61 protein-coding genes, 2 tRNA genes and 2 pseudogenes (2 of these 65 running past the window's edge) are annotated in these 57,355 nt (G+C 48.8%); 29 read left to right on the top strand and 36 right to left on the bottom strand.

Features of this window, described 5'->3' with window-relative positions; genetic code table 11:
- From SIB80_RS05620 to pheS, 3 genes are all read right to left on the bottom strand, one after another.
- Positions 1 to 255, bottom strand: the 5' end (the start) of a protein-coding gene (locus SIB80_RS05620) for a DUF192 domain-containing protein (protein WP_328585568.1). It extends 264 nt beyond the left edge of the window; 255 of the gene's 519 nt are visible here — the first part of the coding sequence; its start codon is at positions 253 to 255; its stop codon lies off the left edge, out of view.
- On the bottom strand, positions 252 to 1,160 hold the full coding sequence (locus SIB80_RS05615) for an NAD(+) kinase (RefSeq protein WP_063403353.1): 909 nt from the start codon (positions 1,158 to 1,160) through the stop codon (positions 252 to 254). The genes SIB80_RS05620 and SIB80_RS05615 overlap by 4 nt, the downstream gene beginning before the upstream one ends.
- A 102-nt stretch (positions 1,161 to 1,262) precedes the next feature.
- Positions 1,263 to 2,270 carry a phenylalanine--tRNA ligase subunit alpha gene (gene pheS / locus SIB80_RS05610; protein WP_063418856.1) on the bottom strand — a complete coding sequence of 336 codons (1,008 nt, stop codon included), beginning with the start codon at positions 2,268 to 2,270 and terminating at the stop codon, positions 1,263 to 1,265.
- A gap of 70 nt (positions 2,271 to 2,340) precedes the next feature.
- On the opposite strand from pheS, the gene surE reads away from it, so the two are divergent.
- Complete coding sequence (gene surE / locus SIB80_RS05605; RefSeq protein ID WP_063418858.1) at positions 2,341 to 3,150, top strand: 5'/3'-nucleotidase SurE; 810 nt, start codon at positions 2,341 to 2,343, stop codon at positions 3,148 to 3,150.
- Here the strand turns inward: surE and SIB80_RS05600 are convergent.
- Complete coding sequence (locus SIB80_RS05600) at positions 3,135 to 3,698, bottom strand: DUF3611 family protein (RefSeq protein WP_063399584.1); 564 nt, start codon at positions 3,696 to 3,698, stop codon at positions 3,135 to 3,137. The two genes, surE and SIB80_RS05600, sit on opposite strands and share 16 nt — an antisense overlap.
- 45 nt (positions 3,699 to 3,743) lie before the next feature.
- Here SIB80_RS05600 and SIB80_RS05595 point away from each other — a divergent pair, with 45 nt between their 5' ends.
- The 6 genes from SIB80_RS05595 to SIB80_RS05570 all read left to right on the top strand — a co-directional run bounded on the left by SIB80_RS05595 (position 3,744) and on the right by SIB80_RS05570 (position 7,654).
- Positions 3,744 to 4,676 carry a bifunctional riboflavin kinase/FAD synthetase gene (locus tag SIB80_RS05595; protein ID WP_074160116.1) on the top strand — a complete coding sequence of 311 codons (933 nt, stop codon included), beginning with the start codon at positions 3,744 to 3,746 and terminating at the stop codon, positions 4,674 to 4,676.
- 175 nt (positions 4,677 to 4,851) lie between these two features.
- On the top strand, positions 4,852 to 5,913 hold the full coding sequence (locus SIB80_RS05590) for a thiamine phosphate synthase (protein WP_063418860.1): 1,062 nt from the start codon (positions 4,852 to 4,854) through the stop codon (positions 5,911 to 5,913).
- The gene (gene thiS / locus SIB80_RS05585; protein WP_063418862.1) at positions 5,910 to 6,122 is read left to right on the top strand and encodes a sulfur carrier protein ThiS; all 213 of its coding nucleotides are present in this window, start codon (positions 5,910 to 5,912) and stop codon (positions 6,120 to 6,122) included. Before SIB80_RS05590 ends, thiS begins: the two co-directional genes overlap by 4 nt.
- A gap of 25 nt (positions 6,123 to 6,147) precedes the next feature.
- On the top strand, positions 6,148 to 7,125 hold the full coding sequence (locus SIB80_RS05580) for a DUF1517 domain-containing protein (RefSeq protein ID WP_063418864.1): 978 nt from the start codon (positions 6,148 to 6,150) through the stop codon (positions 7,123 to 7,125).
- 128 nt (positions 7,126 to 7,253) lie between these two features.
- Positions 7,254 to 7,421 (top strand): hypothetical protein, encoded by a 168-nt coding sequence (locus tag SIB80_RS05575; RefSeq protein ID WP_011129739.1) that lies wholly within the window; start codon positions 7,254 to 7,256, stop codon positions 7,419 to 7,421.
- Positions 7,422 to 7,486: 65 nt separating this feature from the next.
- Entirely contained in the window at positions 7,487 to 7,654 is a 168-nt protein-coding gene (locus tag SIB80_RS05570; RefSeq protein WP_011826567.1) for a hypothetical protein, read from the top strand.
- Here the strand turns inward: SIB80_RS05570 and larB are convergent.
- The 4 genes from larB to era form a co-directional block, all read right to left on the bottom strand.
- Positions 7,648 to 8,331 (bottom strand): nickel pincer cofactor biosynthesis protein LarB, encoded by a 684-nt coding sequence (larB, locus tag SIB80_RS05565; RefSeq protein ID WP_063418866.1) that lies wholly within the window; start codon positions 8,329 to 8,331, stop codon positions 7,648 to 7,650. The two genes, SIB80_RS05570 and larB, sit on opposite strands and share 7 nt — an antisense overlap.
- Entirely contained in the window at positions 8,328 to 8,762 is a 435-nt protein-coding gene (locus SIB80_RS05560) for a TIGR03792 family protein (protein ID WP_011129736.1), read from the bottom strand. Before SIB80_RS05560 ends, larB begins: the two co-directional genes overlap by 4 nt.
- Complete coding sequence (gene trmD / locus SIB80_RS05555) at positions 8,759 to 9,991, bottom strand: tRNA (guanosine(37)-N1)-methyltransferase TrmD (protein ID WP_074160117.1); 1,233 nt, start codon at positions 9,989 to 9,991, stop codon at positions 8,759 to 8,761. Before trmD ends, SIB80_RS05560 begins: the two co-directional genes overlap by 4 nt.
- Positions 9,992 to 10,168: 177 nt before the next feature.
- Complete coding sequence (era, locus tag SIB80_RS05550) at positions 10,169 to 11,200, bottom strand: GTPase Era (RefSeq protein ID WP_011826570.1); 1,032 nt, start codon at positions 11,198 to 11,200, stop codon at positions 10,169 to 10,171.
- Between era and SIB80_RS05545 the strand changes: the two genes are divergently transcribed.
- A complete protein-coding gene (locus SIB80_RS05545; RefSeq protein WP_011826571.1) occupies positions 11,171 to 11,692 on the top strand; it encodes a hypothetical protein in 522 nt (173 codons plus the stop codon). The genes era and SIB80_RS05545 overlap by 30 nt on opposite strands.
- A 132-nt stretch (positions 11,693 to 11,824) precedes the next feature.
- Here the strand turns inward: SIB80_RS05545 and SIB80_RS05540 are convergent, their stop codons facing one another.
- The 9 genes from SIB80_RS05540 to SIB80_RS05500 form a co-directional block, all read right to left on the bottom strand.
- Entirely contained in the window at positions 11,825 to 12,679 is an 855-nt protein-coding gene (locus SIB80_RS05540; RefSeq protein WP_063434802.1) for a bile acid:sodium symporter, read from the bottom strand.
- Positions 12,680 to 12,732: 53 nt separating this feature from the next.
- A complete protein-coding gene (locus tag SIB80_RS05535) occupies positions 12,733 to 12,897 on the bottom strand; it encodes a hypothetical protein (protein WP_169189968.1) in 165 nt (54 codons plus the stop codon).
- Between the two features lie 21 nt (positions 12,898 to 12,918).
- Positions 12,919 to 13,212: a carbohydrate porin gene (locus SIB80_RS05530; protein WP_063418873.1), complete on the bottom strand. Its 294-nt coding sequence runs from the start codon at positions 13,210 to 13,212 to the stop codon at positions 12,919 to 12,921.
- An 8-nt stretch (positions 13,213 to 13,220) separates the two neighbouring features.
- Positions 13,221 to 14,099, bottom strand: a complete 879-nt coding sequence (locus SIB80_RS05525; RefSeq protein ID WP_236065927.1) for an MFS transporter — start codon at positions 14,097 to 14,099, stop codon at positions 13,221 to 13,223.
- Between the two features lie 114 nt (positions 14,100 to 14,213).
- Positions 14,214 to 14,954, bottom strand: a complete 741-nt coding sequence (locus SIB80_RS05520; protein WP_011129731.1) for a Bax inhibitor-1 family protein — start codon at positions 14,952 to 14,954, stop codon at positions 14,214 to 14,216.
- A gap of 76 nt (positions 14,955 to 15,030) precedes the next feature.
- Positions 15,031 to 16,002 (bottom strand): PhoH family protein, encoded by a 972-nt coding sequence (locus SIB80_RS05515; RefSeq protein WP_063418876.1) that lies wholly within the window; start codon positions 16,000 to 16,002, stop codon positions 15,031 to 15,033.
- A gap of 8 nt (positions 16,003 to 16,010) precedes the next feature.
- Positions 16,011 to 16,379 (bottom strand): 30S ribosomal protein S16, encoded by a 369-nt coding sequence (rpsP, locus tag SIB80_RS05510; protein ID WP_063418878.1) that lies wholly within the window; start codon positions 16,377 to 16,379, stop codon positions 16,011 to 16,013.
- Positions 16,380 to 16,460: 81 nt separating this feature from the next.
- Positions 16,461 to 17,927 carry a signal recognition particle protein gene (gene ffh / locus SIB80_RS05505; protein ID WP_063418879.1) on the bottom strand — a complete coding sequence of 489 codons (1,467 nt, stop codon included), beginning with the start codon at positions 17,925 to 17,927 and terminating at the stop codon, positions 16,461 to 16,463.
- A 69-nt stretch (positions 17,928 to 17,996) separates the two neighbouring features.
- The gene (locus SIB80_RS05500) at positions 17,997 to 19,982 is read right to left on the bottom strand and encodes an ARC6/PARC6 family protein (protein ID WP_063418881.1); all 1,986 of its coding nucleotides are present in this window, start codon (positions 19,980 to 19,982) and stop codon (positions 17,997 to 17,999) included.
- Between the two features lie 104 nt (positions 19,983 to 20,086).
- Between SIB80_RS05500 and pdhA the strand changes: the two genes are divergently transcribed.
- Entirely contained in the window at positions 20,087 to 21,178 is a 1,092-nt protein-coding gene (pdhA, locus tag SIB80_RS05495; protein ID WP_063403366.1) for a pyruvate dehydrogenase (acetyl-transferring) E1 component subunit alpha, read from the top strand.
- A 61-nt stretch (positions 21,179 to 21,239) separates the two neighbouring features.
- Here pdhA and SIB80_RS05490 read toward each other — a convergent pair whose 3' ends face one another.
- Positions 21,240 to 22,181 (bottom strand): RpoD/SigA family RNA polymerase sigma factor, encoded by a 942-nt coding sequence (locus SIB80_RS05490; RefSeq protein ID WP_063418883.1) that lies wholly within the window; start codon positions 22,179 to 22,181, stop codon positions 21,240 to 21,242.
- Between the two features lie 112 nt (positions 22,182 to 22,293).
- Positions 22,294 to 23,895, bottom strand: a complete 1,602-nt coding sequence (locus SIB80_RS05485; RefSeq protein WP_063418885.1) for a bifunctional ADP-dependent NAD(P)H-hydrate dehydratase/NAD(P)H-hydrate epimerase — start codon at positions 23,893 to 23,895, stop codon at positions 22,294 to 22,296.
- A 50-nt stretch (positions 23,896 to 23,945) separates the two neighbouring features.
- Here SIB80_RS05485 and mnmA point away from each other — a divergent pair, with 50 nt between their 5' ends.
- Positions 23,946 to 25,175: a tRNA 2-thiouridine(34) synthase MnmA gene (gene mnmA, locus SIB80_RS05480; protein WP_236065929.1), complete on the top strand. Its 1,230-nt coding sequence runs from the start codon at positions 23,946 to 23,948 to the stop codon at positions 25,173 to 25,175.
- A 1-nt stretch (position 25,176) separates the two neighbouring features.
- Here the strand turns inward: mnmA and SIB80_RS05475 are convergent, their stop codons facing one another.
- Positions 25,177 to 26,652, bottom strand: a complete 1,476-nt coding sequence (locus tag SIB80_RS05475) for an apolipoprotein N-acyltransferase (protein WP_063418887.1) — start codon at positions 26,650 to 26,652, stop codon at positions 25,177 to 25,179.
- Between the two features lie 482 nt (positions 26,653 to 27,134).
- Here SIB80_RS05475 and SIB80_RS05470 point away from each other — a divergent pair, with 482 nt between their 5' ends.
- From SIB80_RS05470 to sodX, 5 genes are all read left to right on the top strand, one after another.
- Complete coding sequence (locus SIB80_RS05470; RefSeq protein WP_063418891.1) at positions 27,135 to 27,443, top strand: hypothetical protein; 309 nt, start codon at positions 27,135 to 27,137, stop codon at positions 27,441 to 27,443.
- Between the two features lie 12 nt (positions 27,444 to 27,455).
- The gene (locus SIB80_RS05465) at positions 27,456 to 27,860 is read left to right on the top strand and encodes a class I SAM-dependent methyltransferase (protein ID WP_063418893.1); all 405 of its coding nucleotides are present in this window, start codon (positions 27,456 to 27,458) and stop codon (positions 27,858 to 27,860) included.
- Between the two features lie 333 nt (positions 27,861 to 28,193).
- Positions 28,194 to 28,826 carry an FKBP-type peptidyl-prolyl cis-trans isomerase gene (locus tag SIB80_RS05460; RefSeq protein WP_063418895.1) on the top strand — a complete coding sequence of 211 codons (633 nt, stop codon included), beginning with the start codon at positions 28,194 to 28,196 and terminating at the stop codon, positions 28,824 to 28,826.
- A gap of 89 nt (positions 28,827 to 28,915) precedes the next feature.
- Positions 28,916 to 29,389 (top strand): superoxide dismutase, Ni, encoded by a 474-nt coding sequence (gene sodN, locus SIB80_RS05455; RefSeq protein ID WP_063418897.1) that lies wholly within the window; start codon positions 28,916 to 28,918, stop codon positions 29,387 to 29,389.
- Positions 29,390 to 29,399: 10 nt separating this feature from the next.
- Positions 29,400 to 29,756 carry a nickel-type superoxide dismutase maturation protease gene (gene sodX / locus SIB80_RS05450; RefSeq protein ID WP_074160118.1) on the top strand — a complete coding sequence of 119 codons (357 nt, stop codon included), beginning with the start codon at positions 29,400 to 29,402 and terminating at the stop codon, positions 29,754 to 29,756.
- A gap of 20 nt (positions 29,757 to 29,776) precedes the next feature.
- Here the strand turns inward: sodX and SIB80_RS05445 are convergent, their stop codons facing one another.
- Both SIB80_RS05445 and SIB80_RS05440 read right to left on the bottom strand, forming a co-directional pair.
- The gene (locus SIB80_RS05445) at positions 29,777 to 30,457 is read right to left on the bottom strand and encodes a hypothetical protein (protein ID WP_063418899.1); all 681 of its coding nucleotides are present in this window, start codon (positions 30,455 to 30,457) and stop codon (positions 29,777 to 29,779) included.
- A 104-nt stretch (positions 30,458 to 30,561) separates the two neighbouring features.
- The gene (locus SIB80_RS05440) at positions 30,562 to 30,714 is read right to left on the bottom strand and encodes a hypothetical protein (RefSeq protein WP_240953033.1); all 153 of its coding nucleotides are present in this window, start codon (positions 30,712 to 30,714) and stop codon (positions 30,562 to 30,564) included.
- Positions 30,715 to 30,812: 98 nt separating this feature from the next.
- Here SIB80_RS05440 and SIB80_RS05435 point away from each other — a divergent pair, with 98 nt between their 5' ends.
- Positions 30,813 to 31,106: a hypothetical protein gene (locus SIB80_RS05435; protein ID WP_063418901.1), complete on the top strand. Its 294-nt coding sequence runs from the start codon at positions 30,813 to 30,815 to the stop codon at positions 31,104 to 31,106.
- Here SIB80_RS05435 and trpC read toward each other — a convergent pair whose 3' ends face one another.
- The 5 genes and pseudogenes from trpC to SIB80_RS05410 all read right to left on the bottom strand — a co-directional run bounded on the left by trpC (position 31,107) and on the right by SIB80_RS05410 (position 36,599).
- Complete coding sequence (gene trpC, locus SIB80_RS05430) at positions 31,107 to 32,012, bottom strand: indole-3-glycerol phosphate synthase TrpC (protein WP_063418917.1); 906 nt, start codon at positions 32,010 to 32,012, stop codon at positions 31,107 to 31,109.
- A 63-nt stretch (positions 32,013 to 32,075) separates the two neighbouring features.
- On the bottom strand, positions 32,076 to 33,545 hold the full coding sequence (locus SIB80_RS05425) for a dihydrolipoyl dehydrogenase (protein ID WP_169189967.1): 1,470 nt from the start codon (positions 33,543 to 33,545) through the stop codon (positions 32,076 to 32,078).
- Positions 33,546 to 33,550: 5 nt separating this feature from the next.
- Positions 33,551 to 33,907 (bottom strand): annotated as a pseudogene (locus SIB80_RS05420) (TrmH family RNA methyltransferase); the annotation flags it as partial.
- Positions 33,908 to 34,292: 385 nt separating this feature from the next.
- Entirely contained in the window at positions 34,293 to 35,408 is a 1,116-nt protein-coding gene (locus SIB80_RS05415; RefSeq protein WP_063418770.1) for a DUF6817 domain-containing protein, read from the bottom strand.
- Between the two features lie 168 nt (positions 35,409 to 35,576).
- Complete coding sequence (locus SIB80_RS05410) at positions 35,577 to 36,599, bottom strand: hypothetical protein (protein WP_063418771.1); 1,023 nt, start codon at positions 36,597 to 36,599, stop codon at positions 35,577 to 35,579.
- Between the two features lie 590 nt (positions 36,600 to 37,189).
- On the opposite strand from SIB80_RS05410, the gene SIB80_RS05405 reads away from it, so the two are divergent.
- The 3 genes from SIB80_RS05405 to SIB80_RS05395 all read left to right on the top strand — a co-directional run bounded on the left by SIB80_RS05405 (position 37,190) and on the right by SIB80_RS05395 (position 37,986).
- Positions 37,190 to 37,348 carry a hypothetical protein gene (locus SIB80_RS05405; RefSeq protein WP_169246896.1) on the top strand — a complete coding sequence of 53 codons (159 nt, stop codon included), beginning with the start codon at positions 37,190 to 37,192 and terminating at the stop codon, positions 37,346 to 37,348.
- Between the two features lie 55 nt (positions 37,349 to 37,403).
- On the top strand, positions 37,404 to 37,562 hold the full coding sequence (locus SIB80_RS05400; RefSeq protein ID WP_236065920.1) for a hypothetical protein: 159 nt from the start codon (positions 37,404 to 37,406) through the stop codon (positions 37,560 to 37,562).
- A 265-nt stretch (positions 37,563 to 37,827) separates the two neighbouring features.
- Positions 37,828 to 37,986 carry a hypothetical protein gene (locus SIB80_RS05395; protein ID WP_169189966.1) on the top strand — a complete coding sequence of 53 codons (159 nt, stop codon included), beginning with the start codon at positions 37,828 to 37,830 and terminating at the stop codon, positions 37,984 to 37,986.
- Between the two features lie 55 nt (positions 37,987 to 38,041).
- Here SIB80_RS05395 and SIB80_RS05390 read toward each other — a convergent pair whose 3' ends face one another.
- Together SIB80_RS05390 and SIB80_RS05385 are read right to left on the bottom strand one after the other, a co-directional pair.
- Positions 38,042 to 38,803 (bottom strand): hypothetical protein, encoded by a 762-nt coding sequence (locus SIB80_RS05390; RefSeq protein ID WP_169189965.1) that lies wholly within the window; start codon positions 38,801 to 38,803, stop codon positions 38,042 to 38,044.
- A gap of 1 nt (position 38,804) precedes the next feature.
- The gene (locus tag SIB80_RS05385) at positions 38,805 to 39,194 is read right to left on the bottom strand and encodes a hypothetical protein (protein WP_063418772.1); all 390 of its coding nucleotides are present in this window, start codon (positions 39,192 to 39,194) and stop codon (positions 38,805 to 38,807) included.
- Between the two features lie 154 nt (positions 39,195 to 39,348).
- Between SIB80_RS05385 and SIB80_RS05380 the strand changes: the two genes are divergently transcribed.
- The gene (locus SIB80_RS05380) at positions 39,349 to 40,086 is read left to right on the top strand and encodes a phytanoyl-CoA dioxygenase family protein (protein WP_063434695.1); all 738 of its coding nucleotides are present in this window, start codon (positions 39,349 to 39,351) and stop codon (positions 40,084 to 40,086) included.
- The gene (locus SIB80_RS05375) at positions 40,083 to 40,982 is read left to right on the top strand and encodes a hypothetical protein (RefSeq protein WP_063418774.1); all 900 of its coding nucleotides are present in this window, start codon (positions 40,083 to 40,085) and stop codon (positions 40,980 to 40,982) included. Before SIB80_RS05380 ends, SIB80_RS05375 begins: the two co-directional genes overlap by 4 nt.
- Here SIB80_RS05375 and SIB80_RS05370 read toward each other — a convergent pair.
- Entirely contained in the window at positions 40,955 to 41,782 is an 828-nt protein-coding gene (locus SIB80_RS05370) for a phytanoyl-CoA dioxygenase family protein (protein WP_063418775.1), read from the bottom strand. The genes SIB80_RS05375 and SIB80_RS05370 overlap by 28 nt on opposite strands.
- A gap of 351 nt (positions 41,783 to 42,133) precedes the next feature.
- Here SIB80_RS05370 and SIB80_RS05365 point away from each other — a divergent pair, with 351 nt between their 5' ends.
- The 4 genes from SIB80_RS05365 to SIB80_RS05350 are packed head-to-tail and all read left to right on the top strand — an operon-like array spanning position 42,134 to position 49,093.
- On the top strand, positions 42,134 to 43,633 hold the full coding sequence (locus tag SIB80_RS05365) for a TolC family protein (protein ID WP_413681508.1): 1,500 nt from the start codon (positions 42,134 to 42,136) through the stop codon (positions 43,631 to 43,633).
- Between the two features lie 56 nt (positions 43,634 to 43,689).
- On the top strand, positions 43,690 to 45,888 hold the full coding sequence (locus SIB80_RS05360; protein ID WP_236065921.1) for a cysteine peptidase family C39 domain-containing protein: 2,199 nt from the start codon (positions 43,690 to 43,692) through the stop codon (positions 45,886 to 45,888).
- Between the two features lie 47 nt (positions 45,889 to 45,935).
- A complete protein-coding gene (locus SIB80_RS05355; RefSeq protein WP_169246937.1) occupies positions 45,936 to 48,122 on the top strand; it encodes an ATP-binding cassette domain-containing protein in 2,187 nt (728 codons plus the stop codon).
- A gap of 8 nt (positions 48,123 to 48,130) precedes the next feature.
- Entirely contained in the window at positions 48,131 to 49,093 is a 963-nt protein-coding gene (locus tag SIB80_RS05350; protein ID WP_063434709.1) for a hypothetical protein, read from the top strand.
- Here the strand turns inward: SIB80_RS05350 and SIB80_RS05345 are convergent, their stop codons facing one another.
- The 6 genes and pseudogenes from SIB80_RS05345 to SIB80_RS05320 form a co-directional block, all read right to left on the bottom strand.
- Positions 49,094 to 50,746: a TolC family protein gene (locus SIB80_RS05345; protein WP_169246938.1), complete on the bottom strand. Its 1,653-nt coding sequence runs from the start codon at positions 50,744 to 50,746 to the stop codon at positions 49,094 to 49,096.
- Positions 50,747 to 51,019: 273 nt separating this feature from the next.
- A pseudogene (locus tag SIB80_RS05340) lies at positions 51,020 to 51,471 on the bottom strand (indole-3-glycerol-phosphate synthase TrpC); the annotation flags it as partial.
- Between the two features lie 78 nt (positions 51,472 to 51,549).
- Complete coding sequence (locus SIB80_RS05335) at positions 51,550 to 52,998, bottom strand: dihydrolipoyl dehydrogenase (RefSeq protein ID WP_413351835.1); 1,449 nt, start codon at positions 52,996 to 52,998, stop codon at positions 51,550 to 51,552.
- Between the two features lie 5 nt (positions 52,999 to 53,003).
- A complete protein-coding gene (locus tag SIB80_RS05330) occupies positions 53,004 to 53,831 on the bottom strand; it encodes a TrmH family RNA methyltransferase (RefSeq protein ID WP_063419603.1) in 828 nt (275 codons plus the stop codon).
- A gap of 31 nt (positions 53,832 to 53,862) precedes the next feature.
- Entirely contained in the window at positions 53,863 to 54,111 is a 249-nt protein-coding gene (locus tag SIB80_RS05325; RefSeq protein WP_063419604.1) for a hypothetical protein, read from the bottom strand.
- Between the two features lie 37 nt (positions 54,112 to 54,148).
- Positions 54,149 to 54,232, bottom strand: a tRNA-Leu gene (locus tag SIB80_RS05320).
- 158 nt (positions 54,233 to 54,390) lie between these two features.
- Here SIB80_RS05320 and murA point away from each other — a divergent pair.
- The 4 genes from murA to SIB80_RS05300 form a co-directional block, all read left to right on the top strand.
- Positions 54,391 to 55,683, top strand: a complete 1,293-nt coding sequence (gene murA / locus SIB80_RS05315; protein ID WP_063419605.1) for a UDP-N-acetylglucosamine 1-carboxyvinyltransferase — start codon at positions 54,391 to 54,393, stop codon at positions 55,681 to 55,683.
- A gap of 35 nt (positions 55,684 to 55,718) precedes the next feature.
- A tRNA-Leu gene (locus SIB80_RS05310) sits at positions 55,719 to 55,800 on the top strand.
- A gap of 8 nt (positions 55,801 to 55,808) precedes the next feature.
- Positions 55,809 to 56,990, top strand: a complete 1,182-nt coding sequence (locus SIB80_RS05305; protein WP_063419693.1) for an aspartate aminotransferase family protein — start codon at positions 55,809 to 55,811, stop codon at positions 56,988 to 56,990.
- A protein-coding gene (locus tag SIB80_RS05300; protein ID WP_063419606.1) for a bifunctional folylpolyglutamate synthase/dihydrofolate synthase crosses the window boundary here: on the top strand, positions 56,991 to 57,355 show its 5' end (the start). Its footprint extends 877 nt past the window's final position; 365 of the gene's 1,242 nt are visible here — the first part of the coding sequence; its start codon is at positions 56,991 to 56,993; its stop codon lies beyond the right edge, outside the window.

Below are 57,355 nucleotides of genomic sequence, written 5' to 3'. Positions count from 1 at the left end.
CATGCCCTGGCCGGATGGCAAGGCAGGGCGCTGCATCAATCCCAAGCGCTGTTCCTCTGCCTTATCCGCTACCTCCAATAACAAACAAGTACCGCTTTTCAGGCACCATTGAGCCTCGAGAGGCAAATACTGAGGCGAGGGTGCTGCCCGGAGCCCAATAGATGAAAGAACGCTGAGACCTACCGCCAGCCCTCCCCAGAGCAAAGGGAACCGCAATCTCTTCCCCCACTGCAAGCAGAGGGCCCTACAGGTCATGGTCGATCAGGTTTGGCAACATGCGGCAAACCCCAGCCCAACTTGTTGCGCAACACCTGGAAGAACTCGTGATCTGCCAAGCGCACAAATCTCACAGGATGATCACTACGACGAATCAGTACTCGGTCTTCCGGCCACACATAACAACCCGCACTGCCATCAACCACCATCATCAAGCGATCAGCCGTCGCTGGAAACACAGTCACTGGCTCCTGGTCGCTAAAAACCAGCGCTCTTGACGCCAGCGAATGAGGGGCAATCGGTGCAAGCTGAAGCACCGGGCACTCAGGTGTAATCACCGGGCCTCCTGCACTGAGTGCATAAGCCGTTGATCCCGTAGGAGTTGAAAGGATCACACCATCAGCAGAGATATCCACCGGCGCATGGCGACCGATCGCGACCTCGAAGTGACACATGCTGGTGAGCGGTTCACGATGCAAGGCCATTTCATTCAAAGAGAGTGCCTCCCAGCGGCACTGATCACCGCGCAACACACTCACCACCAGGGTGCAACGCTCCTCAATCGTCCACTGCTTGTTAAGCACCTGCTCAAGCACCCGATCGAGATCAGCCAAATAGGCCTCCGCCAGGAAGCCAAGGTGTCCGGTGTTGATGGTGAGAATTGGCACCTGCACAGGAGCTGTCTGCCGTGCCGCCGAAAGCACGGTGCCATCACCACCCAGAACAATCGCCAGTGCCATCGAGGCATCGAATCCCTCAGGTACGCATGCGTTGTAACCAAGCAGGCGCAAATGCTGATCTGGATTGGCAAAGCCAACCATTCCGCCAGAACTACTTGCTCTGACCACTTCGATACCAGCCTGTTCAAGCCGCGACTGCAGGGTCAATGCGGTCTCTACCGCCAACTCTTTGCCGTCATTAACGATCAGTCCGACACAGGGCACCGATCGAATGAAGCAAAGAACGAGCTCACTTTATGGGGATTCAGCTGTTTTTGGATGATGCAATACGGCGATGCTTCATCCAGTACACGATCGGCTATCGACTCAAAACTGCTCAAGGAAGCGCAAATCACTCGTATAAAGCCTGCGAATGTCGTCGATGCCATGACGCACCATGCAGAAGCGTTCCACACCAAGGCCTGCCGCAAACCCACTCCAGCGCTCTGGATCAAGCCCGAGGCCCTCTAACACTGCTGGATCAACCATGCCGCAACCCATCACCTCCAGCCAACGCCCACGCCACTGCACATCCACCTCTGCCGATGGTTCGGTAAAGGGGAAATAACTAGCCCGAAATCTCACCGGCATATCGCCAAAGAATGCCTTGAGGAAAGCCATCACCGTGCCGCGCAGATGGCTGAAATCAAGGCCTTCATCAATGGCCAACACCTCAACCTGATGAAAGACAGGCGAATGGGTCGCATCCACTGCATCACGCCGATAAACCCGGCCTGGCGCCACAATCCTTACCGGCGGCGAATTCTCTTCTAGATAACGAATCTGCACAGGCGAGGTGTGGGTACGAAGAAGCAGATTGCCGCCCAGATAGAACGTGTCCTGCATGTCTCGAGCAGGATGGTCCTCGGGAATATTCAAGGCGGAAAAGTTGTAGTGATCGGTCTCCACCTCCGGGCCTTCAGCCACCCGATAGCCCAAACCACAAAACAGATCCACGATCTGCTCAGTTGTTGTAATCAAGGGGTGGCGATGGCCCACAGGAATGCCACTGGCAGGCGCAGTGACATCAATCGTTTCCTGCAGCAGCCGATCAGCCAAAGCTGCCGCTTTCACCACCTGCAACCGTTCCCCTAGCAGGTTTTGCACCTGTGTTTTAAGCACATTGGCGCGCTGACCAACAAGCGGTCGCTCTTCACTAGGGAGCTTGCCCATCGCCCCGAGAACACCAGACAAGCGACCTTTTTTGCCCAACAGGCTCACGCGCAATTGCTCCAAGGCATCCGCATCTGCGGCAGCAGCGATAGCAGACACCGCCTCAGCCTCGAGGGCATCAAGCTGGTCGGTGAGCTGCTGCAAGGAGATAGTGGCGCTCACTGAAAAAAGATCGCAGCCACTGACTTTAGGCAGTCATCATGATTAAGTTCCCCGCAGTGGATACGAGGAGATGACTCCGTTGCGAATTCTGATTAGCAATGATGACGGAGTTTTAGCTGAAGGCGTCCGCTGCCTAGCCGCTGCCGCCGCCAGCCGCGGCCATAGGGTCACAGTGGTCTGTCCCGACCATGAGCGCTCTGCTACCGGCCATGGCCTCACCATCCATACCCCCATCCGAGCCGAACGCGTCGATGAGCTCTATGGGCCAGGTGTGACGGCTTGGTCCTGCAGTGGCACGCCGGCAGATTGCGTCAAACTGGCCCTCTCGGAACTCTTGGCAGAGAAGCCCGATCTAGTGCTCTCTGGGGTCAACCATGGCCCCAACTTAGGAACTGATGTGTTCTGTTCAGGCACGGTGGCCGCAGCCATGGAAGGCACCCTTGAGGGATTGCCGGCGCTTGCGGTGAGCGTCGCCTGCTTCCAATGGAGGGATTTCCAGGCTGCTGCCGAGTTAGCGATGGATGTTGCAGAGAATGCATTGGCAGACAACTGGCCCAACAACCTGCTGCTTAACCTCAACATTCCCCCCTGCCATCCAGAGCAGATGGGATCACTGCGCTGGACTCGCCTTTCAATACGCCACTACGAGGAACAGTTCAGTCGACGTATCGATCCGCACAGCCGCACCTACTTCTGGTTAGCAGGAGAAGTGGTGAAAGATCTTGAGACCGCCGGCGATGGTCCACGCGACTGGCCCAGCGACGTGGCCCAAATCGAAACAAATGCCCCCTCCTTGACACCCATCCAACCCGATCTGTTTTGGCGTGGTGATCTTTCTGCTCTACCAGCAGCATGCGTAGCCAATCAACCAGTGCGATAAATCCTCTGCAACAACCAAAGCGAAAAGATCAGACCAACCAAATGCGCAAATAACACCTGGGTGTTGCTTAGAACCGAAAGCATCTCCAAGGAGGTGATCGGGTAATTATCTAATGCAGAACGCCCTGCACCAATCGAGATTCCCGGCGCTTGCATCGACGCCTGTACAAACAAACTTCCAGCCAACGATTGATAGCCAATGGAGGAGAACACCAACCCGAGCAGATCAACAATCACGCCCCGTTTAAGCAGACGGCTGGTCTCACCACGACTGGGGCGAACAGCACTGTTGAGAGCCCTACCGAGGCGAACGATCAGCCAACCCTGCCAAAGGCTGTAGAGCAAAAACAAGAACGCCAAGCTTGTCAGTGACAAGCCAGGACCAAGCCCTAGCGCTCGCTCAGAGTTGCGGGCCAAGCTGCTGCCGATGTTGTTGAACAACAGCACGCCAACGACAACAACCCCAAGGATTGTCTGTATCCAAAAACGAATCCATCCCATGCGGCGCAACCCGAGCGAAACCATTTGAAGATCGAGAGGGTCAGCCATCCGAGTTTTTGCGGCGGTCGTTCAAACTTGCCATCTACGCGCGCCATGTGCACGGCCACCTTGATTCCTCTCTGCTCCCCTCAGCAGGCAAGAACCCCGACAGCGCTTGCCCTCGGTAGTTTCGATGGCCTTCATGCTGGGCATCGCCGCGTTATTGAGGCTGTTGTAAACAATGCGCCTGGCGTGCCAACGGTGGTGAGTTTCTGGCCCCATCCTCGCGAAGTGCTCTATGGCGAACCACGATTACGACTGGACCTGCCTAGCGAAAAAGCCTGCCTCCTCGCTCCGCTTGGTGTCGAACAACTTGTGCTGGTGCCCTTCGATCGTGCGCTGGCATCCCTCAGTGCCGAAACCTTTGTAAAGCAAATGCTGATCCACACCCTCAAAGCAGAGCGCATTGCCGTTGGGGCCAACTTCCGCTTTGGACGTAATCGTGAGGGCGACACAACCACCTTGCAACAACTCGCCTCAGCCGCCGGAGTGGAAGTGATGGTGTTGCCAATCCTGGAAGACACAGAGGGGCGAATGAGCAGCAGCCGCATTCGCTCCGCTCTGAGCGAAGGCGATCTACAGGTAGCAACGACCCTGATGGGCCGGCCCTATCGCTTCCGCGGCCTTGTCGTCAGCGGCCGCGGCCTTGGGCGAAAACTGGGCTGGCCTACAGCCAACTTGCAAGTTGATGGGCGCAAATTCCTGCCAGGCCTTGGGGTCTATGCGGCCTGGGCATCAGTCAAAGATAAAAGCGAACCCCTTGCTGCCGTGATGAATTTGGGCCCCCAACCCACAGTGGATCCAACATCGCCCTCCGCCGTAGAGGTCCATTTGCTGGATCAGCAAATGGACCTGGAAGGATGCGAGATCTTGGTTGAACCGATCCAGAGACTTCGAGGCCAGCAACGCTTCGCAAACCTTGAAGAACTCAGCACCCAGATTGGCCGCGATGCAGACCTAGCACGCAGCAAATTGAAGGCCCGATAAGTCAGCGTTAAAAGGCAAGATCAAGCAGGGGTGGGATAAGCATTCGTCAAACCCCAAACAATGAACACCCCGATCCCACCTAAAAGAACAACCCCCCAGATCAGAACGTTCATGGTGCTATCTGAACCACTGTTGTCCATGATCGGAATGGGGATGCAATTGTGCCAAGACTGCCATGAAATCGATGCCTTTCGCCCCGATCGCAGATCTACGTGTGGCTCAGCTGATCGATGCCAACCTCGATCGAGCTCGGGAAGGATTGCGAGTCGTCGAAGACTGGTGCCGCTTCGGCCTAGATCGTGAAGACCTTGTGGTGACTCTCAAAGACTGGCGTCAGCGACTGGGTCGCCATCATCACGACAACTACAAACAGGCACGCTCCACTGCTACAGATCAAGGGATCGGCCTCAGTCATCCTGCTCAACAAGAGCGACACGAACCATGGCATGTTGTGGCAGCCAACTGCGCACGCGTTCAAGAAGCTCTACGCGTGCTTGAAGAGTTCGCCCGTCAGCCAGATCCTAAGCTGGCCGCCAGCGCTGCTGCAATCCGCTATGGCCTCTACGACCTAGAGGTGACCGTGCTGCAGGCCAACGCAGGCAAAAAGAGACGCCAACAACTACAGGACTGCCATCTTTGCCTGATTACGACATCACAATCCGATCTAAATAGCAACGATCTGCTCAGGACAGTGAACGCAGCATTAGTCGCTGGCATCGACATGGTGCAATACCGCAATAAAGAAGCTAGCGACTTGCAACGACTGACTCAGGCAAAAGAACTGGCCAGCCTATGCAGAAAGCATGGGGCGCTATTCATCGTTAATGACCGAATCGACTTAGCCCTTGCGGTGGACGCCGATGGCGTTCATCTCGGCCAGGACGACCTCCCCACAGACGTAGCAAGGGGGTTGATCGGCAGCGAACGACTACTGGGTCGAAGCACCCAATTCCTTGCCCAACTTCAAAAAGCTGAAGCAGAAGGTTGCGACTATCTAGGAGTGGGACCTGTCAACAGCACAGCCACAAAACCGGAACGACAACCAATTGGGCTTGCCTATGTGAAGGAGGCATCTAAAGCCACCCAGCTACCTTGGTTTGCCATTGGTGGCATCAACATCTCAAACCTAGAAGCAGTACGTCAAGCCGGAGCAAAGCGAATCGCTGTGATCGGAGCGATCATGAATTCCAAAGATCCTGCCGCTACCAGCCTTCAACTACTGGAGGCTCTGAGATGAAACTGATGGTGAATGGTGAAATCAGGGACATCGAGCCAGAACCGATACCAACCTCGCTGGCGGCCGTGATCGAACAGCTGGGCTACCACCCTCGCCTTGTCGTTGTGGAGTTCAACGGCACGATCCTGACACCAAATCACTGGCAGGAGCAGCTGGTGCAGGAGATGGACCAACTTGAAATCGTCACTATCGTCGGCGGAGGTTCCTAGAGTTCAAACCAACCGCCGCAACGTTTTGGCCAGCTTGCCAAACCTTCCCTCCAGACGCACGCTCAGCCGCTGGCTGACGGCTCTATTGCTGCCGCTCCTTGTAGCAGGCTTGATTCTGGTTCAACCCGAGCCAAGCCATGCCGCTCGTGGTGGACGCATCGGAGGGGGAAGCTTCCGTGCACCCTCAATGCCACGCAGCAGCGGTGGTATGCGCGGCGGCTATGGAGGAGGTTATGGAGGATACGGCGGGGGCTACCGCGGAGGTGGCATCGGTTTTCCCTTCCTCATTCCCATATTTGGTTTCGGTGGCGGCGGCCTTTTTGGCTTCCTAATTCTGATGTCGATTGTGGGCGTTCTGGTCAATGCCGTACGTGGTGGTGGCAGGGGAAATGCCGCCCTCAATAGTTCAGGCGAACTCGCTCAACGGCCCACTGCGGCTGGCCCAGTCACCATGCTGCAATTGCAAGTAGGGCTTCTGGCCAGCGCCAAGGCTCTGCAGGAAGACCTGCGCGAGCTTGCGGCCTCAGCGCAAACAGGCAGCTCAAGCGGGCTGCAACGGGTTCTGCAGGAAACCACCCTTGCCCTTCTGCGTCAGCCAGAGCTCTGGGTTTACGCAAATGTAGAAACCGGCAGCGTGCCGTTTGCTTCCGCAGAATCCACATTTAACCGTCTTTCGATGACCGAACGCAGCAAATTGCGAGCGGAGGTGACATCCAACGTTGCCGGTGAACGACGAACTGATGAGCTTTCAGAAAAGAGCGCCGGCGAGGCCGATGCAGCAAATGAATACATCGTCGTCACGATTTTGGTTGCATCCAGCAGCCGCATCAAACTGAGTGAATCAATCAGCAGCGAGCAGCTACGAGAAAGCCTTCGCATCCTTGGATCCACCTCTTCAACTGATTTGATGGCCCTGGAGGTGATCTGGCAACCCGAAGGTCGAGGTGATGTTCTGAGCGCAGAAGAGGTTGTGACGTCCTACCCCAACCTGCAGCACCTCTGATTGCATACCCCGATCAAGAAGGTCCAAAGACAGGTCTTCACAAAATCTTCCACAAAGAATGATCGTCATGAACCAAACACAAGGCCTAAGTATTGATACCTTGATTCGAACACATTCCTGCACCCACCTTGTCTGCCGCGTCCCGACCTGACCCCCGTGCAATGGAATGGCAAACCAATGGTGAATTGGCTCGTGGTGATCTATTTGAACTAGTTCGCCGTTTGCGTGATGTTGAATTGCCAAGTCACAGCAATGAACTATGGCGACTTGGTGCCAAATACGAAGAAACAGAGTGAATCCCGCCACTCCCCTTGCGCGATTCAATTAGGTACCCCATCGTTCGCTCAATCAAGAAAAATGCATGGGTTCACGTTCGTTGCATTGGGTGAATACACCCGTTTTGGCGGAAGCCCTAATGCGCTACGAACAGAATCGCTTGCCACGATCAATGAAGCTCTGGGTTGAACAGCTACTTGAACTCAGCCCCCAGGATTCTCACCAGTTGCTGTCTCACGATCCTGATTATTGATTGACAGCTACTTCGCCTGTGATGGCTGCTTTAAGGATGCGCAGTGCCGCCATAGCAGCTCCATAGCCATTATCAATATTCACCACCACCAGACCAGGTGCACAACTGGCGAGCATTCCCTCAAGGGCTGTACGGCCTCCTGCACTGACCCCATAACCCACTGACACGGGAACACCAATCACAGGCTGTGGCACAAGCCCTGTCAACACAGTCGGCAGTGAACCCTCCATGCCTGCGCAGGCAATCAGTACCTTGGCTCGTTGCAGCCGTACCAACTGATCGAGAAGCCTTTGCAAACCAGCAACACCCACATCCAGCAAGAGTTCACTCTGGATGCCATGCCAACGCAACGCCAAAGCGGCTTCCGCCGCTATAGGCAAATCACTGGTACCACCACTAAGCACCACGACCTCACCAAGTGCAGGCAGCAAGATTGCCGGATCTCCGAGTGTGAGGCAACGAGCCTGAGCATGAAACTGCACATTGCTAAGCAGATCTGCCACGGCCGCCGCCTTGGCTTGATCAACCCGCGTAACCAAGGCCAGTTCACCCGCAGCCTCAAGACGACTCAGACATGCTGCGATCTGTTCACTGGTCTTGTGTTCACCAAAGATCGCCTCCACCATGCCAAGCCGCTGCCGCCGCTTTAAATCCAGCCGTACCTGCGGCTCAGTCACTGAGGCACCAATTCGCCTTCAAATTGCAGCAAGAAAGGATGACTACTGGCCTGACCTGTGGCCTCACGGGCCAGCTGTTCAAAGCGTGCCTGCACCACATCCACCTCAGCCTGTGGAATCGATTTCCACTGTTCTCTGCTGGCCCAACGAATCAGCAAGATGCCCTCCTCCTGTTCAGCGTCCCAAAAAATATCCCGCCCCAGATAGCCACTCTGCTTCGCGAGCCAGGGTTCCCAACTGCCCTGCTCAGCTTTGAGCCAAGCCTCCCGTGCATGGGCCGGCACCTTGATGCGCAGATGCTCGACGACAGCAACGTCATCGCCGCCATCAGGATCATGACGAGCGGCAATCGCGACATCAGGATGACCCGACAACATCACTAGAAAGCTAAGAACAAAGGAAATCAACCTAGACAAGCTTCTGCAATTCATGTCAGGCCTATCTGCTGCAACAGTGCGACTGCCTGACTACTCATCCCCTCCTCTCGACCTTCCGGTCCAAGCCCTTCATTGGTGGTGGCCTTCACACCCACGGCATCCAATTCCACCCCCAACCGTTGTGCCAGGTTGCTGCGCATCGAATTGATGTGAGGCTTGAGCTTGGGACGCTCAGCCACCACCACAGCATCCACATTCAAAATCTGCCAGCCGCGATCTCGTACCAGAGCCACAACCTGCTCAAGCAGCATCAAGCTATCGGCCCCTTTCCAGCGGGGATCATCCGGCGGAAAATATTTACCGATATCGCCTAAAGCAAGAGCCCCAAGCAAGGCATCCATCAGCGCATGAACAAGAACATCAGCATCGCTGTGACCATCGAGCCCCAACCCATCGGGATGATCAAGTGTCACTCCACCAAGAATCAAGGGGCGGCCGGGCACTAAGCGATGAATGTCATACCCGTTGCCGATACGAAACTGCATGGAGGCAGAACCATGGGACTCCATTGTCAGTGTTGGCGATTGTTGCTGATCAGACCAGCGAACATAGAGATCCGGACGACGCATCTGCGTACGCAGCTGCCGCTGTTGCTGTCGCCACAGAGCAATCGCACCATGATCACCACTGCGCAACACATCTGGAACAACCATGCCGCGAAAATTCGCTGGCCTTGTGTAGTGAGGATGCTCGAGGAGAACATCGCTATGACTCTCATCCTGCAACGACTCTGCCGTTCCAACAGTTCCCGGTAACAACCTCACCACCCCATTGATCACCGTCATGGCTGGCAGCTCACCACCGGTGAGCACAAAATCCCCTACAGACACCTCCTCATCTGCCAAACCTCTAATCCGCTCATCAAAACCTTCGTAATGACCGCAGATCAGCACAAGCTGATCGTGTTGCACTACCCAACGATGCAAATCCTTCTGGCATAGCGGTTTTCCCTGAGGGGTCAGAAGCAGCACCCGCCGTCGCGACTGAACAGGAATCGCCTCAACAGCAGCAAAGACTGGTTCTGGCTTGAGCACCATGCCAGCACCACCGCCATAAGGCTGATCATCAACCTTGTGGTAGCGATCCGTGGTGTAATCGCGAGGATTATGGGTGTGCAAGGCAGCGATACCAGAGGCAAACGCACGACCAATCACCCCGAGTTCACCAAGAGGAGTAAACGCCTGTGGCACCAAAGTCACTACATCGAGGCGAAAAGGCGCCATCTCCTTCAGGCTGCTAAATGGGAGAACCAACGGATCTGCGCACAGACACTAGGCAAGCTCATCCGCTGATCAGAGCACCCCTGAAGAAATAACCTCAGCCCAAAAGACTTTAAAAAAGGGTTTGGAAGATCAATCATTCATCAATCCTCTCAGCCGCCCATTTGAAACGAGCAATAATCACTTGCCCTCAAAACCAAGCTCCGCCAATCGCGCTGGCTTAGAGCGCCAATCAGGCACCACCTTCACAAATAATTCTAAGTAAACAGGACCATCGATCAAGGTCTGCATCTGCAAGCGCGCTCCCTGACCAATGGTCTTCAACATCGAGCCTCCCTTGCCGATCAGGATCCCCTTCTGGCTCTTGCGTTCCACCAGCACGGTGGCCAACACAGCCGTCCTCCCCTGTTTGCCAGGACGTCCATTTGCAACAGGCATCTCTTCAACCCGATCAATGCTCACCGCCACGCTATGGGGCACCTCCTCACGGGTATGCATCAGCACCTGCTCGCGAATCAGTTCAGCCAGCAGCACCCGCTCCGGCTGATCACACACCATCTCAGCTGGATAGAGCTGGGGGCCTAGTGGCAGCTGCCCCACTAAAGCTTCTACAAGCCCATTGCATCCCTCACCACTAATCGCACTGCAACGTATGAGCGGCCAAGCAGAGTCTGCCAACAGCTGCCGATAAGCCTCCTCCGCCGGATCGTGTTGCTGCTCAGCAACACGATCCCACTTATTAAGAGCAACTAACACAGGCAGATCCTGCTGGCGTAGCAGTTCCACGATAAAAGCATCACCACGGCCGGGTGGTTCACAGCCCTCAAGCAGAAGCAACACCAGGTCAACCTCACCAATGGCTGCACGAGCGCTTTGCACCAGCCGTTCACCAAGCAGATGGTGAGGTTTGTGAATCCCAGGGGTGTCCACTAGCACCATCTGAGCCTCGGGGGTGGTGACGATGGCCCGCAGCCGATTGCGCGTTGTCTGCGCCACAGGAGAAGTAATCGCCACCTTCTCTCCCACCAACTGATTCACCAAGGTGGATTTGCCCACATTGGGCCTGCCAATTAAAGCGACAAAACCGGAACGATATCCCTCAGGGAGAGACTCCATGGCCTCAGGCGACATGACCTGGCTCAATGTGGCCCCATAGCCTGACTGAAAGCATGCATAACATCCATGAGCACCCCAGCGCCAAGCTTTGAACAAGCGATTGAAATCACCGCTCAGTGGCTGAGGCTATGGGAAGAGGGCGAACTCAGTGATGAAGTCCTCGCCGACCGGGTCTCGGAATTGGTGGCCAGTCGTGATGGCGCCCGTGGATTCTTTGTGGTGAGCCTGGCAGGGGATTCCCCACTGATGGATCGCCTCCCCGAAGCCCTGGTGATGCAATTAAGGGCTGCTGGAGACGGTGTCGTTGACCTGACCGTCCGCAACCTAGCGATGAGCACGGCGATGGCCATGCACCATCAACGCGCAGGCGATATGACACAGCAGGCTGGATCGAAGAGAGTGACATCCCGCTGCACTGAACTACTGCGTCTGCTCGAACCGAAGTCCGTCAAAACAAGACTGGAACAACTGCTTGAAGCTGTTGAGCACACCCGTGGGGAAGATGTCGCCTTCCTCAATCGCTGGGGTTATGACGACGAGCAGAAGCAAGCCATTACAGCCTCAATCGAGGCCATCGCAGAAACATGAATGGCTTTAGCAATGGCTGATTGACTGGCATGTTGATTTGTCTATTGATCTAGTTATCAGGTTGGGCTCAGCTTGATAGCAAACAGTGGAAATAAAACAGTGGAAGTTAAAAGTGGAAATAACAGAAACAGCTCAAGTTCCCATCGCCAACCGCTTGCGCCAATTCAAGAAAGGAATCGAAAAAATAATTGTGAGCACTAAATAGGTCAGGATCGATAGTTTGAGTTCAAGCATCTGCGGAGCATTGATCTGGGCAAACAAGAGTGCCAAGCATGGATTTCGCAGGGAGGTCACCAGTGAAACAGTGGTTCGCTCTTTGGGGTCCGGCCCCGCTAGCAGATAACGGATCAGTAACGATGCGATCACCATGACGGCCATCAATGCCAACGCCAGCAGGTTCTTGCTGGCGAAAGGAATGAGTAAGGGAAAGGCCTTAACAAGAATCACCACCAGGACCAGCAGCAGCAGCAAATTGGCAAGCTTGTTGAAGAACGGCTCAGCACTTTCGGACCAAGCTGGTAACCAGCGGCGTAGCAACAGACCTAACAACAACGGCAGGATCTGAACCTGGCCCACATTCATCGCTACATGGATAGGCCTGATCTCCCAACCTTGCCCTTTAAAGACAGTCGTGAACAACTCAGCCATCAGGGGAATTGAAATAATCGCCGCAATCGCCACAACCATCTGCAAGTAGCCAGCCATCTGAGCATTGCCGCCTGCTTTTCCCGCTTTGCGCAGTGTGAGCGAAGCACTTGGGCAAACCGCCATCAGAGCAATCGACAATCTCGCAGGCTGAGATAACTCAAAGCTGAGCGGAAGCCAGAGAATGATCATCGCTACCAACGGCACCAGCACGCAGGTGCCCAGCAAGACGCGCAGCAACAATGCTGAGCGGTTTCGGATCAGATCAAAGTGGTTGTCGCGCAGGTTGAGCCCTAGCGCGAACATGATCAGGAATAGTGCTCCAGGAATCAGTCCGTCCATCAATACAGTTGTGTGTTAAAGGGACAAAAGAGAAGCCATAAGAACGAACAAATTCAGCCGGTCTGAGCGCCTTGAATGAGCAACACCAAGGCAACTGCTCCGATCATGATCAGGGCAGTCGCCGTAGCCGTCGTGATCGAAAATTGATCGGGATAGAAATAGTCATCCCGTTTGATCTGGCGCAAATTAAGGCGATGCTGACGTGTTGAAGCCGCCATCTCCGATGGCCAATTCACCAATCAGAAAGAGAAGCTCATCAGCAGACCGAGCACCAAAGGATCATCCACATCGCCCTTGCCCATCGGATTGAAGATGTATTGAACCCCCGGCTGAATCGAGACATTGCTGCCGAGCATGAACTGATAACCCAATTCCAGGGCTGATTCCCAAATCGGTCCATCAGGGATGTCTCGGCTCCAGTTGGCATTGGCCAGTCCGATCACAACGGCATCATGAGGGCGATTGCGGAACAGACCTTTGCCGACCCAGCCTCCTGCATAAGTGTTGGGAACATCCTGGACGCTCTGAGTCAAACCACAAGTTAAATTGGCCCAGAAACTGCTGGAAGATCGCCAGCATCACGCCGGTCCAGATGATCGGCAGCAGGATGGTGTGGCCGATCGAACAGTTCACTTAACTTGCCTTGATGGGTGTTAACGAGGCTGCTCTGGATCCTGGCAATCACCTGATCTGCAAGTTCATTCAGCGTTTTTTCAATCACCGCTTTCGCACGCTGCGTCAAACCTTTCTGCACGAGATAACGAGGACTCTCTGGAATGCCGGTCACCAGTACTGCGTAAAGAGCTGCGGGGATGATTTCAGACATGAACATCCAGCGCCAGGCAGCTAGAGGACCGATCACTGAAACGGGATTCTGATCAGAAGTAAAAAGAACAATGACGTAATCGAACAGCAACGCCAGGAAAATACCGATAACAATCGCCAGCTGCTGTAGTGAGCCAAGCTGTCCACGCATTGATGCAGGAGAGATCTCGGCGAGATAAGCAGGCGCCAACACACTGGCGAAACCGACGGCCAGACCACCAACGACCGGCCAGATGATCAAGGTGGTGATCGTTGGGGCAAGAGCAGAGCCGATGGCACCAGCAAGAAACATCAGCGCAGCAACCAGCATGCTGTTGCGACGACCGATTCGATCGGACAGCCAGCCAGCGGTGAACGCTCCCAAGGCGGAACCCAGCAAAGCTGAGGCCACCGCAAAACCGAGGGTTTCCTTGGAGACGGTGAAGGCGGTACCGATCTCACCGACAGCTCCATTGATCACTGCCGTGTCGTAGCCAAAGAGAAACCCTCCTAAGGCTGCTGAAATTGCGATCTGAAGAATGAAACGTAAACGTCGTCTCTTATTCCTCTGATCAGAAAGCTGATTAGAGGGGTCCAAAAGCTGCTTATTTGCCAACTGCAATGCAGCCCTGATTTACAAGCCGGCAACCAGTACCGCAACAGATCTCAACTGAATCAAGCGACAAAAAAGCCCCGCCTGTGCGGGGCTAAAGAATTCTTCTCGCTGAGTTCAGTTACGTCGACCGCCACCTTGAATGGCAATGATTAGACGTAAAATGAAGATAAACAGGTTGATGTAGGTGAGATACATCCCTAAAGCACCTGAAAGGTACTGATCATCCGTGTAGGTGCGAGGCATCGTGTAGAAGTCCACGAAAGCCATGCCTACAAAAAGCACCGTGCCAAAGCCGGCGATCATCAATTCGAAGGTGCCTATCGCGAAAACCTGCGGAGCAAAAATGCTGCCAATCAGTTGCACCACCATGGCGATGATCAGGCCGATCAGACCAAGACCAACCACTCCTGAGAGGGCCTGACCGACGCTGTCGCTCATGCGCCTACCAACAACCGAGGCAATCGCAAAGGTGAGACCAGTCGCCAAAGCGGCGATACCGATAGAGGCCGCACCAGCAACGGCAACAGCCTGAAGAACCAAACCAGTGAGGGTGAACCCCGTCAACAGGCTGAAGGTGGCCAGCAGGGGTAGAGCGGTGGCGTTATTGCCTTTTTTTGCTGCATTCTGGGCAACAAAGAAAAGGATGAACCAGGGGATGATCGCAATCAGCGACAAGGGCTGGAAAGCTTGCCAACCCATCGATTGAACAGTGGCGATCCCTCCCAACACGCCACCGGCGGTGAGCACCATGCCACCACCCACATAGGGCAGGGCCTTGTTAACGACATTGGGGCCAACCAAGGCGCTGGATTGCGCCTCGCGAATGGCCTCCTGGAAATTGCTGCTTGCCGGCATGGCTCACCAGATCACGTAACCCCTTTACTTTGCCATCAAAAAAAAAATTTGCTGAGTTTGTTGAGTGCGGGTCTCCCTATCGTTGATCTCGGCGTGCATAAGCATCCACAACCCGTTGCACCAGCGGATGACGCACCACATCTGCAGAAGTAAGGCGACAGACAGCGACACCATTGATATCAGCGAGCACCTCAGCAGCATCCACGAGACCGCTGAGCTGACCCGGTGGCAAATCCACCTGGGTGGTGTCACCCGTGACAACCATGCGCGAACGCTCCCCAAGCCGAGTGAGCACCATGCGCATCTGAGCCGGCGTTGTGTTCTGAGCCTCATCAAGGATTACAAAAGCCTCATCCAAGGTGCGCCCCCGCATGTAGGCGAGAGGGGCCACTTCGATCACACCCTTCTCCAGCAATGTGGTTGTTTTCTCGGCTCCGAGCAAGGCGTGAAGAGCGTCATAAAGCGGACGTAGATAAGGATCCACTTTCTGCTGGAGGTCACCGGGAAGAAAACCCAATCTTTCACCAGCCTCAACCGCTGGCCGAGTTAACACCAGGCGCTCAACCTTTCGCTCACTGAGCATGCGCACTGCCAACACTGTGGCCAAAAAGGTTTTACCAGTTCCTGCAGGCCCAAGAGCGAAGGTGAGATCGTGGCGCTCCATCGCCTCGACATAAGCCTTCTGGCGCAATGTCCTCGGCCTCAGCAGGTTGCCTCGCTGACTGCGGGCCAACACCTGATCAGCCAACTGAGCATGAGCATCCCTACGGCCATTATCTAGAGCCGTAAGCGCTGCCTGTAAGTCAACAGCTGAAACTGCCTGACCTTCTTGCCACAGAGGTCGGATCAGCTCAACCACTGCTGCAGCACGTTCCAATTGAGCAGGGCGGCCAGCGATCACAAGCTGAAGCCCCCTAATCACCAAAGAAGCCCCGGTTAAGGCCTGAAGGTGATGCAAGGTCTGTTCACCGTTGCCTGCAAGAGCTAGCGCAGCGTCAGTATCGGGAAGATCCAGAACGAAGCGACCCTCTGAGGTGACTCCGGCCATGCAACAAGTCAGGCTTCTGTGTTGTCAGCAGGAGTTTCCTCAGCCTTTGCTTCTGCAGCTTGTTTGGCCACATTCTTTGCAGCAGCCTTACGAGCTTCAGCCTGCTTGACCTTACCAACAACCTGAGCAGGTCGAACGGTCTTTTCGATCAGCCCGCCTTTCTCCAACAAAGATCGAACTGCATCAGTGGGCTGAGCCCCCTGACTAAGACGCAAACGCAGTGCCTCAGTGTCGAGACGCGTTTCCTTCGTGCGAGGGTTGTAAAAGCCAAGCTCCTGCAAAGGGCGACCGTCACGACGAGAGGTGCTGTTACAGGCCACAAGGCGGAAACTCGCTTCCCGCTTCTTGCCAAACCGCTTCAGGCGGAGCTTGATCATCGTGGCCCTAAGTTCGTAAAAGGTGGATGGTTCAGCGGTGTTTTAAACACACGCCAAACACCAACCATAGCCTGCGACCAATTACAACTCTCCAAACCCCTTCTTCTTTTTCACCGGTCGCTGACGCCTGGGGGATCCACCACCGCGACCACCTGAAGCTGGCTCTGGCATGCCTGCGCCTCCCATGCCAGGCATTCCACCACCAGCCCCCCCCATACCGGGCAACCCACCACCCATTCCAGGCATTCCACCGCCCTTACTCATCTGCTGCATAAAGCCACGCATTTTCTGAAAATCAGCCAAAACTTTGTCCACGTCAGCGGGACTATGGCCACTCCCACGAGCGATACGACGACGACGAGAAGGCTGTGAAGCAAGCAATTCAGGCTGATTGCGCTCATCAGCAGTCATCGAGCCAATCATGGCCTCGATGCGCTTGAGCTGCTGCTCACCCTGCTTGAGCATGCCGTCATCCAGCTTGTTCATGCCCGGCATCATCTTGATCAAACCACCGAGAGAACCCATCCGTTTGATCAGTCGCATCTGTTGCAGGAAATCGGAGAAATCAAACGAAGCTTCCTGCAGCTTCTTCTGCATCTTCTCAACATCAGCAAGCTCCACCTCCTTCTGAGCTTTCTCCACCAGGGTGAGCACATCGCCCATACCGAGGATGCGGCTGGCCATCCGTTCCGGATGAAAAGGCTGCAAAGCCTCAACCTTTTCTCCAGTACCGATGAACTTGATCGGCTGACCACTCACCTTGCGAATCGAAAGCGCAGCCCCACCGCGGGAATCACCATCCAGCTTGGTGAGAACAGATCCAGTGATACCAACCTTGTCGTGGAAGGCTCGAGTGAGTTCAGCCGCCTCCTGACCAATCATCGAATCCACCACCAAGAGCACTTCATCGGGCTCTACGGCAGAACGAATTCGCACCATTTCCTCCATCATCTCTGTATCGATCTGCAGCCGACCTGCCGTATCCACTAACAAGGTGTCAAAACCTTCCTCACGAGCCTTGGCAAGTCCTGCTGCCGCGATCTGCTCAGGTTTGACATCGTCTCCGAGGCTGAACACATCCACTCCGATCTGCTCACCCAGGGTGCGGAGCTGATCAATGGCCGCCGGCCGATAGACATCAGCAGCCACCATCAGTGGCCGCTGACCCTGATCTTTGAGGTGAAGTCCAAGCTTCGCTGTTGCAGTGGTTTTGCCAGCCCCCTGCAATCCAGCCATCAGCACCACTGTTGGTGAATCTTCAGCCTCAGCCATGGGAGCGTTATCACCACCCATCACCTCCACCAGCTGCTGATGCACCACCTGAACAAACTTCTGATCAGGAGTCACACCTCGCACCACTTCCGCACCAACTGCCTTCTGCCGCACCTCCTCGACAAACTCGCGCACGACCTCAAGACTCACATCAGCCCCTAAAAGGGCACGTCGCACCTGCTTAAGAGCATCCTCAACATTTGTATCGCTGATCTTTGCCTGGCCTCTCAGCCCCTTAACTGCATCTTCAAAGCGGGCTGAAAGTTCTTCAAACATGGTGCCTACGTGCCAAGGGCTTTGAGCTCATCGTAAAAAGCAATGGCTAGCACTTAGGCAGAACAGTGATTATTTGCCGCTGATGTATTCATGCAGGCGCCAACGATCGGGATCACGACCAAGGATGTAAGTAACCGAGAGATCTTTTTGGGGCGTTTGGTCAACAACCTTGCCGGCAGCATCAACGCGTTGATCGCGATAGGTCACAACGGCATTCAGCTCAATACGCTGCGGCGTTCGACTCACCACCTCTACAGAGCTTATGCTGGCCGCAATCTTCTGGGTCTGAGCTAAAGCAGCATCCCTGGCACGCTCTTGCGCCACACGCTGCACCAATGGATCTCTTGCGACCTCAGGCAGTGCATCACTCTTGCCACCGGCAAGCACGACTGCCTTGTTGCTGAGCCAGGCCTGAAGCAGGCCTTTGAGCTGTGCCTGATTCGGCTGCTCCAAAGTAAGCGGCTCAACCACAGCGCTGACAGGGACTTGAGGCATGAGGACCTCCTCTTGCAGTGTGGCTGTAGGAGGTGCTGTGACTTGAGGCTGATCAGCAGCCGTACTAACTGACGTACGAGGACGTTGGCCAAACAAACTGAAGCCTGCAAAGGCTGCAATCAGGGCCGCAAAGACAACCGAACCGATCAGCACCGGCCGCGTCGGACGTGGCAGATCTGCTAAACGATCAATCCATGCAATGCCATCGCTGGCAAACTCATCAGAGTTCTGGTCAGCTGCAGGTTGACCAACATCAGGCCCACCAAGAGAGAGGGGCAAAATCCCATCGGGATCAAGAGGCGCCCAAGGGAAGGGTTGCTTCACAGACGATCCTGAGAAGGCCTTACCTAAAGAAGAAGCACGATTTTCGCTGCGTTCCAGGCGCTCCACATAGGCCTGAACATCCCTATCAGCAAACCAAGCCTCTAGATCAACGGCCTCAGCATCCACATCCCTATAACCGGGAAGCACGTCCCCTCGCAGCCAAGAGCGGCAGTACTCACAAAAAGCAGCCAATTCATCGCCAGGGTGGCTGTTAAGACAGTCCTTCACTCGAGGATCTGTACTGCGCAGAAAGCGCTCCTGAGCGCGGCCCACATCTCCGAGCAAGAGGTCCAAGCAACCCAGCATCGGCAAAGGGTCGCATCCATCCAGTTGAAGCCTCTCTAAGTGCTGCCGAGCTTCCTGCACCCGTTCAGGCTTCCGACGCGAAAATCCAACAGCCGCAAGAGCCAACCCACCAAGGAAACCCGCATCTGCTGATCCGGCTTGCTGCCAGCGCAGGAAAAGATCAACCTGTTCCTGAACAGTTAAAAACTTTCTGATCTGCTTGAAGAAGTTGTCAAATTCGGACTGATCAAGACCACCAGGTGCAGGCGATGGGGCCGTTCCCTCAAGGCCTCCTCTCTGGCTGACAAAGTTGTCAAGTAGGCGCAGCCCTTCCTGGTGAGAAACCTGATCACCAAGATCCCGACTCAATAAGTCGAGAATGCGATAGGGCAGAAGGGCATCTAAATCGTTCTCAAGCTTGTGGCACTCTTCGGAGAGCTTGCCCATCCGCTGCAACAACTGGATCCCGTCATGCAGAAGAGACGCTGCTGCTTCATAACGCCGTTGTTCCTGTTCCTCAGCGGCTGCAGCCCGACAAGCCAGTGCCAACAACAAAGCAAGGTCAGCTTCTCGTTCGCTACCTAGCGTCGGGGACTGGGGCGGTTGCAATCCCTTAGAGGCGAGATGAAAAACCTCATGAGAAGAATTCGCTTCAAACAGCAAGATCAGCCCTGCCACCTCTCTACTAGGTGACACATCAAGACCGGCGGTCTCGCCTGGATGATCACGACTGAGCTCCAACAAGGCAGTCTCATAGGCCTGACGCCGTGGCGGATCAGTCAGCAAATCTGCTGAAAGTCGCAACAATTCTGCCCGCTGAATTAAGACCTCATGGGTGAAACCTTGGTCAGGGCAGCGATCCAACCTCAACTCCAAGGCCCGCAAAATCGCCTCACTGTCTGCCGAAGGACTGACACCCAGCAAGCGGAAATGATCTATTGGCAGGTCCACCAGCTGCGCAGCGATTGGCCTAAAACTCTAGACATTGGAAGGGATTTTGCCCATTCCTAATCAACGGACCATTACAGTCGTGACTCGAATGACGGTCGTCTGTCATGAGCCAGAAAACCTCCGTGAGCTCAGGCCAAACCACGGCAAAACCCCTGGCAGCCGGCCGCCATGGCGAGAGAATCTCCACGCTAATCAGCTCCAAACGCGCCAAGGTTGATCGTCAGATCGGCCTAGAACTCTTCCGAGACATGACCCTTGGGCGACGCTTCGAGGACAAATGTGCCGAGATGTACTACCGGGGGAAAATGTTTGGCTTCGTTCACCTCTACAACGGCCAAGAAGCCGTTAGCACAGGTGTAATCGGTGCAATGAAACGCCAGCACGATTGGTTTTGCAGTACCTATCGCGATCACGTTCATGCCCTTAGCGCCGGTGTACCCGCCCGCGAAGTAATGAGTGAGCTCTTCGGCAAGGAAACCGGCTGTAGCAAAGGTCGTGGGGGCTCCATGCACCTCTTTTCGCAAGAGCATCACCTCCTAGGAGGATTTGCCTTCATCGGCGAAGGGATTCCCATCGCCCTGGGGGCAGCCTTCACCAGTCGCTATAAGCGGGATGCCCTGGGTGATGCCAGCAGCAATGCTGTAACAGCAGCTTTTTTTGGTGACGGTACCTGCAACAACGGCCAGTTCTTTGAGTGCCTCAACATGGCGCAGCTTTGGCAGCTGCCAATCCTGTTCGTTGTCGAGAACAACAAATGGGCCATTGGCATGGCCCATGAGCGAGCCACCAGTGAACCGGAAATCTGGCAAAAAGCTGCTGCCTTCGGGATGGCTGGCGAAGAGGTTGACGGCATGGATGTTCTCGCCGTAAGAGCTGCCACTCAGAGAGCAATAAAAAGAGCCAGGGCTGGCGAAGGTCCCACCCTGCTGGAGTGCCTCACCTATCGATTCCGTGGCCATTCTCTTGCTGATCCAGATGAACTACGCGCCGAAGAGGAAAAGCAATTCTGGGCAAAACGAGATCCCCTAAAGGCTCTTGAGAAGGATCTCACCTCTGAATCTTTGGTGAGTGCTGAAGAGCTACGCGCTATTGAAAAAGAGATCGATGCCGAAGTAAATGACTGCGTGGAGTTTGCCCTTGCCGCAGCCGAACCAAATCCCAACGAACTCACTCGCTACATCTGGGCTGAAGATTGATAGCCCTCTTGAGCACTAAGTACTGGAAGCAAGCAAAGCCAACAAGATAAGGAAGGCAGTTTCAGATCCCGTTGGGCACCCTACGCGTGAGGTTACGCAGCTTGCGCAAGGCCTTTAATTCAACTTGACGAACACGCTCACGCGAGACTTCCATCAAGCGACCAATCTCAGCCAAGGTGTGGCGATCATGGGTTTCAAGACCAAAACGGAGCTTAAGGACATGCTGCTCCTGCTCACTGAGATGGCTGAGCCAACGCCCGAGCTGCTCATGATGAATACGCTGCTCCACCTTGTCGAGAGGTTCCCCAAGAGAGGAATCAGCGATCAGATCACCAAGAAAACTTCGTCCTTCTTCGCCATTCACGGGCGCATCCAAACTGCTGGTTGTTAGCGCCTGACGCAGTAAAGAATCGAGTTCATCAACAGGGATATCCATTGCTTCAGCGATCTCGGAGCGACTTGGCATTGCTCCAAGCTTGTGAGCCAAATCCAGAGAAACCTTTCGAATTGTGGTCAGCCTTTCACTGAGATGTACAGGAAGGCGAATCGTGCGCGACTGGCACGCAATCGCACGTGTCATGCTCTGACGAATCCACCAAAACGCATAGGTCGAAAACTTATAGCCACGGGTTGGATCAAACTTTTCAACAGCACGCTCTAAACCAAGTGAACCCTCCTGAATGAGATCGAGGAGTTCCAGTCCTTTGCCTTGATATTTCTTGGCAACACTCACAACAAGACGAAGATTGGCCTTCATCATTCGTTCTTTGGCACGACGACCAATGCGAATCATCCGACGCTGATGTGTCGTAAACTCCTTATCATCAGGCTCAAGTGAGCCGTCTTGAGTGAGACTCATCATCGTCTGAACTTGATTGCCAAGTTCAATCTCCTCAGCAGGGGTAAGAAGAGGTATACGCCCAATCGTTGTGAGATACCAGCTGACAGGATCAGAACTTCTACGCCTCTGTGTTTCTGCTGATTTAGGCGCTGCTGAAACCATTTCAACGGCTCCTGATTTATTTGGAAGGAAATTTTCCTACAAATTTCAGCAAAACCCTGCAGCTTTAAAAAAGCTTTCGGATTCATGCAGGGGAATCGAGATAATTAGGTATTTATCGTTTGCATTCATACCCTTTGAAGTGCCCTTGATCACATTCATTTGATTGCAAGCTAATCGTGAGTTCTGCAAGGGACTGAGCGATAGACCTTGCTGAGCTGCCTTGACGGCATCGACGTGCAGCCTCCGCATGCAGCAACGCCACTACGGCCAAAGACTCACCCTGGCAATGGCAAGCCTGAGCCTTAGCAGCATCCATAGATCCCAAGCCAGCTGCATAACCAGCCAACAGATCCCCGAGCCCAGTACGAGCAACCCAACTTGCTGTCTCTGCTAGCTGCCAGGCGGCACCAGACGGATCCGCAACCACACTGTGTGCTCCCTTGAGCAGCACTGCTGCTCCACTAAGCCGGGATGCTTCCAAAGCCGCATCAAGAGGTTGCCGAGCTTTGAGTTGCGGAAACAATCTGCTGAACTCACCAGCATGGGGAGTAAGCCAGGTATGCCCCTGGCGCTGCTGCAACCATTGCCATCCATCAGTAGCCAGCGCCAATCGATTCAGACCATCAGCATCCAAAACCAACAAGCCTGCAAAGCGCTGCAACGGTTCTGCCAGCACTGACCAAGGTTCTCCACCTCGACCTAAGCCTGGCCCCATCAACACGGCATCGAAACGGCTGAGATCATGACTCGCCAACCAAGGAGCAACGGCCATGCCACCTGCCGCAGAACTCTCAAGCGCGGCCGCCAAAACAACTTCAGGAGCAACTTGCCAAAGCTGATCGGCTACTGCAACAGGCACAGCGGCTTGAATGCTGCCTGCACCGCTAGCAATAGCACCCTGAATGGCCAGGAAAGCCGCCCCAGGGTAATCATCACTACCAGCAATCACCAACACCCGCCCTCGTTCATATTTCATCGCGCCTGCTGCTGGATGCTGCCAGGGAAGGGTGGCCACATCCGCAGAACAGAGCCGCCGAGGTTGCGACTGTGGCAACTGCTTCAACAAGATCTCCGGCACGCCCATATCAACCCGCACCAGGCGGCCAACATGATCGATCGCCGAATCCTGAATAAGGCCTTGCTTGAGCAACCCCACAGTGAGCGTCGTCATCGCCACGGCAGCGCCGCCTGGGAAAGGGATGCCGGAATCTGAACACAGCCCTGCAGGCACATCCAAACTCACCAACTTGCCTGGCTGGCAGCGCTGACGCGCCTGCAACAACGTTGCCAACGCTTCAGGGAGTGGGCGGGATTGTCCCAGCCCAAACAGAGCCTCGATCCAAACAGGCTCACCAGCAACATCAGAAGCGTGATCTAGTTGCTGAATGCCAAGCGATTTAACGTAAGTCCAATGCTGGGCCGTTAATGGTTGACGGATCGGCAAAGGTGCCCAGAGCTGGACCTTCACCCCTGCAAGATGCAACTCCCTGGCCACCACCAATCCATCACCACCGTTATGGCCAGGGCCCACCAACACCACCACACCATCTGCCAACAACTCAGGATGTTGGCGAAACCAAGCCGCCATCGCCTGGCCTACTTTTTCCATCAAAGCAGCCACCGGCAAGCCGTTGGCAAACATCTCCTCCTCGAGAGCTGCCATCTGCGCAGCAGTAACCAAAAGATGATCAGCGTTCGATGGTGGCCAGGACAAGACTGGAGCGCATGGGACCTCACTATGAAGACATCATTGCGGTAACGCCTATGCAGCCGCCAATCCCAGCCCCCCTTAAGCATGTGTCTCGAACACCAGCCACACCAGCAGTTGCAAAAGCCCTGACACGTTTGCAGTGTTGGCCAGGCGAGCAGCGGGTGGCGGTAGGTCTCTCTGGCGGTGTTGATAGTTCCCTCAGCGCCGCCCTACTCGTGGAAGCGGGCTGGCAGGTGGAAGGTCTCACTCTCTGGCTGATGAGTGGCAAGGGCGCATGCTGCAGCGATGGACTTATCGATGCCGCCGGCATCTGTGAGCAACTCAAAATCCCTCATCATGTGGTGGATTCACGCGCCACATTCCAAGCAGAAATCGTTGACCAACTCGTACAGGGCTATCAACAAGGGGTGACACCGTTACCTTGCTCACGCTGCAATCGCTCGGTGAAATTTGCGGCAATGCTCAGCTGGGCTGAAAAAGAACGCCAGTTACACCGCGTTGCCACAGGCCACTATGCCCGTATTCGCCATCGCGAGGATCCAGAACCTCAACAAGCCTTACCTGGGGATTCCATTGGACGACACCAGCTTTTACGTGGTCTCGATCAGAACAAAGATCAGAGTTACTTCCTCTATGACCTTTCTCAAGATGTGTTGGCAAAGGTGATCTTTCCCCTAGGGGAGCTCACCAAAGCAGAGACCAGACAGGAAGCAGAGCGTTACGGCCTACGCACAGCCAAGAAAGCAGAAAGTCAGGATCTTTGCCTTGCTGATCACTACGGTTCAATGAAAGCCTTCCTTGACAATTACCTACCTGCCAGACAAGGCGAGATTGTGCTGCAAGACGGCAAAGTCGTGGGTGAACACGATGGAATCGAACATTTCACCATTGGCCAACGCAAAGGCCTTGGTGTGGCCTGGCGAGAGCCTCTGCATGTGGTTCAACTAGACGCGGCAGCAAATCGCGTCATCGTTGCCCCTCGAGCAGAGGCGGGGCGCGACAGCTGCGTTGTGGGTGCAGTGAACTGGATTTCGATGGCACCGCCAAGCAGCGCCATCAATGTGGAGGTGCAAGTGCGTTACAGAAGCGGACCCGTTGCCGCCCAGCTCACCCCTATCGAAGCCACAGCAGAGGACATTGCTGCCAACCGTCCTCACCGCTGCAGACTGACCTTTAACGAAGAGCAATTTTCAATCACACCTGGCCAGGCTGCAGTGTTTTATGCCGCTGACGCAGTCCTCGGCGGTGGCCTGATCCAGCAGGCCAACACAGCATCAAGCTGAGCTAGGAGCGACGACGCGACCAGCCCAGCCCAACCACTGCAAAGATCATCAAGCCGATTAAAGGTGCCTCACGCCAACGGGTGTAACCGCTGATGCCTTGATGGAGATGCAGATCCGCCAGGCCAACCCCCTCCGTAAAAGGAGCCAGCAGTTGCTGCTGCTTGCCTGTCGCCAAAACCAAAGCAGAGGGGCCTGTGTTCGCAACGCTGAGTAGATCACGGGCGGTTTCGATGCTGCGCAGCTGTGCCAAAGCAATGAACTGCCGCTGCAAGGCCAAGGGATAGGGATCAAGGTTGGCTACCACCAATAACCATTGCGCTCCATCAGCGATGGCCTGGGCTAAAGCAGCCCCATCACTGAGCTCATAACAAATGGCCACGGCAGCGGTAGGACCTGGCCACTGCAACAAGCGCGAAGCAGCACCAGGTTGAAGACCACCAACAGCTGATAAGCCACGAAAAACACCACCAGGCAAAGCAGGTAGCCATTCCCCCAGCGGCACCAAACGGTGTTTGTCAATGAATGCGGAAGCCAGCCTTGCGCCGCGATCTACCACCAACAAAGCACTGCGTTGCTGACCGCTTAGCCAGCGAAAACCACCGCTGAGCAGGGGAAGCGGAGCCGGCCTGAGCAACACCTCATCAGGAGGGAGAAGGCCTTCTGGAGCCACCAACCAGGCAGCATCAAGCTCCTCAGCTCGATCAAGAGCGTTTTGAAGAGACTCGGGAAGGCGACGTTGCTGCGCCTCAGAAAACTTGCTGCGCGTAGGGATAGCGGGCTGCCAAGCAGCAACCGAGATCGGTGCGGATGCATCTGATGAACGCAACAAACTCCAGCCAAAACCATGAGCCAAGAGCAAAAACAGAAGCCCCACAAGCAAAGAGCGACGCCAACCAACTCCACGACGCCAGGCAAGCGCCGTACGCCATAACCACCAACCGATCAGCAACTGAAGCGTGGCTAAACCTCCAGCCCCAAGCCAGCGGGCCAAACCAGCCAAGGCTCGATCACCAGGCAAAAGGCTGCCGCCGACGCCAATCCAGAACAAGGGTGAACGGGCCAACAGCACTTCCGCAAGCCCCCAGATCGATGCCATCAGCAGGGCATGAAAAACCTGAGCGCGGATGCCTGCTTCTCGTGTTATCAGATGAGCAAGCGACGTGCCTAACCAAGCCCAAAGCCCCACAAGCACCGCTGCTGCTGCACCGCAAAACAACCAAATTGATGCGGCGACAGGAAGACTCAGGAATGCAGGCACGCCAACCCAAGTGAGTGGATGCAACGCCAGCAACCAGCGATGACTGAGCAGCACGGCCACAAAACCCCAAAGAGAGGCTGCAACTGGAAAGCGACACGCCGACCAAAGCAAGGCCAGGGCCGGTGCCATCCAAAGCAGCCCCCCCTGGGCAAGAGCAATCCCTGCCAAGACACCACCAACCGCCCCCTGCACCAGCGCTAGGGATCGGTCATTGCCCATGGTCAACACCAAACACCAAAGCCATTTTGACGCGATCGGAGAACGTTCACAGGTTGAGATGGATTCAGCAAAACCTTTCCAGCAGCTGTTGCTACCGGACCTTGGCAACACGCGCTTTGTTGCTAATCGCCTCAGTCATACCGTGAAGAGATGGAATGAAGCTCAAGTGACATTGAGCATGTGCAAATCACTCCGTTAGTTGGATATAGTGAGACAGAAAAGAAAAACATCTTGAACATTCGTGAGCAATAGGATCAGGCAAACTGTTCTTTAATCTATTCAGCCACTTTAGGCACTACAGCAGGTTGACGGAAGATGAACAATAGAATCACACCCTAGCTTATTTGATTGGTACCGCTGGTTTCGATATGCCTTTGGAAGACGTTGTTCTTGGTGCACACATTAAGGATTTTACCTGCCGACGATCAATTAGCAGTTAGCCCTTTAAGCTCATAATTAACTCCTTCATATAATTAAGCCAAATGAATCAACAGACCAGCATTTCGAGTCTGGACTTTGACGGTGACTATGGTCTTCAATATCGATCTTCCATTCGTGGCTCAATTGCTGGTTACGAAACATTTTTGGAGTTAGCAGCAAGCTCCGTAAAATCGCAATGCCAAAAAGCGAGGCATTGTCTTGTAATTGGCCCAGGTGCTGGAGAAGAACTAACGCTTTTACTGCAAGTACTTCCAAAAGCTCAATTTACTTTAGTGGAGTCCAGTGAACAGATGCGTTCGTTCTGTATGAAAGAACTAGAAAAAATCAATGCGACTGCACGTTGTTCTTGAATACCAAGCAGCTTGACCAAAGCTAGTGAGGGGTTAACAGCCAAATCATTCGATGCAGTCATCGCTCTCAACCTCATGCATCTTTTCCCGCCAGCGGAACAGATAGAAGCATTTGATCAACTCGGTTCCCTTGTAGCACCAGGGGGAGCAATGTTGCGAAGCAGCTACAGCGAAGACCAGAACAAGCTTAGTAATGATCTAATCGTTTCCATCGCTACAGAACGTCTTCGCATTCGAGGGCTTAATGAGGAACAAATCAAAATGATTCTTTCAGCTCGCAATCAATCAGTATTTTCTTTTAACCCCATTAATCTACCAAGTAATCCTAAGATCAAAGATTTGGGAGTTCCGTTGCAAATCATGCAAGTAGGCTTGATTCGGATGTGGCTATGGATACGGGCATCAACAGGTGCTTAAGCAAAGATTGCTACCGTCTTTGTGGTGTGAGTGGTTATGGCCTTACCCATCAAATTGGATCAACGACAACGCCACGGATATCTAGCTCAGAGGCAGAACAGCACTAACCCCCATCCGACCCAACTTTCTCTCATGCAAAACAGAACAGAAACGAAAAATCGCAACCCCTCACCTTGCGCTCGGCTTAGCCAGCAAGAAGGATGTCGATGAACTGCACGGCAGGGGCAACTAGCTGGAGCAACAGCAAAGGCAACTGAAACAGCAGAAAGGACCCAAGCGCAGGCGAAAGCTGCAATTCCTGCCAGAATCAAGTTGATTGATCATTGAGATTCAGTGCGCGACATCTTCATCAGTGCAGCCGTCTTTGTGGTGTGCGTGGTTGTGGCCTTTGTCAGCCAGATCGTTTCACCCTCAGTTGTGGTCGCCGACAGCAATCTCAATGCCGTGCAGGCGGAGGTGCGAACTAACGAGCCAGCTGCTTTGAGCATGGCAGTGCTTGAACTCGACCCCGACGATCCCAACCCAACACTGTTCAAGATGGCGATCAACGGCTCCAAGGCAGATGCTGCTGAAATTGATGCTGCCCAAGCCAATGCCTCAGCCCTTGGCGGCCCAATCGAAGCAGAACCATCCCAACTAACAGCCAGTGGTCTGCGCATCACTGAGATCAAGATCGGCGATGGCCCGGAGGCCACAGCAGGCCAAACCGTTTCCGTGAACTACCGCGGCACACTGGAAAACGGCCAGGAATTCGACAGCAGCTACAAACGTGGGCCGTTCGAGTTCCCCCTCGGTGCTGGACGAGTGATCAAAGGCTGGGATGAAGGCGTTGCTGGCATGAAGGTGGGCGGCAAGCGCAAGCTGGTCATCCCCCCAGAGCTTGGCTACGGAAGCCGCGGTGCAGGCCGTGTCATCCCTGGCAATGCCACGTTGATTTTCGAAGTCGAACTCCTGGGCATCAAATGATCTAAAGGCTGAATAGAAAATCAAATCAAAAGCAAACCCAATTAGCAATCAGCCTGGGTAGGCTCAGTTTGGCTTTCTATACCTGCCAGATGTTGCGCTCGGCACTTTCCACACTTCACAGCAATCTGCCGGCCTCTTCGGTCCAGGCTCACTGTGATGGCCCTTGCGGCGTTTACGATCCCGCCTCGGCAAGAGTCTCAGCTGAAGCCGTCGTATCGATGACCAAAAAGCTGCTCGAACTGCAGCCTCCCTCAGGCAACGATCCGGCTGCATGGGCGGCTTACAACAACACCTTCTCCCGCTTCGTCGCCATCAAGGAAGAACAAGCTCAGCAAACCAAGAACGAGCTGCTGATCCTCTGGACGGATTATTTCAAGCCAGAGCATCTGGCAACTTTCCCGAATCTGCATGACATCTTCTGGAAAGCGGCCAAGCTCTGCAGCGCCTGCAAGGTCAACATCGATCAAGCCAAGGCAGATGAACTGATCAAAGCTGTGGAAGCCATTCACACGATGTTCTGGAAATCCAAGGGTCGCAATGACGCCTGGGTGAGAGCCAGTTAAGCCAACAAGCATGATGCCAACAGCGAACTGGCGTTCGCTGTTCCTGCTGCTTTCAGGTCTTCGTCGCCACGCTCGTGTCGATGGAGACTCAATGAGCCCGTGCCTTGCCCCTGGCGACCTGGTGATCTTTCAACCGATCACCAGCGATGACAGTCGGCTCAAGGCAGGCTGTGTTGTGGTTGTCCGTCATCCGTTGCAACCAGCAACCCTGCTGATCAAACGCCTGATTGCAATCAACAATTCCGGGTTGGAACTACGTGGTGACAACGAGCGCGCAAGCACAGACAGCCGGCATTTCGGTTTGGTGAATCGCGACAGCCTGCTTGGCATCGCTGAATGCGTATGGCGTGTTCCCTTCAGCGCATAAGAGCCCAGCAGATTAGGCAATTAAAGAAACTGAGGAGATGTTTTCTGCAACCAAAAGAAGCCCGTGATGATCGATAGCCCACCGGTTGATCCCAACAGCAAGGGCAAGGCACGACGCCCCACGCGCAATGTGGCTAAGGAAATCGCACCAACAACCGCGACCATCGCTGCGATGGAACCCAACAGATAAGCCGCCATATAGATCAAAGCCCAGAGAGGAGGCAAGGCCAGCGCGGGAATGACTGCAAGTAGATGACTGGCCCCAGCCAAGCCATGAAGGAGGCCAAGACTGCTTGCTGCATGAGCATGTCGCCCGTGCTTGTGTCGCCCACGCAGATGCAGGTGCACATGTTGATGATCATGGGCGTGACCATAGTTTTGCTGATGCGTGTGCTGATGGGTGTGGATATCCAGGCCAAGAGCAGTACGAATCGCCATTGCTCCAACCACAAGCAACGCCACTCCCACGCAGAATTCGGCCCAGGAGGACATGCGCTCGATATGGACAAGATCTTTCAAAACAATGGCAATGGTTGAAAGAACCAGAACACCTGTTGAATGGCCAATCCCCCAAGCAAGGCCACTGCGTAATGCCGTAGCCGGCTTACGCAATGCGCTCGGTGCGATGGCAACAAGATGATCAGCACCACCCACCACATGAAGGGCTCCAGCAGCGAAGCCCGTGAGGATGCTGATCAGCATGAAATCGAAACAGTCAAGAGCAAGTCTGACGGATTGAGGGTGGAATTGCGCTGATGCCACTGCTGAACAGATCAGGCGCTATAAGCATTCTGGGCAAGCTCTGCTCATGCATGTGCCTTGAGCAGTTGGTCGCGCAGAGAAGCAAGGAAGTCAACACAACAGTCGCTTACCTCTTGAACAGCAAATAAGCGCTGCGAACGCTCGTTAATCAGAGATCTCATCTGATTAGCGAAGTCGTCGTCTGCAAGCAAGCGCACTGATTTCTCAACATGGTCTGCACGTCAAGAGGCAATCAGCTCAGGCAACTCACGAACCTCGAGCATCGCCAATTTGTGTCGTTATCACATCAAGACTGTTGAATCGAAACAACAGGACAACTCCTGGAAAATGCCTGAAACATGTAGAAGATCAGAAACAGAAGGATGACACATATGAGCAACAAACAGAATTAACGCATCAACGAAGCGGTGAAAGATCTCGAGAAACCGCCAACCAAAACAAGGAACTTAAAGAAACTCACCAAGACCTCAACCAAGCGCGTCTTGAGCTCAAAGAGCAACGGCTCATCCTTAACTCACAGCAAGCTCAGATCAACCTCTTACTGTGGCAAGACATCGCAACGATTCCTCAAACAAAAGAGAAAAAATGATTATCTATTGCTCGTTCCTTCGTCTCCAATCATCAGCTGCTTTAAGCCAGCACAAACATCCGACTGACGCATCAGGGCTTCTCCTACCAACACAGCTTCAGCGCCTGCTGCCTGAACCCTGTCCAAATCAGCGCGGTTAAACAAGCCCGATTCACTCACCAACAAGACACCCTGCTGCTGCAATCGAGTAGCGAATTGCTTGCTCAGTGTTTCAGTGGTTTCAAGGTCTGTCTCAAAGGTGGTGAGATCACGATTATTGATGCCAATCAGTGGGAAACCACCAAGGTTGAGAACCCGTTCAAGTTCCTCAGCATCATGCACTTCCACTAAGACAGTGAGTCCAAGACTGTTGGCCACCTTGCTCAAATACGTCAGATCCTGATCAGAGAGGATCGCCACAATCAACAAGGCAGCATCTGCACCTGCAGCACGCGCCTGATAAAGCTGATATGGCGTCAGGATGAAGTCCTTGCATAGCAGTGGTAGTCCAACCGTCTGCCGCACCTCAACAAGCACCTCAAATCCACCCTGGAAGAAGCTCTTATCAGTCAGCACAGACAAGCAACTAGCACCACCTTCCGCATAGGCATTGGCGATCAAAACAGGGTCAAAGTCCGCACGGATCACACCTTGACTTGGGCTGGCCTTCTTCACTTCAGCAATCACTGCCGGAGCCAGCGAAGCTTGACGCAAGGCAGCAATGAAATCTCGAGGGATGGGCAAGTCTGCGATCTGAGATTTAAGCGTCTCTAGAGGTACGCGCTGTCTTGCCGTCTCAACTTCACGGTCCTTCTCCCAAACAATCTTCTCAAGAATGTGGCGCGGCTCAGCATCGGCGTGGGGAATGGCGTACTGCAAATGCGCCACCTTGACGCTTGGATTGGGCGGACGTCTGCGGATCTCCATCGGGTGATAGTGCAATTAAAAACAGTGAACCGCAGGGCTAAGACCTGCTTGAAGAACAGCGGCCTAGGAAGCACAGGCCGCTGCAACAACCGCCTTAGCTAGCTGTTTGGCCGCCTGTTTATAGGCCACTTCCACCACTTCACTCAAGGTGGGATGGGTATGCACTTCAGTTGCCAATTGAACAACGCTCTGACGACGTGCCACCGCATTGGCTACCTCCTGGATCAAATCGGCGGCGTGCAATCCATAGATATGAGCACCAAGAACTTCACCGCTGTCTTTGCGGAACAACAACTTCATCAATCCATCACTCTCCAGCTCTGCTAGTGCTTTGGAATTGGCCTTGAAATAGCTGCGCACACTCCCCAACTCAAACCCATCCTTGGCGGCAAGATCTTTGGCATCAGCTTCACTCAACCCCACTGAACTGATCTCCGGATGAGTGAAGGTCGCCGCTGGAATGCTGCGATAATCAATCGTGCGGGAGTGTCCCTGGATGTTGTCGACAGCCAACGTGCCCTGTGCTGCGGCTGTATGCGCCAACATCAGCTTACCAGTGACATCCCCGACGGCCCAAAGATGAGGCAACGGCTTTCCGTTGACCAATACCCTCATGCTGTCGTCGATCGGCACAAAGCCGCGATTAGTCTCCACACCAACCGACTCAAGATTGAGCCCCTTGCTACTTGGCACCCGACCAGTAGCGACGAGCACCGCATCCACCTCCAAGCTATCCACCAGCTCACGGCTTTTCATCTCCGCTAGTTCGATCCTTACCGGGCAGCCAGGGGTGACCTTGCTAGCCAGCACACCAGCACGTGCATCGATGTCACGTCCATCAAGCAAATACCGAGCTGCCATCTTGGTGATGTCGGGATCAAAGGTTGGCATGACCCGATCCAACGCCTCAATCATCGTGACTTCACAGCCGAGAGCCGTATAAACATCGGCAAATTCAAGGCCGATATAACCACTGCCGATGATGGCAATCCAACGCGGCAGCCATTCCAAGTTCACGGCTTCATCACTGGTAAAAACCGTGCGTCCATCGGTTTCAATCCCAGGAGGCACAAATGGATCAGAGCCTGTGGCAAGGATCACATCCCTGGCAGTGAGCAGCCGATCTACTCCACTTTTTTCTCTCAAGCCAATTCGCTGACTTCCCTCCAATCGTCCATCGCCACGCAGGATCGTGACACCAGCCCGCTGCAGCGTTTTGGTGAGGTTGCTACGAATCGTGGCCACCAACTGGTTGGCATGGTCAGCAATCTTCTGGCGTTCAAAACGCACCGGTGCAGCATGGATGCCGAAACCAGATAGATGTTCAGCATCAGCTAGCTCACGCACCCTTCCACTGGCAGCAAGCAATGCCTTAGAGGGCACACAGCCTCGATTCACGCAAGTGCCGCCCATATCACCTGATTCCACAATCGCCACCTTGAGGCCATCATCCGCGGCATGCTTGGCGGCATCAAAACCGCCGTAACCCGCACCGATCACGATCACATCGAAGTCGAAACTGGCTTTGCTCACCCGAACTACTGCGTGCAGAAAGTCATTGTGGCTCGTCGCCGCTCAAGCAGTAGTGGCACCGCCACCGCCGCCACGTTGAGCGACTCAACTGCTGCGCTATGCGGCAAGGTGACGCAATCAGTACAACACGCCTGCAGATGCGGATGCAGGCCGGATCCCTCATTGCCTAGCACCAACACAGTCGGTTGTCTCCAGTCCAGCTGCCAATAAGGCAAACAAGAATGGACTGCAGAAGAGCCCGGCACCATGGTGGCCACAACCTGTAAACCGCGACGAGCAGCACATTCAAGCTGCTCAGCCAACTGCTCCACGGCCTCCCGCCCTGATGACCCGAATCGCTGATAGGGCAACTGAAGGATGCTGATCAAAATGGAAATGTAACAGTTGAAAATTATTTTGAACAATGAGAATTCCCAAGTGCGTGCTGATGCGAGTGAACTTGGTTAAAGCAAATAGAGAGCCTGCCTGATCAAAGAGGAAGAGATCATAAAGATAAGTAATTGAAGGAAGAAGGATGCTTGATCTACAGTAAGCAATTGGCTTTGATACTAGAATGAAAATACTTAGAATTGGAAGAAAGGATGCAAGGGCATTGAAAAGATAGAGGCATATGACAATTCGGATGGGAACCATTTATTTAGAAAATATTGGAATTCATATGAATCGAAGATTTGTAGATGTTTGCAAGTAGCAAACTTGTATGGAAGCTATCTCTATGGTCAGAGCAAATCAGGACAAGCAATTTTCCTACTTCATTTTACGTTCAAAAACATGGTTAAGTAAGTCTAGTCGGGGATCATCTAAATTAGCATCAAGTCGATTGCAAAGCAAAATCCACCGCAAGGAAGACAACAAGGAATGGTCTGGCACAGTTCCAGCTATAATATTCAAATCACGGTTCCTAAGAGTACAGAAAGTAGAAACTAACATCTCAGCTCTAGAACCAATAAGATCTTCAACAGATTCCTTGGATATTTGCAAATCATGAGCGAACTCATGTGTAGAGTATATAGAATGAAATAGGCCTGCAAGATATTCACTACGGGGTCGGTTGGCTACGTAAAGCATTTTACAGACATTAATCAAATGTTCAAGGAAAGATTTCTTTCCCCAAGCCAAAGAAGATGCACCTAACGTCGTAAGCTTTGTGATGAGGAATTGTATTTCAGAATCGTCGTCAAACTTGTCAAGGCGATGAAGAATTAATTCTATACGAGCTGTATCTTTTAGTAAGAATCCAAGGGAAAACCTGTTGCAGTAGCTTCGCACAGCATGCCAAACCTGAGGACTAGGCTCTTTTGGCACGCAGAAAAGGTTAACATTCATGTGGGCATCATTAACAATTACCAGCTCATTTGTATTGTGGTTTTCATAGATGAACTCGCTCATTCCAGGCTTATCAATACCAACTAGATAACCTCTCCAACCAGGTTGCTCGCTGTTGGTGTGCCACTCCTTAAATCCACCGGGTGGATAATAGAAACAACCTCGCGGCCGAATGCCAAGCTGTTCAAAGTCTGATGAACTACTTTTGGTTGCAGGTTTAAACAGATTCAGCTTTCCATCATGCAGCCGCCATTGATTAAGAGGCGATATTTCATCAAGACTTGAAGGATGGTCATAGATCTCTTTGAGTAAATATTTCTCTTGATTTAGTTTTGGACTTTGGTTGAGATCTTTCCACCAATTTTCAATATGAGGATTTTGCGCTTTGATTGATGAAATATATTTTTTAGCAACCAGGCGTTGTCTAGAATCAACCGAATTAATTACATTATTAAGCCTCTTGTAGTAGAAGAGTGGCAGGCAAGGGTGATATGCAACTAGAAACTTAATAGGCAATTGATAGACAAGGTTTTTCATTGAATGGGCAAGTAGAATTTAGTGGATAAAGACTAGTTAAACGTGAAGAGAGTCTTGGTGAAAAAGGAGGGATATAAGCATCGAGAAAATATGGACGATAAGATTAGGCAGGAAAAGCTTGAGAAACTAGAAACACTATACAAAAACAATATTTTTAATTTTACAGCATTATAAGTGAGAGGGAAATGGTAACGACAGATCACTTACGGTTACATCTTTGTACCATAGAAGCTTATCTCCCGACCTATAATAGTCTCCATACCTCCAATCATAAACAGTAGGCAATATTAATGTAACACTTAGCTTGGCCATAGCGCATAAGTGAAAAAGAGCTGAATCAACAGCATAAATATATGCGTAATTAGACAGTAGTTGTATTGTCGCAAAGAAGTCATCAGGAATTAATCTGATGCGATTTGCAACTTCAGCGTTCCACCAATCCTTCCGATCCAGCTCGTGTGCATAAATATGCATATCACGCACATCTCGATCTAATCGTTTAGAAAACTCGTGAATTTCTTCTTGTAACATAGATCGTCGGGTTAGATCATTAGGTATATCAAGGTTGAGTAAATGTCTTAGTTTTTCTGCAGCAAAGGGTAGAAGGACATCACAACAAAGTTGATTTGTATTGTTTGTAGCGTAGGAGGACAAGAACTCATATTTTTGATTTAGTAGACTTGAAGCACTAAATATAGTAGCTGCGCTAATTAGGTCTACTTTGTAATACGAAGATTTTTCAGGGCAAGAGTATAAATTTGTTCTGACATCTAATCCGTCAATCAAAACTCCAAGCTTTTCAAATAAGCATTTGAACTGAAAAGAAACAAGCAAAGTTACATTCCGAAGTGATGAAACAAGATGAGGCAGTATACGTAAGAAAAAAATAACATCGCCAATGGCATTGCGTCTTGAATCTATGATTAAGTCTACTGAAGATGGATCGCTGTTGAATGCTGTGGTGAACTGTAAATAGTTTTTATAAAGCTCCCCAGTTGGATCCTCAAGTAACAAACGTTTTTGGAAAAGGGGAAAACCTAAATTTGAATCACCTGTTTCAAGTAAGCGAGCTCCATAACGGATTGATATTAGATTATCATCGGGATGAATTTCGTGAAGTTGTTTAAGAAGATTGAATACATCGACGCCAGAACGACGTAGAATTTCTGTATCCAGAAAATCCTGATGCACTAGAAGTAGGTCACATTTTAATCAATTATACATCGATTAGCATGCAAATAAAATTTTTAATTTGATGTTAAGTAGCTATCGTGAGATTAGGAGGTCAAAGTAATTCACATGAATTGAATGATTGCTCTTTTGGAATCATTTAGATCTGGCTAAATGAAAATAAATTAAAAATTAGCAATGGCCTTATGTTGTTGAAATTGTAAGCGTTGGAAAAAAGTCGCTGCAATCATTAAAGTCAAAATGTGTCGGCTTGGGATGGACTGGTTAAGACATTTCCTGAAGCAGGCTTTTCTACTGGAGGAGCCCTTAACATAAACAGACTAAACACTTAGTCCTACATATGTAGACAAGATTACAAAACACTTTAAATCCATTATAGGCAATCACTTGATAATGTAGCTGACAAGAGTGTAACGCAAAAAATTGAAAAATTAATCAAAAGAGATTTGAGAAAATGAATTTGAAAATCAGAGCGAGCCTAGCACCAAGATAGATTTGTATAGTTTTATTGCGAAACAATGCATTTGTGGAGGATCTCTCCATATTAAATATGTGTGAAAACACACTACCAAATTAAATTAATCAAGCCAATGGCGCAAGCAGCTCTAGAAACACTCCTCAAGGCAGTTGCTTCAGGTTCAGTTTCTGCTGAAAAAGCAGCTCAACTTATCACTAGCCAAAAAGGCAAAACACTTTCTGCCGCTGATCTTGATAAGATCGCTGGTGGTGGTGGAATCTGTTGGGATTGAGAATACTCTCAATTTTGCACAGCTTTAAACCCAACTTTTACTTAATTGCAAGAACATGGCACAAGCAGCTCTAGAAACACTCCTCAAGGCCGTTGCTTCAGGTTCAGTTTCTGCTGAAAAAGCAGCTCAACTTATCACTAGCCAAAAAGGCAAAACACTTTCTGCCGCTGATCTTGACAAGGTCGCTGGTGGTGGAGGGTTATGCTGGGACTAATCTACTAGTTCTTAAAACATAAATTAGGTTTGATATCAAAAATCTTTGCGTCTCCGCAAAGATTTTTTTATTTAGTTTTATTTTAAACATAAGCTTACATACAAGAACATGGAAAAAGCAGCTAAACTTATCACTAGCCAAAAAGGCAAAACACTTTCTTCCGCTGATCTTGATAAGATCGCTGGTGGTGGTGGAATCTGTTCAGATTGAGAATACTCTCAATTTTGCACAGCTTTAAACCCAACTTTTACTTAATTGCAAGAACATGGCACAAGCAGCTCTAGAAACACTCCTCAAGGCCGTTGCTTCAGGTTCAGTTTCTGCTGAAAAAGCAGCTGCAATCATCAGTAGTCAAAAAGGCAAAAAACTTTCTGCCGCTGATCTTGATAAGATCGCTGGTGGTGGGTGTACTAGCTGGGACTAATCTACTAGTTCTGACTACAGAAACATGGCCATGTTTATTCGTTGAAGTAATGCAATTATATTGATTTGTGATCTTTTACAGTGGTTAAATATGTAGACAGAGAATCATGATTGATTGAACTAGGCGCATCCTGTAAATTTTTGAAATAACTATCACACATTTCCCTGATGATATTCGATTTTGTCGAGCAGTTGAAAGCAATTGTATTGTCAAGATCAATCTGTTGGTGATCAACCGCGAATAGCTGACAGATGTTGCTGCAATTATTTGACAAATTGTTGGTATTTAACATGTACAGATTGCCAAACTTATGAATATTTGAAGCCAAGCGGCTATGACTATTATGCCAACATCGAAATAAGCCTGGTAATAAGGCATTAATTTTTAGGGCTAGAGAGGTATCATTAGCAAGATCACGAGCAGAAATATGTACGCCTCCAGTAAACAATGATTGATAATTCTGCACCCAGTCATGATACTCACCAGCTCTTGCAACGTCTAATGAATATGACAAAATAGATCGGCACCAGTCACGAGGGTTTCGTAAAATAAATAAGGTAGGGAGTGAATAATCTGTTTTAGAAAAATAATCAATCAGAAATATCATGGTAGTTGATATATCCACATAATTAGAAATGTATTCTCTTCTAGTTGACAAATAGTAAAGAGCAATTGCCTCAGAAGGCATTGAAGACATCTCTATAGCCAGATTTGAAATGCCTTGATGATCATACTCGTGAAGAGAATGCTTCCCTAGTAATGCGTTAACGAACGTGCTTCCTGATTTTGGAAGACAGATTACATTTCCAGTATTCACGTCAAAGAGTAATATTACAAATATAGTGAATATAACCATTGGGATCGTCATCTTTTACTATTTCTATATCCTCTGGCACTCGAATACCAAATTCCTTTAGTTTTGCAATAGGATCATTTATCATCTCACCTTCTGAAATATTCATAACTGGGCACTTCTTGAGTCGCCTGTCAATAATTTGTCGGCCATGTCTGTCATACTCACTAAGCGGTTTAATCGGAATAGACGCCTTAAATTTTACATAGTTGTCATCATGTTCTATAATTGACATTTCAATTTCCTCTGGCACACCAACCTTCGTCTGAAATGCTGCCTTTGGACAAGCTAGAAATAGCTCACGCATAAAGGGAGTGTCGATCCATTCACCTAAAAACTCAGCAATTGGATTCATGATGTTTCTCTCTGATTGGGCGTGCCATTGTTGCTATATTAATTCAATTTGACATGATCTGGGAAATTAAATATTTGATTTGCAATTGCATACTGCTAACTCAGAAGGCCTATAATGAAATGCAATCAGCTGTAACCATTAAATCGATAGCGATATGCTTGTCTCTAAAAATATAACTGATTTCTCTTCTCAAGGAGTTGCAATAGTTAGGAATGCATTGCCTGTAACTTTGATAAGCAAGTTGAATTCGTTGATTGTTAACGCCTCAAATAATACATCTGTTTCTACTGATTATAGTGACACTTATAATAAGGCATTCTCAAATGGAACAGATTTGGCATATAAGTGTAATGAGCTGCAGGATTTTGTCTCCTGCTCGTCTATCTCGAATATGGCGAATGAGATACTAGGCTGTAAAACCAACTATTTTCGTGACCAATTTTTTGTAAAAAAAGAAGGGACTATGCATACACCCTTTCATCAGGATGCACATTCATTGCCTTATTACTGCAAGGAATGCCTTGCTATTTGGATCCCCTTCCATAAAATAATAAGCGGACCATTGGTTTATAAAACCAAAACCCACATAAGTCGAGAACCGTATATCAGTCCTGAATACCTAGACTGGGTTGATTTTAATGAATTGTCAACAATGGGATTATCTGCTGGAGATATAAGCATACATCATGGTTGGACAATACATGGAAGTAAAAATTTAAAAATCCCAAAATTTAGCACACGTATGGCATGGTCAATAATGTATGTCTCTCAAGATGAATACGCGCTGAAGAAGGAGCATGAGTACGACAAAGTCATAGATACTATAGACAGCAATTTCCTGTCCAGAGTTAAAAGAATAAGAAATGAGATCAAAAATCGTAAATATTCATGATAGAAGAAATAGTACAGATTGCATATAAACATATTAAGACTGGTCAGAGAAAGGCTTTTAGGTCTACATATCAGGCTTTGAAATATTTTAATCCGATAATTATTGCCTTTGAAAACTATGTATATGCTAAACGGAAAAGAACTGATTTTTCATTCTATTTTAAATTTAGGGATTTTCATGACCTTGCTTACGCTCGATCGCTAAGGCCTCCTCGATTTATTAGAGAGTATGCTTTAAATATTCTGAACTCTCAAATAGGTGAATTGGCATTACGAAGCCCTGAAGCATTAGATGGCTTTTGGTTTGAAAGAGATTCAAAAAGCATAATTCCTAGAACATTAACATATGCCAAAGTATTAGATAGTGACCTATTCCTAGATTATGCAATGAAGAAGCTAATCCCTCCAGATCAATTGAAAAATAACAATATGGCTCACGCGTTGAATTCTTCCTGGAATCTCTGCCAGATTGGAACTGTAACAAGCTATGGATTCAAGATTGGAAGCAAATTGGTTTTCAAAATGCCCATTGATGATCTTAGATATTTAAATCCTTGTTCAAAAGCAATTCAAATTGTGGAAGACTTTAGCGCATTATTTAGCATAAGTGAAGTATTGCTTCATTTAAACTTCGCTTTCGACAATATATGGGCATCTGTAGAATTAATCACACCACAAAATGAAAGATTTAGTGCTAAGGAAAAGTGGATTAAGTTGCTCAAATATACTTTTCTTAGCGAACTGTCTGTAGAGGCTTACTACAACAGTAATACTTTGGATTGCAAGATGATTTTATCAGGAGTAAACCATATAAAGTTTCGGCTTAATGCTGGTGAAAACACCAGTTCATGGAATGCTAATGTTAAGATTTACTCTGGCATTCTAGTGGTTGGATAAAAGGTTGGAAGGAATTCCTTCACAGAATCGCCTTCATTTGCTCCTTCGAAATAAACTTTTGAGAGCTCCTGCCTCATCTTCAAGTCTTTATTGCTCGGATCAAGATGTTGATCAACTTGCTTTATTGAATAACGGGCATCTCCTGAAATGTAAGCTATTGCTATCACTCGTCTTGTTTGGTTCATAAAGTTATCGGTTCCACAATGAACAACATGTCCATCGTGTATATCAACATCACCAGCAGATAAGCTACTGACAAGTTCAAAATGACAATTATGTTCAGTAAAATACTTATGCAATCCTTTTTTCTTAATATCATTCCAACGGACATTTAATTCTTGGCTTCCATTTGCAAATACCATTCCATTTGGCTCTTCTAAATCAACCAGAGGTATCCAAATAGTCATTGCCTTCTGGTCTACAGGTAAATATGCATTGTCTTGATGCCAAGGCGTAAAACCACCTGATGGGGACTTGTAAAAAAGATAGGCATGTAATAGTGAGACACTTTTCCATTCAGACAAAATACTAAGGGTTCTTATGATCGAATATTGGCTTGCTAGTTTATATAATGGTGTATCTTCCTTTCCATTTAATCCAAATTTAAACTCTTCTGTTGTGCCACCTGTACTCTTGAAATCATCTGAGTTTGTTGTTTGGATTGTTTTTGCCCATTCGTCATCTGCATAAGACCTAACACTGTTCATAAGTTCAGATGTTGAAGTGAGAAATTTATTTATTCGAACATGCCCATGTTTATGTAGCAGATACTTAGACTCTTCTAGTGGAACAGCTGTCAAAGAACAATGATCCATATGTTAAAAATTATTCACTAAATTATATCACGGAATTATCATATTGACCTAAATCTTTTAAGTAAAAAAAGTTGGGAGCGCATGTACTTTTTTCTAGAGTTGATGTTGATAGGTTAATGTCTCAATTCACTTTTGTTAGAATGTTTTAAGTTCTTAGACAATTGCAATTCAGGTTAAGACTTTACAACATGTGATAGATATTACCAACCACCTTATCATTGCTTTTTATTTCATAATATGCCAAAGCGTTAGCTTGTTGACAATAACGCAAGCCTGAAGCACTGATGTTATTATATGTTTAATTAAATAAGTTAAAATTTTATGCCAGATAACGCATTGTTCGAAGAGCGAGCTCTAAAGAAGCTTCAATCTCCCGAACTACTTGATGAAAGTGTTTCATTTGTACCAATACCATTACGATTGGCTATTGGAGGTATTGGACTCTTATCAGTTCTTGGTTTAGGCTGGTCTATTTTTGGGCGTATACCAGAGCAAGTCTCTGGCATGGGATTGATCATAGATCGCGATAGTGTTTATAATTTGGCAACTACGGCTAGTGGAGTACTCGTATACAACTATCTCCCTATAGAAGGAGGCAATGTTGACGAGCAACGAAATAGACGATTTTTTAAAGACCTTAGCGAAGTAAGTAAAAAAATTAATAATGCTAGAGATAGATACCAAGCATTAAAAATCAAGGAAATGGCAATTGCTCGTAGATCAGACAGTATTGCGAATACAAATTATTTTGGCGATATTGATTTCGATAAGGCCTTAACATTTTACGAAGAAATCGATAGGGAACGAATATCTGAAATGTTAGAGGCATCTGAGCATCTGTTCCAGCAAGGCTTAAGAGGAGGCTATGGCGCAAGAAAGCGTCCCTTACAGAGCACTATTGAGGCTCTACCCAAAGATATGCCATTCGCATTTGTAGTTAATGAAGCAGATCTTTTAAGTTCACTTTCAAAATTATCTCAACTTGACGAGGCCTATCGCTCCTACAAATCAACTTATTTCGCAAACAGCAACCTTATTAAACTAGCCAATACGAATATCAATTATTTAAAAAAGTCTCTAGAGGCCACACGAAAGGCCTATAAAGTTGGAGTCGTTTCTAAGTTATCGGTAGAATCTGGTCTCAACGATCTACAACAAGCAGAATCAAAAATATATCAATCTCGCCTGGAAATCAAGAAAACTGAATCTGGTTTCAGACAATCTCTTATTGATTTTATCGACCAACTCACTGCTTTTATAGAGAATGGTATTATTACCTTACCAGATCATAATTTATCTATTGACGCCCTAACCGCTAACAGCGGGCAATATTTACAGGCTGGTACTCAAGTTGGAATAGCTAGTCAGGTCCCAACATCAGAAACAGATGGTTTAACTACAGCTCCACGAATAATAAGTGTCTATATGGATAATGCCTCTGGTCAAAAAACTTCAATTGGCCAAAGAGCTATCGTAACTCCAGAAATAATCCAAAAATCAGAATATGGTGGAATTCTAGGAGAAGTCATCTCTACCCCAACCCCTATTATGAGTACAGAACAACTTGATAATATGTTCCCATATGAAGGCTTTAATACTGATTTGACTAATGCATACACTGTACCTGTATCAGTGCAGGTTAAACTGTTGTTAGATGAAGAAGGAAACTATAAGTGGAGTGGGAACTTGACACCACCATACCCAGTCCGTTCATATACAGTTGCCACAGTAAGCATCACTACTCTTAATAAAGCACCAATATCGTACCTCGTTCCTGCTTTTAAAACCTTGCTTGGACCATTATCTATGATTAAAACATACAAACTAGCTAACTAAAAATGAATTCTATATCATCTTATTTTTCAAAGGTTCAGAAGAAATTCAAGAGACCATTGACTAGAGTCAAAACAAAATGTACTCTACAATTTGAGGCTGTTGAATGCGGTGCTGCTTCATTACGTACAATTCTTTCTTACTATGGAAAGTTTGTTGATCTATCAGAATTAAGGCAGCGATGTGGTGTTACACGTGACGGAAGTAAGGCCTCGAAGATTGTTATAGCTGCTGAATATTTCGGCCTCGATAACATTGCAGAAAGACTTTCCTATGAAGAATTGATTTCTGAGGGTAAATTTCCTTGCATTCTTTTTTGGAACTTTAACCATTTTCTTGTATGTGAGGGATATGATGACGAGAATTTTTATCTTAGTGACCCAGCGCAAGGAAGAAGAAGTGTTGCCCATAATGAATTCGCAGATAGCTTTACAGGAATATACATTTACTTTAGCCCCAATGATACCTTTGAGAAAGGTGGTAAAGATCAATTCCCTGAGCGATTATTCCTTAAACTTATCAAGCCATATATATCTATTATATTATACTCTTTTGCACTGACACTTGCAGCAGCATTAGCTAATATTTTTATAAGCTTATGCTCAATGATATTCATAGACAGGGTTATGCAATATGGGCAGATAGACTTAGCCCCACCTATTGTATTAGCGCTTTTGTTATTGTCAACGCTTTTAGTTATAACTCTAGCGCTAAGGTTTTATATATTGCGCCGGATGGAGGTAATACTCTCTAGACGCTTTTCATTGAAGTTTTCACAACATTTGCTTGAAGTTTCATATAGATACTATACCCAACGAATGGCTGGTGAGATATCAGGCCGCATAGCAAATGCGGCAACCTTTATTCATACCACAATATCATCAGTACTTACTTATAGCTTTTCGTTGCTACAAGGTATTTTTGCCATGTTAGCTATGACTTTAATATCTTTGCCACTTACTATTTTCTCAGCCGGAGGTCTTATATTAAATACAGCGATTGCAATATTTTTAACTCAATCAAGAGAGGATAGCAATAAGAAATTAGCTCTAGACCTCGGAAAATCAAATGGTGTTGGTTTATATGGGATCAAATCTATTCAATCAATAAAAGCAGGAGGTAGAGAAAATGAATTCTTTAATCGATGGAGTGGTTATTTTATGAAAGCAAGCCAGGCCCAGCAGCTAATGGGCTTCCAAATAACTCAACTATCTACTATTAGTCAAACAACTAACTTTGCACTTCAATTGTTTATTTTGGCCTATGGTGGCTATCAAATATTAAATGGAAACCTAACATTAGGAGGATTGATTGGTTATACATACTTATTGACTGTATTCCAGGTCCCATTAACTTCATTGCCGTCCGCCATCAAAGCTTATCAAGAGATTGTAGGTGATGCTGGTAGAGTTTTAGATGGCTTAGATGAACCTGTAGATACAAAATTAGTAAGCTCATTGGATATTGAATTCTTTAAAAATAATACAAGCAATACCAATGTATCAATGCCTGAGATTGTTTCCACTAGCGACACAGCAATTGAATTTAAGGAAATTGTTTTTGGATTTAATGTGATTGACCCTCCATTATTCCCAAGGCTAAATTTATCTATAAAGAAAAGTGAATTCATATCAATCATTGGACCTAGTGGATGTGGTAAGTCTACTATAGCAAAACTTATTACAGGCCTATATGAACCACTTTCTGGCGACTTAGAGATCTTTGGAAAACCACTTCGATCATATACATCATCTGAAGCCATACAACTAGTAGGATATGTACCTCAGGAAGTTTTTGTTTATAGTCAATCCTTTAGAGATAATATCACATTATTCAATCCTCTTATTGATGATAATTCTATTTATAAGGCTTTGAATGATTCTTGTTTGATAGATGTAGTAGAAAAAAGCGAGAAAGGGCTTGATACATTATTGAGAGATAATGGAGCTGACCTTAGTGGTGGACAAAGACAGCGTTTAGAAATAGCTCGGGCATTATCTAGGAATCCATCAGTTATTATTTTAGATGAAGCAACTTCTGCTTTAGACAATAAAATTGAAGCAAAAGTTTTTGAGAATATTAGATCTAGAGAACTTACTGTGTTTAATGTTGCGCATAGGCTCACATCAGTATCTTCATCAGATAAAATAATATGTATAGAGAATGGTGAAATAACAGATTTTGCTAGTCCATCATCTATGAAAAGAGATCCAGGATCATTATATTCAAGACTTCTTTCATCAGAAACCTCAACTTAATAAAATGCTTCTAACCAGATTACAAACTTCTAATTTTATTTTTCCCCATGACAGAGCTTAACCTACTCAGTAAAGACATTACAACTAAGTACTCAGAATTGATTTCTGATGCTTTAGATCAAAACCTACCTAACTCATCAATTGTATCAAGCTCTAGTGTTGTACGATGTACAGCATTTTTATTGAATACTCTTAGCGCCAAATTTGATTTTTGTCTTTCTGCAGAAACACTATCACCTCAAATAACAATTCCTGAATATCTAGAAATAACAGGACTCAGATATAGAAATATTACCCTACCAGCCAACATTGATTCAAGTGACTATGGCCCTATTATTATTCTGTGCACAAAGAATGAATCGTCAGAATTAATACCATGTGTTTTGTATAAGGACTCTAAAAAAGTAACCTTGCTTTATGACTCTGAGATAGATGAAATAATTGAACATTCAAAGTTAAATGATTATAATATCAAGAGGTTCTCATACCAAGTTTTTGCATCACTTCCGCCGAAACCCTCAGGAATACTTGACATAGCTAAATTTAGTCTTAGTTCCTTTAGTAATGATCTCATAGTTATCCTTTACGCTTCAGTTGCTCTATCTGTCTTTAACATCTGTATTCCAATACTAACTGCTTATTTAACATCAACGATTATTCCATCCACAGACTTAGGTTTATTATATTCCACATCATTCCTTATAACTGTTATTATTATATCTGCTTCAATTGGTCAATACTTTCAAGGAGTGGTATTGCTTAGACTAGAAACACAAGCTGATACAAGACTTCAGACAGCAGTGTGGTCAAAACTTCTAACATTATCAATAACCTTTTTTGAGAAATATAGTCCTGGTGATTTATCTTCTAGAGTCAACTCCATCACACAAATACGCAAGCAATTAGGATCATCTCTATTATCAGCAGCAATATCAGTGTTGTTTGGCTTTACATATTTTATAGGTATGTTAACCGTTGACACTAAACTTTCCTTAGTGGCTTTAGGTTATAGTGCATTAGTCGCATCATTTATTATATATAATGCTCGAAGAAGTGCTAACCTTCAAATACCTCTTCTTGATTCAAATGCAGAGTTGAATGATTTTTCTCTTCAGACAGTAATTGGTTTTCCTCAAGTACGTACAAGTCTCTCAGGTATTTATATTCTTAATCAAATCTTTAAACGGGTTAAGCTCAATATAATTTTGCAGAATTCAAGTAATTATTTTAATGACTTGCTGGAACTTGGTGGGAGCTCTTTCTCCCCTATAGCTACTTGGCTTGTGCTTTCAGTTATAACCTATTTCATTACACACCCCTCTGACTCTTCATCCCAACTTGATTACTATTTAATCTTTATCTCATTCAATGCGTATTTTTCTGCTTTTATTCTTTCCATCAGTACTGCATCAAATACGCTTGCAGTTTCTCTAACAAAAGCTCTGGCATTGTGGAAACGAGTAGAGCCAATAATTTATGCTACTCCGGAGCCTGGTTCATCTGCCTCTGCGTATCGTCATGAATTGAAGGGCGAGTTTGAATTTTCTAATGTTTCATATTCTTATCCAGGCAGTGAAAAATTAGTACTTACAGATAACTGTTTTAAAATTGAAAAGCAAAAATATACAGCTTTAACTGGTCCTTCCGGAAGTGGTAAAAGTACTATTGCTCGCCTATTATTAGGTTTTGATCAACCAAAATCTGGCAATGTTCTTGTAGATGGCAATCCACTACATACTCTTTCTATTAGACACTTTAGATCACAGCTAGGTGTAGTTATGCAAAATATATCTGTTAATCCAGGAACTATATATGATGTAATCTGTGCAGGATCAGTTTTTACTCGCGATGAAGTCTGGGAGGCATTAGAAAAAAGCTCTTTTGCAGAAGACGTTAGAAATATGCCCATGGGTATTGAAACCATTATCAGTGAAGGCGGTTCTAATCTTTCAGGTGGGCAAAGACAACGCCTTATACTTTCGGCAGCACTAATTTCTAAACCAAAGGTACTTATTCTTGATGAAGCAACTTCTGCACTAGATGAGATTTCACAATCTGCTGTAACTAATACTCTAGAAAGTTTATCGATTACTCGCATCGCAATTGCTCATCGTACAAGCACTATTCGTAATGCAGACAAAATTATAGTTCTCGAAGATGGTAAACTTACTCAATCAGGTACTTTTGATGAACTAATTAACGAACCAGGCTACTTTAAAACTGTCGCTCAATGAGGTCTATTATGCTGACTGAACTTATTAATAAATTAGTAATTGAAATAGAGAATTATCTTTGCGCTCGTTTTGATAAAAATTGGACTGATTTCTTACTTATGCCTGGATACTCAGATGTGTGGATAACTGCACTTGTAGTTACTCTGACCGAGTCTACCTCTAACAAAGAACTTATCGAACTTCGTTCAGTTGCTTTCGATAATTTAGATTCTTACGCCAAGTCTAATGACTATTGTGTAGGTTACAATAAATTCACTCCTCCAGATTGTGATTCATCTATATGGTTGGCTAGATCCTATCAATCAATGAGAAGAAATATACCTGAAAAACTTATTCATTTTATCAATAATCATCGCATTCCTAATCAGAACAAATGCTCAACATATATAATTTCGGATGGTATTGCAGAATTCATTGGTCTCGAAAATCGTCAAGTGAATGGATGGTATTCATCTCACGATTGTGTTGAATTAAATTACCATGCCATTCATAGCTACCTTCTTGGTCAGGATGACGAATCTGACTTCCTAAATAATAATTCTATATTTTCATCATATTGGTGGCCTACGGACGCATACCTAATATGCTTTGACGCGAAAAAATCAACTTCATTCGATACTATGATGATTGAACATAGCTCAACATTTATAAATAGTTTTGAAAACCTTGTTGCTATTAATAAATTGTCGAAGCCAAGGAATTTCGTTGAGCTTATAAATATTATTAACCGTGCAAAGTCGTATGCAGTCAATGACGATCAAATAATTAGATTGTCGTACCTTATTGATCAATTTATATCAGATCCCTGTGAACACTCATGGATGATTTTACCTATGCCTGATCATGAAAATAGAGATAAACAAGCTAAATGGGATTTAAATGGTCTTGTGCAAGGTGCAGCGTTACCTGATGTTAACGGAGTTTTCAGTTCATCATTACTCTTAAGCTTATGTCATTCCTTTAATATCTAGTTAATTAAGCTGAAAGATTGGTAGTTCCAATGGTTCTAGTAGCTTAATTGGGTGTATGAGCTTTCCCTTGGGCATAGTTTCTATAGGTTTTTCCGTTAATGAGCTGATTTCAATAAGGTTATTATTATAGACTTGTATATTACTGAGTAATTTGTCCATATATGAAACTATGGCACTTTGATCCTGTACTACGTTAGTAGCAGACCCTTTACCCAACGATAGTGCGGCTAAGTCCATCCTAAGCAAATCAACAGCTGCCTTAACCTCTTCAACATTATTTTCTGTTATAAATGCATAGCTATTTATTGTTTCGTAATTATTTTTAATTGTTGATATCAACTGATTCAAGGTATCTTTATAGTTTTCCTCTTCAGATTTGGCATTAAATAGTGCAGCATTTGAATTGGACTTGTTGATCCCTCCATCAAATACTTCCCACCCAACAGAGGCACTTAGAGTGACTGTCCAACTGTCAGTTTGGTATCCTGGATTTAAAGTAGTTGAATAACTCGGATTTCCACTTACTCTAGAGGGGTCAACCTCTAAACCCAATGTAAGTGTTGGGTAATACTTTGATATATAATACCTAGCATAAGCATTATAATAAGCAGTTTTCGCTTTGCTTTCTTTTAATGAATTGCTTGATAATATTGCATCGCGAATGCTATCATTTCTTGTGTGCTTCCACTCACCCAGTAAATCTAGTGAAGTGGCAGGAATAATTGGTGGGGACTCAGGTGATAACCCTATTGTTGAGCTTAGTGTGTTTTGTGCATTTTTAATGTCATTTATTGCGCTAACCGTATTGCTTACATTGTCAAGTAAGGTTGCCTTCTGTTTTACTACATCGTAGTATGTTGCAATTCCTGCTGTATATAACTGTTCCGCAGCCCTGTAAAAATCTAATGCATTTTTAGATAATACTCTACTTGTATAGTAACTTGCTATCGCATACTGTAATGTTACATAGCCTTTTTGAGCGCTTGATATCACATCCTTCTCTTCTTTCATGGTTGCTTCATACTGTTGATCTTCAGTTGCGAAGGCCATTGAGATATCAGCATCTCTCGCTAAATCAACAAGATCCCATTTTATTGTCGCGCTAGGTGCAAGACTCGAATACAATTTTTCCTTGTATACATTTTTATCTGAAGGCGCTGCAGTATCAGGATCATATGCATTTTCTTCTCCTTTAATACGTTCCCAATTCATGTCAAGGGTCAATGCTGGGAACCATCCCGCTTGAGATGCAAGTGTTGAATATTCTTTAGATGTCAACAATAGATATTGACTTTTCAGTGCTGGTGATTCTTCCTTTGCTAATTTTACAACTTCATTTATGTTCAAAGCCATTGAATCTTTTGCTGGTTTCCAGCTAATTGCCTTTTGATATTCCTCATAGCTTTCTAATGCAGCATTTGCAGGAACTGCATATGAAAATATTGTTATCAAAGTTACTGAGTTGATCAGAGCTAATGAATTCCCTTGCCTCATTACGTTAATTGTGTTCGCAACTTTTTCATTTAGGTATTCTAAAACTCCTAGATAATTATTAGTATTTTTAGTTTTGTTCTTATTAACTGGAGTAAGGCGCTTCTGTTCCATTTCCTTTGAAGGTAATTGAGCCCATAAAAAAGGTGGTAACACTTTCATGAACTATCTAGATTTAATCTAAATGATTTTAAATTATCTTAACTTGCTATGCGCAATGCTGCAACTCCTATTTACATCTTCGTTCTATCTGTGACTAGGTTTCGCTAACGCCTTCTTGAATATGACGATTTAATCGTATTCCGCCTTTTGGCTAATAATACTAATGTGATCACGACCTTCGTTATTCTATCTTCATAGCTTTTGTCCTAATTTTTATTCTTGATCATGGATCTTCGCATCAGCTCCAGCGGCACTGGACTGATACAGCTGTTAGGGAGTAAAGATAAAGTCCTTGCAAACAAAAGGAAATTGAACTTACCTTTATTTGCAAGGCCATCAAAACATCCTTGAAAGAAATTCTTTTCAATGAGGACAAACAAGCAGCTGGCGCCCGCCTTCTAAGTAGTCCCTTGCAATGGCTACTGGGTCAAAATCCTCACGTATTTCTCCTTTGCTAGGGCTAGCCTTTATGACTTCGGCAAGCACTGCAGGCTTTACATTGGCATTTCTTAAGGCAGCGATAAAATTTCTTGGAGCTTGTAAAGCTTGAAGCCTAGATTTCAACGGTTCTAATGGAACACGTTGGCAGGCTACTTCTACTTCATGATCCTTTTCCCAGAGAATCTTTTCAAGAATGTTGCGAGAATGTGCTTCTTCATGGAGAATTGAATACTTAAGTTGAGCAACCTTTACACTGGACTTGGTGGATGACGACGAATCTCCATGGTCAGTTAGGGAAGCAAAAAACGGTCTGGATGAGAATTAGATGAAGCAGTCTGTCTTGACTTTAATTAGCAAGGGGATCACATCTTCTTCGTTACTTGTGATGCCGCCTGTTTATAGGCCACTTCCACCACTTCACTCAAGGTGGGATGGGTATGCACTTCAGTTGCCAATTGAACAACGCTCTGACGACGTGCCACCGCATTGGCTACCTCCTGGATCAAATCGGCGGCGTGCAATCCATAGATATGAGCACCAAGAACTTCACCGCTGTCTTTGCGGAACAACAACTTCATCAATCCATCACTCTCCAGCTCTGCTAGTGCTTTGGAATTGGCCTTGAAATAGCTGCGCACACTCCCCAACTCAAACCCATCCTTGGCGGCAAGATCTTTGGCATCAGCTTCACTCAACCCCACTGAACTGATCTCCGGATGAGTGAAGGTCGCCGCTGGAATGCTGCGATAATCAATCGTGCGGGAGTGTCCCTGGATGTTGTCGACAGCCAACGTGCCCTGTGCTGCGGCTGTATGCGCCAACATCAGCTTACCAGTGACATCCCCGACGGCCCAAAGATGAGGCAACGGCTTTCCGTTGACCAATACCCTCATGCTGTCGTCGATCGGCACAAAGCCGCGATTAGTCTCCACACCAACCGACTCAAGATTGAGCCCCTTGCTACTTGGCACCCGACCAGTAGCGACGAGCACCGCATCCACCTCCAAGCTATCCACCAGCTCACGGCTTTTCATCTCCGCTAGTTCGATCCTTACCGGGCAGCCAGGGGTGACCTTGCTAGCCAGCACACCAGCACGTGCATCGATGTCACGTCCATCAAGCAAATACCGAGCTGCCATCTTGGTGATGTCGGGATCAAAGGTTGGCATGACCCGATCCAACGCCTCAATCATCGTGACTTCACAGCCGAGAGCCGTATAAACATCGGCAAATTCAAGGCCGATATAACCACTGCCGATGATGGCAATCCAACGCGGCAGCCATTCCAAGTTCACGGCTTCATCACTGGTAAAAACCGTGCGTCCATCGGTTTCAATCCCAGGAGGCACAAATGGATCAGAGCCTGTGGCAAGGATCACATCCCTGGCTGTGAGCAGCCGATCTACTCCACTTTTTTCTCTCAAGCCAATTCGCTGACTTCCCTCCAATCGTCCATCGCCACGCAGGATCGTGACACCAGCCCGCTGCAGCGTTTTGGTGAGGTTGCTACGAATCGTGGCCACCAACTGGTTGGCATGGTCAGCAATCTTTTGGCGTTCAAAACGCACCGGTGCAGCATGGATGCCGAAACCAGATAGATGTTCAGCATCAGCTAGCTCACGCACCCTTCCACTGGCAGCAAGCAATGCCTTAGAGGGCACACAGCCTCGATTCACGCAAGTGCCGCCCATATCACCTGATTCCACAATCGCCACCTTGAGGCCATCATCCGCGGCATGCTTGGCGGCATCAAAACCGCCGTAACCCGCACCGATCACGATCACATCGAAGTCGAAACTGGCTTCGCTCACCCGAACTACTGCGTGGAGAAAGTCATTGTGGCTCGTCGCCGCTCAAGCAGTAGTGGCACCGCCACCGCCGCCACGTTGAGCGACTCAACTACTGCGCTATGCGGCAAGGTGACGCAATCAGTACAACACGCCTGCAGACGCGGATGCAGGCCGGATCCCTCATTGCCTAGCACCAACACAGTCGGTTTTCTCCAGTCCAGCTGCCAATAAGGCAAACAAGAATGGGCTGCAGAAGAGCCCGGCACCATGGTGGCCACGACCTGTAAACCGCGATGAGCAGCACATTCAAGCTGCTCAGCCAACTGCTCCACGGCCTCCTGCCCTGATGACCCGAAGCGCTGATGGGGCAACTGAAGGATGGCCCCCGCCGAAGCCCTCAGCACTTTTGGGCTGAGCGGATCCGCCCCAGACGCAAGCCAAACCGCCTCCACCTCTGCCGCCAAGGCTGTTCGCAGCAAGGTGCCAAGGTTGCCAGGATCCTGCAGTCGATCCAAAGCCAACACAAACTTGGCTTGATGAACAGCCTGCGGAAGAGAATCAAGGGGCACAAGGCTCGCGACACCATCTGGGCTGACTGTCGTCAACGAAGCCTCCAAAACACTTGGGGTCACCAGATGAATCAAGGTTTCTGCAGGCAAAGCCTGCACAAGATCCCCATGACGCTCCAGCCAAAAATTTGTCGCCACAATCTCTTTAGGACGGTGTGTGGTTCGCAACACTTCCTGAAGCAAATGGGTTCCCTCAAGCAGCAGCAAAGACTGTTCTTGACGTCCTTCCCTACTGGCGAGGAATTTCAATCTCCGCACCAGAGGATTGCGGCGACTTGAAATCAATAGCGAGGTATTAACTCCGATCTACAGAGCCTCAGAATGTTGCTTGCTGACGCACTTTCAAACCTTCATTCAGGACAATCTGTTCGCCATCAATATCAAGCCCATTCACTGCTGCGATTTCACCCTTCAAGCCTTCAGCAGCAAGACTTTCAATCATCTTTTTGATGACTTGATCTTCCACAGTTGAACTGTCCAAATCATCAGGCGTTAGACGTTCAAGAAAGCGACCCACTTTTGAAGCAACCAACTCAGAAGCATTGGTAATCTTGAGCACAATCATGGATCCAGCTTGAGGACAATTACTCAATAAAGGATAATGCGGATGGGGAGACTTGAACTCCCACGAGATTGCTCCCACTAGTACCTGAAACTAGCGCGTCTACCAATTCCGCCACATCCGCTGGCGTGCGTCGCGCAAGCGACACAATGACGATAAGACATCGGCTGACTGCCATCTTTATCTCAACCTGGCAGCTTTGAACCAGTTTGAGGTCTGGACGTCTAGACTGTCTCAGGTGTAATTGTCAATATGTCTTCGTTCAAGAATAATTAACGGGACATGCCCGCAGCGGTATCGATATCTCAAGAGATTCTCAAGCCACATCTGGAGATTCAAGGCGGACATACTCTTTCCAGAGAACTGAAAGTCAGCGGAGCTAAGAATTCTGCCCTGGTGCTGATGACCTCAGCACTGCTCAGCGAAGGCCCCCTTGAGCTGCGCAATGTTCCCCAGCTCACAGATATCCAGGGGATGGCAGACATCCTCGCCTCCTTGGGGGTACGTGTAAAACGTAGTCAGGAGACCGTTTGGCTACAGGCTGATGACCTTCATCACGCCGAACCTCCCTACGATCTAGTCAATGGCCTTAGAGCTAGCTTTTTCTGCATCGGCCCACTGCTAGGACGACTCGGTCACGCCAAAGTTCCCCTGCCGGGTGGTTGCCGCATCGGAGCTCGGCCTGTTGTTGAGCACATCAGAGGGCTTAAAGCTCTTGGTGCCATGGTGAAAGTTGAGCATGGCGTTGTCACAGCTTCAGTACCAGGAACGTCACGGCGACTTAAAGGTGCTGCGATCGTGCTCGACTGCCCAAGTGTCGGTGCAACCGAGACCATTCTCATGGCAGCTGTGTTGGCGGAAGGCACTAGCACCATCGAAAACGCTGCCCAGGAACCTGAGGTTCAAGACCTGGCCAAAATGCTCAATGCCATGGGTGCTCGTGTAAGCGGTGCTGGTGGTCCAATCATCACCATCGAAGGCGTTGAACGTTTACACGGCTGCAACTATTCGGTGATCCCTGATCGCATTGAAGCAGGGACCTTCCTGATAGCAGCGGCAATCACCCGCTCGATTGTTCGAGTGTCTCCAGTCATCCCTGAGCATCTCAATGCCGTGCTCCAGAAACTGAGAGATTGCGGCTGCACCCTTGAGATTGACAAGCAAGGAATCACGCTTATCCCGGGAGATCTTCATGGCGTTGACATCATCACCCAACCTTTCCCAGGCTTCCCAACGGACTTGCAGGCCCCCTTTATGGCCCTGTTAACCACAGCCAAAGGCACAAGCGTGGTGACAGAAAAGATCTACGAAAACCGTATGCAGCATGTCGCTGAGCTGCAACGAATGGGAGCTTCGATTCGTCTTCAAGGAAACACGGCTGTGGTCGAAGGCATCCCCCAGCTCAGTGCTGCACCAGTCAGTGGTAACGACTTAAGAGCCGCAGCGGCGCTCGTGTTAGCAGGTCTTGCCGCACGCGGCATCAGTCAAGTTGATGGCCTCAACCACCTCGATCGCGGTTATGACGGGATTGAAACCAAATTGAATGCATCTGGAGCCCATATCCTTCGGCATTAGCCCTCAGGATGACCCTGGCATAACATCACCTCCACGGGAGCGTGGCGGAATTGGTAGACGCACTGGATTCAAAATCCAGCGCCTTCGGGCATGTGGGTTCAAGTCCCACCGCTCCCACTGCTGTGATGGGCACATACAAACGCTTTCCCGTCACTCTTTTACGCGGGAAAGGATGCTGGGTATGGGATGACCATGGTCATCAATACCTTGACGCTGTTGCCGGTATCGCGACCTGCTCCCTCGGACACAGTGACCGGGTCCTACGCCGCTCTCTTGGCCAGCAGCTGAAACAACTTCAGCATGTTTCCAATCTGTATCGGATTCCTGAACAAGAGGCTCTTGCCCATTGGTTAGTAGAAAACAGCTGTGCAGACAGCGTGTTCTTCTGCAATTCAGGCGCAGAAGCCAACGAAGCCGCCATCAAGCTGGCTCGCAAACACGGTCATCGCCGTCGCGGCATTGATCGGCCAATCATTCTCACCGCCAATTCTAGTTTCCACGGCCGCACACTTGCCGCCATAAGTGCCACAGGTCAGCCCAACTACCACAAAGGTTTCGAACCCATGGTTGAGGGCTTTGAATTTTTCCCGTTCAATGACCTCCAAGCCTTCGAGCAGCAGCTAAATCGCCTCGAAGCTCAGGGGCCCTCTGTTGCCGCCGTATTAATCGAACCACTGCAAGGCGAGGGTGGCGTCAATCCAGGCGAAGCAAGCTTCTTCCGGCACCTAAGAGAGATCTGTAGCCAACATCAGATCCTGCTGATCTTTGATGAAGTTCAGGTCGGGATGGGCCGTTGTGGCCACTGGTGGGGGTATCAGCAGCTTGGGGTCGAACCAGATGCCTTTACCTTGGCCAAAGGACTCGGGGGAGGCCATGCCATCGGAGCGTTGCTTGTTAAACAGCACGCTGATCTTTTCGAACCAGGTGACCACGCCAGTACTTTTGGCGGCAATCCCTTTGCCTGCAAGGCAGCTCTAACAGTTGCCAAGGAGATCGAACGACGGGGTTTGATCTCAAAGGTCCAGCAACGAGGCGCACAGCTTCGCGAAGGCCTCACTGACCTAGTGCAACGTTTCCCGAGGCAACTCAAAGGGGTACGAGGCTGGGGGCTACTGCAGGGATTGGTGATCCAAGACGAAAGCACATTCACAGCCCCTAATGTCGCCCAAGCCGCCCTTGAAGAAAAGCTACTGGTGATAGCAGCAGGCCCAAAGGTTGTGCGGATGGTGCCGCCGCTGATAATCAAACCAAGCGAAATCCGCCAACTGCTCCAACGTCTGGAGGCCACCCTGGCGCACTTCCGCTAAGTGGACAAACCCACAAGTCCAAGCAGGGAAGATTTAAGCGATCTGATTCCTCGTTTTGATCAGCGGGGGATGGATCTTGGTCTTGAGCGCATGCAACAAGCACTGCAGGCCATGGGAAACCCCTGTGCCTCTATTCCAGCCATTCAGGTCGTAGGGACCAATGGCAAAGGATCCATCGCCAGCTTCATTGCCAGCAGCCTTAAGGCCGCTGGCATTCGCGTGGGTCTGACCACCTCACCTCACCTCGTGAGCTGGTGTGAACGGATCAGCAGCGATGGTGAGCTGATCTCAATCGTTGAGCTACGCCAACGACTCACCGCCCTTCAACCCCTTGCCCAAACTCACCGACTCACCCCCTTCGAGCT

It is taken from the genome of Prochlorococcus sp. MIT 1327, assembly GCF_047304785.1.
Classification (GTDB): domain Bacteria; phylum Cyanobacteriota; class Cyanobacteriia; order PCC-6307; family Cyanobiaceae; genus Prochlorococcus; species Prochlorococcus marinus_D.
The sequence above is the reverse complement of the archived record's forward strand: the minus strand, read 5'-3'. Positions and strand labels throughout refer to the sequence as shown.

Bases quoted from the DNA above. Each gene is read 5' to 3' on its own strand.
- mnmA (WP_236065929.1), top strand. From the start codon at position 23,946: ATGCAGCCGCCAATCCCAGCCCCCCTTAAGCATGTGTCTCGAACACCA.
- SIB80_RS05540 (WP_063434802.1), bottom strand. From the start codon at position 12,679: ATGGACGGACTGATTCCTGGAGCACTATTCCTGATCATGTTCGCGCTA.
- SIB80_RS05350 (WP_063434709.1), top strand. From the start codon at position 48,131: ATGCTGACTGAACTTATTAATAAATTAGTAATTGAAATAGAGAATTAT.
- SIB80_RS05470 (WP_063418891.1), top strand. From the start codon at position 27,135: ATGAATCAACAGACCAGCATTTCGAGTCTGGACTTTGACGGTGACTAT.
- SIB80_RS05405 (WP_169246896.1), top strand. From the start codon at position 37,190: ATGGCGCAAGCAGCTCTAGAAACACTCCTCAAGGCAGTTGCTTCAGGT.
- sodN (WP_063418897.1), top strand. From the start codon at position 28,916: ATGTTGCGCTCGGCACTTTCCACACTTCACAGCAATCTGCCGGCCTCT.
- SIB80_RS05305 (WP_063419693.1), top strand. From the start codon at position 55,809: ATGGGCACATACAAACGCTTTCCCGTCACTCTTTTACGCGGGAAAGGA.
- SIB80_RS05545 (WP_011826571.1), top strand. From the start codon at position 11,171: ATGAGCACCCCAGCGCCAAGCTTTGAACAAGCGATTGAAATCACCGCT.
- SIB80_RS05445 (WP_063418899.1), bottom strand. From the start codon at position 30,457: ATGCTGATCAGCATCCTCACGGGCTTCGCTGCTGGAGCCCTTCATGTG.
- SIB80_RS05375 (WP_063418774.1), top strand. From the start codon at position 40,083: ATGATAGAAGAAATAGTACAGATTGCATATAAACATATTAAGACTGGT.
- SIB80_RS05595 (WP_074160116.1), top strand. From the start codon at position 3,744: ATGTGCACGGCCACCTTGATTCCTCTCTGCTCCCCTCAGCAGGCAAGA.
- SIB80_RS05570 (WP_011826567.1), top strand. From the start codon at position 7,487: ATGGGTTCACGTTCGTTGCATTGGGTGAATACACCCGTTTTGGCGGAA.
- SIB80_RS05385 (WP_063418772.1), bottom strand. From the start codon at position 39,194: ATGAATCCAATTGCTGAGTTTTTAGGTGAATGGATCGACACTCCCTTT.
- SIB80_RS05415 (WP_063418770.1), bottom strand. From the start codon at position 35,408: ATGAAAAACCTTGTCTATCAATTGCCTATTAAGTTTCTAGTTGCATAT.
- SIB80_RS05520 (WP_011129731.1), bottom strand. From the start codon at position 14,954: ATGCCGGCAAGCAGCAATTTCCAGGAGGCCATTCGCGAGGCGCAATCC.
- SIB80_RS05345 (WP_169246938.1), bottom strand. From the start codon at position 50,746: ATGAAAGTGTTACCACCTTTTTTATGGGCTCAATTACCTTCAAAGGAA.
- trmD (WP_074160117.1), bottom strand. From the start codon at position 9,991: ATGGCGCCTTTTCGCCTCGATGTAGTGACTTTGGTGCCACAGGCGTTT.
- SIB80_RS05380 (WP_063434695.1), top strand. From the start codon at position 39,349: ATGCTTGTCTCTAAAAATATAACTGATTTCTCTTCTCAAGGAGTTGCA.
- SIB80_RS05515 (WP_063418876.1), bottom strand. From the start codon at position 16,002: ATGGCCGGAGTCACCTCAGAGGGTCGCTTCGTTCTGGATCTTCCCGAT.
- SIB80_RS05490 (WP_063418883.1), bottom strand. From the start codon at position 22,181: ATGGTTTCAGCAGCGCCTAAATCAGCAGAAACACAGAGGCGTAGAAGT.
- SIB80_RS05400 (WP_236065920.1), top strand. From the start codon at position 37,404: ATGGCACAAGCAGCTCTAGAAACACTCCTCAAGGCCGTTGCTTCAGGT.
- rpsP (WP_063418878.1), bottom strand. From the start codon at position 16,379: ATGATCAAGCTCCGCCTGAAGCGGTTTGGCAAGAAGCGGGAAGCGAGT.
- pdhA (WP_063403366.1), top strand. From the start codon at position 20,087: ATGAGCCAGAAAACCTCCGTGAGCTCAGGCCAAACCACGGCAAAACCC.
- thiS (WP_063418862.1), top strand. From the start codon at position 5,910: ATGAAACTGATGGTGAATGGTGAAATCAGGGACATCGAGCCAGAACCG.
- SIB80_RS05325 (WP_063419604.1), bottom strand. From the start codon at position 54,111: ATGATTGTGCTCAAGATTACCAATGCTTCTGAGTTGGTTGCTTCAAAA.
- surE (WP_063418858.1), top strand. From the start codon at position 2,341: ATGACTCCGTTGCGAATTCTGATTAGCAATGATGACGGAGTTTTAGCT.
- SIB80_RS05355 (WP_169246937.1), top strand. From the start codon at position 45,936: ATGACAGAGCTTAACCTACTCAGTAAAGACATTACAACTAAGTACTCA.
- SIB80_RS05535 (WP_169189968.1), bottom strand. From the start codon at position 12,897: ATGGCGGCTTCAACACGTCAGCATCGCCTTAATTTGCGCCAGATCAAA.
- murA (WP_063419605.1), top strand. From the start codon at position 54,391: ATGCCCGCAGCGGTATCGATATCTCAAGAGATTCTCAAGCCACATCTG.
- SIB80_RS05395 (WP_169189966.1), top strand. From the start codon at position 37,828: ATGGCACAAGCAGCTCTAGAAACACTCCTCAAGGCCGTTGCTTCAGGT.
- SIB80_RS05590 (WP_063418860.1), top strand. From the start codon at position 4,852: ATGAAATCGATGCCTTTCGCCCCGATCGCAGATCTACGTGTGGCTCAG.
- trpC (WP_063418917.1), bottom strand. From the start codon at position 32,012: ATGGAGATCCGCAGACGTCCGCCCAATCCAAGCGTCAAGGTGGCGCAT.
- SIB80_RS05600 (WP_063399584.1), bottom strand. From the start codon at position 3,698: ATGGCTGACCCTCTCGATCTTCAAATGGTTTCGCTCGGGTTGCGCCGC.
- ffh (WP_063418879.1), bottom strand. From the start codon at position 17,927: ATGTTTGAAGAACTTTCAGCCCGCTTTGAAGATGCAGTTAAGGGGCTG.
- SIB80_RS05560 (WP_011129736.1), bottom strand. From the start codon at position 8,762: ATGAATTGCAGAAGCTTGTCTAGGTTGATTTCCTTTGTTCTTAGCTTT.
- sodX (WP_074160118.1), top strand. From the start codon at position 29,400: ATGATGCCAACAGCGAACTGGCGTTCGCTGTTCCTGCTGCTTTCAGGT.
- SIB80_RS05475 (WP_063418887.1), bottom strand. From the start codon at position 26,652: ATGGGCAATGACCGATCCCTAGCGCTGGTGCAGGGGGCGGTTGGTGGT.